The organism is Cardinium endosymbiont cEper1 of Encarsia pergandiella (assembly GCF_000304455.1).
GTDB lineage: Bacteria > Bacteroidota > Bacteroidia > Cytophagales > Amoebophilaceae > Cardinium.
In genome coordinates, this window is record NC_018605.1 from 634,385 (window position 1) to 692,055 (window position 57,671).

Genomic DNA, 57,671 nt, shown 5'->3' on the forward strand with positions numbered 1-57,671 from the left:
TCTGAATTATCTAATTTCCATCGAAAACCATAGGTGTTATAATGAGTAACCATATCTACTATATAAGCAATATCAACCCCATAGAGTAGTTCTATTTGCTCTAATGTAGCAGTCGTATCCTCTACTACATCATGCAACAGAGCAGCTAAAATGGTGTCAGGATTATTTGTAGCCTTCAAGACAATCTTAGCTACCTCCATAGGATGGGTATAGTATGGTTCACCAGATTTACGTGTAGTAGCGCCGTGTGCTTTCTTAATGAAGTTAATGGTTTCTTCTATCTTTGTTTTAGTTAACGTTGTTTTACTTACAAGTAGCTTAACAAGTTCTTTTTCTTGAGTTAAACTTGTAGGTGTTTCTGCTACTTTATTAGACAAGCCATCGGTATGATATCGCTTAAACCGCATAACCTTTTTACCATCAATAGGTAATATATAGAGACAGGTCAAACTAGTTGCTGTTTCTATAATCTGTATATATCCTCCATGAGCTTGTACTATTTGCCTGCTTTCTTCTTGATATAGATTATTGATTGTCTTAGGTAAATAACCTGAATCAATTTCGTCAGTAACTTCGTAAGTAGACAATATGTTTAAAATATCTGTATCAGTAGATATAGAGAAAGCAAGCGCAGACAATGTAGGAGGTGTTAATTGCTGCTTTTCGTACGCATCACGTATATCTACCTGGTAAGTACTAGAGAGAGGATAAGATAAGCGTGTGTCTGAAATAGTCAAATAAACTGTATGATCTATCGTGCATTTACTCTGGCATAGGTTCCAAAAGTTTGTAGTAAATAATCTTTCAAAGATAGATGGTTCACTGAATAAGTATTTTTCTTTAGTTTTCTTCTTTAAAAGCAATTGTATCGGTATATCTAGTTTCCTAACAGTTTCATAAGATTTTAGGACCAGATCCTCTATATTAACTTTATGGACAGATTTTGAGTCTAATGTAGACCTACGTTCTTCTTTAGCCCTTTTCAGTAAAGATTTTCTAAATACATATAACTTTTTTTGGTATTGTTGTATAGGTATATTTTCTTCATAGGCTCCTAGTTCATCAGCTATATCTTGTAGTACTTTTCCGCTATAGGTAGGGTCTAATTGATTCCAATTTTCTTGATTATGTAGAGCAGCTAGTGCATAGTGTTGATCATAGATTCTAGTTAACACTATAGTTTCTAGTTTCCTATTGGCTTTATTCCTTATATGCCTATACACGAAGCAACTTAGTAAAATAATTGATCCTGCTATTGTTTCTGTAGTTATCCATTCTTTACAACTTACAAGGTGTACATGAGGCGGTATCCATCTATGTAAAAACAGCGTTATGGCTAGCATTGCTATCATTATACTAGATGGCAATAATAGACTACCTAGACCTATATTTACTATAAATAGTGCGCAAGACATAGAGGAAAAATGGCTTAATTTCATATATGTGATGCCAGAAATAAAAAGGACTAAAAATAGCAATATAGGCCATAATCCATGCAACAAACTATTACCTTCCTGTTTATAAGCGTGAAGAGTAGGATAGATGGTTATTATTGTTCCTATAATCATGATAGATATGTACCAGTATATGTAGGGAAACAGATATACTTGCTTGACATAAAAAAGTAGAATAGCGCTGTAAATAATAAAATAAATCCCTGATGCTATGAAAGTAGTGGCACTTTTAGGAAAAATATCCTTCCAGTAAGACTTTGTAAAAGTTGACTGAAAATAGTATAATCTTCTTAGCCACCAACGTTTTGTTTCCTGACTTTGTAATTTTACGGGACTATCATCTGGAATTCCCACCCAACCCGTATTTGATTTTTTAGGTAACAGGTAATGGATGATCAATAAAATGGACGCACCATATATAAGAGATAAGAATACATCATATTCTCTTATAGCTTGACCTTTTATAAAAATATGATAAACAGTCAGCACTGTGTTAATTCCCATTGACCATAAGACAGCAGACGAACGGGGTCTAAACCCAAAGCAAGCCATAATCATTGGAACCGTAACCGAAGGGGTATAGAAATAAAATACTTTGTTCAAAAATTGTCTAATATTGTTCATTTGTAATGTAATAAAAATTGTACTTATACCTATTAAACCAGAGGCTATTCGTACAACTTTTAGAGAATATTTATCGGAGCGTTCTTTAGTACCAGTTATGAGAGGCCATATGTCATTAGCAAATAATACAGAACCTATATGCAAATAAGCGTCAACAGTAGAAATACACAAAGCAATAACAGATGTGATAAGCAATCCTTTCATTCCAGGAAAATGACTAAGCTGCATAATATAATCTAATATTTTTTGTTTAGGTGGAACACTATGTCCACCTGTATATAAAGCAGCAATAAAAACTAAAAATAGTAGCGAAAAAATGATTCGAATTATGCCACTTTTTAAAAATACTTTAGTTGCTTGCCGAATAGAAGAAGACATATAAAAGCGCTGGATTTGAGCTGGATCAAAAGTAAATATGGAATGCCAAATGAAATAAGTAAATAAATGAGCTAAGGAATTATCCCATGTAGGAGATATATCCCAAGTAGCTATTTGAGACAAATTAAATTGTGACATATTGATAAACTTTTTCCAATTAATCCATGGATTTTGAGCATGGTATAAAAAAGTAAAAGTTAAAATAGGCAAACAAACACTGAAGAAACAAAATTGATAAAAATCGGTTAATACTATGGATCTAGCTCCTCCTAAAATAGTGTAAATCGTAACTAATATTCCCAAAATGACTGTGCAATATTTAGCATATGCTGTTCCATTACAAAAAGGAATAGATTCAATAATAATTAGACTAATCTTAAACTGAGCAGAAATTTTAGCTATTGTTACTATAATACCGAATATAGCCGTAAGCATTTGAACAGATTTTCCACATAGCCTACCCATAGATTCTGCAATAGAAAAATCTCCTAGCCATTCTTGCATTCTAACAATAATGAACCGAGAGGCTAAATAAAATCTAAGTGGGCTACCTAAACTTAGTATTAACATATATAAACCTTGATAGTAGTAACCAGTCAGCTGAGTGTGTAAAAAATTCCCTCCATATATGGTGGCTATTAAAGAAATGGTAATCACCCAAGTGGACATATTTCTACTTCCCACTGCATAGTCTTTAAATGTAGTAACTGATCTACTACAGTATAACCCTATTGCGAGTGTAGTTACTAAAAATACTATTATGATTAAAAGGTCTATATCCATGGCATATTTCTATATTATGTTTCTAGTAAAACATTATGATCAAATTTCTACTTAATAACTTAATCCCAATATTAGATTATAATTTTTATATTGATAACACATTTTAAAAACTCTTAAAGTAATAAACTATAGTTTAATATAACTAATCTATAGTATATAAATGTATACATCAGGTTAATAATCTGTGTTAATATAAAGAGAGGTAATACGACCAAGTTTAGTGAATATTTCCGTTTGAAAGATGGGAAAATGTTCATATTAAAAGTAAAGTTCTATTTTGTGTTTTGTCTATTTATACTTTTTTATGTATATCTTGTTTCTTGCAGCTGTATAGCACATAGACCTGTTATATTGCCTAATAAAAACTCAACTTCTATTCAAGAACAATCGGTACGTGGATCAATGGTTTCTAGTTACGATAGTAGCACTATACTTGAAAGAAGATTAAAAAATAATCTAAAAGCGAGTGTTGGTGTTTTGCTTTGTTATACTAATGATAGAAAAGAAAGCTTTATCTTATTGGGTAGAGAACGAATAGGTAAATGTGATGGATCTACATGGTGTGAATTGGGTGGCAGTGTGGAAACGGGTGAAAGTTTTTTAGAAGCTGCTATTCGTGAATCAAAGGAGGAAAGCGGAGGCGTATATCAATTGGAATCCAGTGATTTGTTAAATAATGGAGTGGTTTGTTATAATGAGCATAAGCAAAAGGATGGACGTACTAGCGAAGAGGTATATATTTTATTGAAAGTAAATGATTATTATCCTACTGATGTATTGTGTAAGGTAGTCAGCCAGCAAAATAAGGATACTTATAAGGAGAAAGATGATTTTAAATGGATTGCATGTACTAGTTTATGTATGGTTGATCAAAATCCTTGTTTATTAAAAGATATAGATGGAAATGAATGTATACTTACGTTAAGAAATTTTTTCTATGAAGCATTGAAAAGGACTTCATTTCGAATGAAATTAAAATCTATAATGTAATTATAAATCAAGTAAATAAACATAACGCATGGCTTGTTTAATAAATACATAGAAATGATCCCTCAATATGATTTATCACATAATGGATTTGTTAGATGGCTAACATTGAAAACATAAAAGTACAGACGATAAAATGCAAGATTATACTTTACAAGTAACAGCTAGGGCGCTAATAGTACAAAATAGGAAATTGCTACTTGTGAGCAATGACTATAATCTTTGGTATACACCTGGTGGACACTTAAATCCAAATGAAACGCTTTCAGAGTGCATGGTAAGAGAAGTAAAGGAAGAAACTGGAATTGATGTTAAACCAAACCAGATCGTATATGTTTCAGATTTTTTTGATAAAAAGTATAATGTACATAAGGTAGAGATATATTTTTCTGCCGAAATATCTGTAGATAAAATTCCTGAAAATTGGTTAGATCAAGATGGTCCGGTTAAAATTTCTAAATTTTTTAATGTTGAAGCCTTAAAGGATATCCATGTTGTACCAACCTTTTTAAAAACAGGGAAATGGTTGAATCTTAGTCTTGATGTTTATCAAGGATCAGAGAAAAGATAAATGGTTATTTTAAATCCTGTAAATCATTTTGTGTAAGTACCGTTTTTTTGGAAGTGTTCATTAAACTGTGTCAAGAGCAAAAAAGAGTTGTAATTGAGTTTGTAAATAATATTGTGTAAATGCTTATTAACCTGAACTCTGGATTAGAATATTTTTTAGATTGATAATCAATTATAAAAAATTTAATAAATTGTATTTATAAACAGTTGTATAAAGAATATATTTATATAAATTATTCTGATTATCAGGTTTTATATTATAAATTACTTAATAAAATCAACTAAAATAGCTAATTTTTTAGTAAAAATACCGATAAAATATTCCACTAAAACTTATGTACATCAAATAAATAAATCCAGAACGCACGTTATTATTAACTAACCTGAGGCCGTTTCAATAGAAAAATAGAACTTACTAAAAAAGAAGAAGATAGTTATGTAATTGTTGTTTTATATCCTATAAAAGACATAAAAATCCAGCATTTTACTGAAACTATATGCAATAATAGCTAAAATATTCTTTGTGATTTTCTACTACAACGACCTCAAATTGTAAAGAGCCATTTTAGGCATATCGGCGGTTTATCCTCGTAGAAAGTCATCTTCCTATTTTAGATCTGATAATCATAAAGTATACAGTTATTACATCGCCTACAACAATTCAAACGGATCATTTAATCCATTCGCTTTGCTCGAACGAATCACAAACTGTTCCGGTTGACTGGTAGAAGGGGGCATATCCGCATCCATAAATTTCATATATCGTCCCATAAATTGCAGATGAATCTGATCTAATGCACCATTCCGATGCTTTGCGACAATAACCTCTGCCAAACCCTGTGTAGGATTACCTAATTCATCCTCTGTTAATCCATAATATTCTGGTCTATATAAAAATAAAACTAGATCTGCATCCTGTTCAATAGAACCAGATTCACGTAAATCAGATAATTGAGGCCGTTTGCTTCCTCCACGGGTTTCTACCGCTCGACTTAATTGAGAAAGTGCCACCACGGCAATATCCAATTCTTTGGCTATACTTTTCAGTGCACGTGAAATCGAAGCAATCTCTTGCTCACGATTGCTTCCCCCTCTATGGGAATCGCCAGACATGAGCTGTAAGTAGTCAATAACCACTAGCTGAATATTATGCTTAGCCTTAAGTCTTCTGCATTTGGTACGCAATTCAAAAACGGATAGTGCAGGCGTATCATCTACATAAATCGGGGCATTGGAGAGAGCAGCGGTCTTATGAAGCAATTGTTCCCACTCATGATCCATTAATTTACCTTGTTTTATTTTTTCACCAGCTAGCTCTGCTTCAGATGAGATCAATCGATTTACCAGTTGTAATGCCCCCATCTCTAAAGAAAAAATAGCTACAGGTGTCTTATAGTCTATAGCTGCATTGCGTAAAGCAGAAAGTACAAAAGCAGTTTTACCCATACCAGGTCTGGCGGCAATAATAATTAAATCAAACTTTTGCCAACCAGAGGTAACACGATCTAAAGCAGTAAACCCACTGGGGATACCGGTAAGTCCATTGGCGGATGTACGACGATTCGATAAACTATCAAAAGCTTCTACTAATAATGAACGCATTTCTAGATAACGTTTCCGAATATTTCCATCAGAAACCTCAAATAGTGCTTGTTCGGTACGATCTAACGTATTAAACACATCCATAGTAGGATCGTAGGCATACTTCTGAACCATAATAGAAATTTCTATTAACCTTCTGCGCATGGCATATTCTAAAATAGCTCTAGCATGAAATTCGATATTGGCTGAAGAACTAATACGTGTGGTTAGGTAACTTACATAATAGCTTCCCCCTACTGCAGCTAATTTACCATCTTTACGCAACTGATTGACTACTGTAAGCATATCTACCGGTTCTGAGTCATTAAACAGTCGTACGATGGCTCGATAGATTTCTTGATGGGATTCTTTATAGAAACTCTCAGGTCGTAAAAGATCAATGACACTCACTAGGGCCTCTTTTTCTAGCATCAATGCACCTAATACACTTTCTTCTAAGTCTAAAGCGTGAGGAGGATATTTTGCATTGACCGCAAGCGTGTCAGGAGTAGAAAGACTAGATGGTCCTACTTCTAAGTTTTTAGTATACGTGGTCATAATAGATGATACTTAAACTAGCCCAAAATTAGGCATGACAGATGATGTGATTATTCTCTAAAGCTCTTATTTTCAGGGTTTTAATCATATGTGCCAACCCACTGGCACGTTGAAATCCGATCAATGCGTTTATGCCAATGGTTTCTATAAAATAGAGATCTGCCTCTATAATATCTTGAACAGATTGGCCAGACAATACCTTCAATAACAAGCTGATTAACCCTTTTGTAATGGCTGTATTGCTGTCGGCTTGAAAAAATAGTTGTTTTTCTATAAGTACATCGGCTACCCATACCTTGGACATACAGCCTTGTACCAAATAGTGGTCTGTCTTATAGAAGGTATCCATAGGAGCCAATGTATCGCCTAAATCAATAAGATAGTCTAGCATAGCGACTCTATCACCGGAGAAGGTGGTAAAGGCATCTATGATTTGGTCTTGATGTTGACAAATGGTCTTATATGTGGTCTTATATGCTATTTTTACCATATGAACGGTTCCCTTTATCAATAATTTGTTGTAATATCTCTAAAAATAGATCAATTTCTTCAATGGTATTATAGATCGCAAAAGAAATGCGGACTACACCGTCTATCCCAAATCTTTGCATAAGTGGCTGAGTACAGCAATGGCCTGTACGCACAGCAATACCTTCAGCATCTAAAAATAGACCTACATCTAAATGGTGCATATTGGTCAAATTAAAGGCAATAATAGGTGCTTTATGGCTAGTCGTTCCGATCAATCTTACTTCTGGCATACGAGCCAAACCAGCCAATGCGTAGGCAAGTAAGCTTTCTTCATGGGCAGCTAGTTTGGCATAGCCTACACTTGAAATAAACTTGATTGCTTCTGAAAAAGAGATAATCGAGGCCAATGGTGGTGTCCCTGTTTCAAATTTATAAGGAGGATCATGATAGCACACTTCTGTTAGAGTAACTTGTTGGACCATCCCGCCACCTGTTTGGTAGGGCGGCATCTTTTCTAACCACTTTTTTTTACCATATAGAATGCCCAACCCAGTTAGACCATAGACCTTATGGGTAGAAAAGACAAAGAAGTCACAATCCAAGTCGGTAACATTAATCGGGATATGGGCCACGGCCTGTGCGCCATCAACGACGACAATGGCACCTTCTTGATGTGCTTGGTCTATAATGGTTTTAATAGGATTAATGGTGCCCAATGTATTAGACACATAGGTTAGTGCAACGATTTTGGTGCGGGGCGAAAAGGTACAATGGGTTAGATCCAATTGTCCTGTATCGTCTATAGGAATCACCTTTAAAGTAGCTTTTTGCCGTTTGCAAAGCAATTGCCAAGGAATGAGGTTAGCGTGATGCTCCATTTCAGAAACGACTACTTCGTCCCCTTCACCTACTGCCATCGCTCCATAAGTGGATGCAATTAAATTGATGCCTTCTGTAGTACCTGAAGTAAAAACAATATTTTCTACCTCAGGTGCATGTATAAATTTTTGCACCGCGGAACGGGTTTGCTCTAAAGCGGTAGTGGCACGAGCAGCTAAGGCATGCATCCCACGATGGATATTGGCATTATCCTTCTGATAAAAATGGTACGCAGTATCTATAACTGAAAAAGGCTTATGGACCGTAGCCGCATTATCAAAATAGACTAAGGTTTTATTATAAACTTCTTGATTTAAAATAGGGAAAAAAGACCTAATCTGATTTATATCTAAGGGACGAGCAGAAAACATCAAGCGCAATTCACTAGGTTAATAGGCAAAATATACTACAATTTTACAAGCTTTGCTACGAATTTATCGTATATATGATCTTGTAATGTGGGTAAAGAAACAGAACCAATGATAGTGCTACCAAAAGCTTCTAATAATAATCTTCGGGCTAAAGGAGCTCCTATACCACGTGATTGCAAATAGAATAATTGTGAAGGATCCAATTGCCCAGTCGTTGCACCATGGGAACATTTGACATCATCTGCATAGATTTCTAATTGTGGTTTGGCGTAATGGCGGGCTGTATCGGATAGAATAAGGGCATTATTGGTTTGATACGCATTGGTTTGCTGTGCGGCAGCTGTAAGGTAAATTTTACCACTGAAACGCCCTATTGACTGACCGCCTAAGATGGATTTATAATGTTGTTGGCTAAAGCTATGGGGGGCAGTATGGATCACTTCGATTTGGTGCGCTACTCTTTCTTTTACACCAACTGTTGATAAACCATATAGCATAGCACGGGCATGACTGCCATTAATTTGGGTCTTAAGGTGCATGCGCAACATAGCAGTACCAAAGGAAAAGGTATGATGGGTAAAGGTGGTATTGGCTTTTTGATTGCAATAGAGGGTATTAATTTGGTAACAAGATGGGGCATCTGTATAAAGGGTATGATACGATAGATGGGCCGCTTCTGCTAATAAAATATGGGTAAAATGGTTGAGCAAAGCATGCGGATTATGCGATAAGGTAGACCAATTTTCTATTATCGTTGCTTTACTGCCTTGGCTTACGTTAATCATCAGCTGAGGTACTACATGACGCGCAGAATCAGTCACAATATGTTGCAGGACAATCACTTTTTGTGTATCTGATGTAACCTCTAGTAGATAGCTCTCTTGAGACAACATCCTATTCAATAGGATAAATAGATCATCACTAGACCGGATATCATCCATATAGGTTGTCAGTACCTCTTTCTGTTTTAGCAGTGGCAGATCTAGTAACTTCTGCAACTTCACATTCTGAGGGAGGTCATGAAAATCCGAGGGGACGTATATTCCATTTACAAAAGTGAACGTTAGGGTTTGGATTACATTACTATCCACTGGGGAATAAGTCTGCTTAGCTATAGGGTAATCGTAGGGCTGATGGATCCACAACTCAACCATTTCACGCAGGTTATTATAGTGTTCTGTTTGGCTGGCTATAAAATTAGGCTGGTTGAGCCTATCAAATGCCCATAGCCTTTCTGTATAGAAAGGGTCCGTAACAGAAAAATTTTTAAAAATCCCTGTTAACCAATTTGTAAATTCCTTCATAGATGGTGATTAGGTGAGTTGTGCAATCCAGCCATATCCTTCTTTTTCCAATCGTTTGGCAAGTGTAAAATCACCGGATTGTATAATTGTTCCATCATAGAAAATATGCACAAAATCTGGAACCACATGATCCAATAGCCTTTGGTAATGGGTAATCAAGACCATGGCATTGGTTGCACTACGCAACTGATTAATGGCTTGTGATACAATGGTTAACGCATCAATATCTAGACCAGAATCAGTCTCATCCAGGATTGCTAAAGAAGGCGCTAACAGAGCCATCTGCAACATTTCATTTCTTTTTTTTTCGCCTCCTGAAAAACCTTCATTGAGTGAACGCTGTACCAAGGTGTGATCCATACGGAGCAGTTTGCGCTTCTCTTTTAAAAGTTCTAGAAAAGCAACGGCATCTAAAGGGGGTAAGGCTCTTTGTTTCCTTATTTGATTAATCGCTGTTTTTAAAAAATTGGTAGTCGTTACACCTGGAATTTCAACAGGATATTGGAAAGCTAAAAAAAGACCAAGTGCCGCTCTGGCTTCTGGCGCTAGCTCCAATAGATCCTGACCATGCAGCAGTATACTGCCTTGTGTAACTTCATACCCGGCTTTACCAGCTAAAACAGCTGCTAAGGTACTTTTACCTGCACCATTAGGTCCCATAATAGCATGTATCTGACCTGCGCTTACTTCAAGGTTTACGCCATTTAGTACTTTTTTACCCTCTATGTTTACATGTAAATTTGCTATGGTGAGCATGATCTATTATCCTACTGGTTTAAAAGTAAATGGTATGGTATTTTCCTAGACTTACTTAAAGCTACCATCTAGGGAATCCATAAAAGATTTGGGCAATTTGATTATAAGTAGTATATAGAGATTAAAATGACACGAAATAGTTATGCAAAAAATAACAACCAAGCTTATACGAGCGATTGGGCTAGACTATGCACTTTGAGTCCACTATACAGCCATCAGATCTGCCTCTTTTATCGTTAAAAGATGGTTGATTTTATCAATGTAGCCATCTGTAAGGTCTTGTAATTTTTTTTCTGCCCTTTTTATAGCATCTTCTGGTATACCATCTTTTTGGGTAGCTTTTAATATTTCTTTATAGTCACGGCGAAGATTTCTAATCACTATTTTTCCTTTTTCTGCTTCACTTTTAATGAGTTTTACCAAAGTTTTCCGTCTTTCTTCAGAAGGAGGCGGTAAGGTAACCATTACCATACGTCCATCATTTCTGCTGGAAAATCCAAGTTGACTTTCTGCAATCGCTTTTTCTATATGGGGAATCGCACTTTGTTCCCATGGTTGAACAGTCAAAGTACGCGGATCAACGGTAGCAATTGAAGCCAATTGCTGCAATGGAGTTGGATGGCCATGATAGCTTACCATCAAATGGTGTAACATAGTAGGAAGTGCGCGTCCAGGATTAATTTTTGCAAAAGCATCTTGTGCATGGACATAAGCTTTATCCATATTGCACTCAGCTTGATCTAAATGTTCTTTAATAATTTCCATAAATTAGTAATGTATATAGCAAGAAAAACTACCTAAATAGGCTATTCGGTCTGTCACCTTACGACCAGCCATTTATTTGAATAGGAACAATAAGGTTATACTATTTTTTCTTATAGCATGTAACCATTTAAATGCTAGATTTCATCTACATCCATCTCTTCTTCATTTTCTCGTAGATCTATTATTTCTAAGTCTCCATGGGCACCAACATCAAATGTAAAATAAGCATCTGATAAGGGAATGTTCACAGAAAAACTACAAACTGTACAAATATACCTTGTTTCTTCGTTTTGTACTACTTCCCATCTATGAATTTGTGTGGTCGTACGATCGATCTCCAATGTAATACTTTTAAAGCTGCTATCTTTATCAAGAGGCGTTAACTGGACAATATCTCGCATTATATTTTTGGTTTTATGTACGATACGTTCCCCGATATAAACAGATAAATAGCCTTCTTGATAGAGATTATATAATTCAGCAAAATTCAGATCAGAATCTGTTTTAGCATATTCGCTAATAGTCACTTCTTTTAACGCTTTATCGTATACCCAGATCGTCTCTCCATCTGTTATAGTTTCTTTTTGGTCATACGATAATCTATATTGTGGCCCTCGAGCAGTGATGCACATTTTACCATGCCGAATGGTATCCTCTTCTGGATACTGAATGGTCAAATTATAGGTCGCACTAAAGTTCTCTAGACTTTGGTAGTAAGCAGAAGTTTTTTCTAAAATTTCAAGTGCTTTTTCATCTACTGCTCCAAAAATAGGGACTATTGAGATCAACCAACCTAACAGTGCGCTAAATAACTGTACTACTAGAAAGTGACAGCGCTTAGTGATTTTCATAACCATTCATACAATATATTTTACTTTAGTCAGTATAATAAAAAAGAATAGATCTGAGCAACGAAAAATTAAATAGATTATACTATGCGCTACACGATCCTGCCGACTACTCCAATAAAAACGGTTCTGTCGCATCTGTATTTAATTTTGTATAGTTGTCTCCCTTGTCTTGAATTTTGGATATTATGCGGCCATAAGTTTAGCAAAGTTCTCAAAAGTAGATACCTGTTTTTTAGATCCGATTAATTGTCCTTTTTGAATGATTCTAATATTTTCTATTCCTGTAATGGTAATGTTAGCTGAATGGAAACTTTTAAATCCCAACATAGGTTTTATCCGTTTTGTGATAAACCTATGATCTTGTTCGACTCTATTGTTCAAGTATTTATTTTGAAATATTTGAATCTTGTGATCTTGATCTATTTCTGTATTTAAAGCATCAAGTGCAGCTTTATTACTACCGCTTTTGTCAACTACCACTTTGTATGGAGTGTTATTTTCTTTGATAGCCTTACGAAAAAAATAAAGAGCTGCAGACTTGTCTCTACGTTCACTTAGAAAAAAATCAACTGTATCTCCATAACGATCTACTGCTCTATATAAATAAATCCACTTACCATTTAGTTTTACGTAAGTTTCATCCATTCTCCAGCTACTACCAACTGGGCGTTTTCTTTTTCTTACTTCTTGATCTATGAGTAGAATGAACTTAATGACCCACCTTTGTAAGGTATAATGGTCAATCTTTGCGCCTCTCATATGCATCATCTCTTCCAAGTCTCTATAGCTTAAAGAAAAACGACATTTCATATATACAAATAGAAGGATTAACTCTGGTGAAGAACAAAATCCTTTAAAATAGGGCAATAATCTACGGGTAATACTAAACATTTTAGTCAATTTTTAACTAAAATTACTAAAATAACCGCTCCCTTAAAACAAACGCGACAGAACCTTAAGTTGCTTTAAAAATATATGAATTGAACGATTTTATTTTTTTAGATGGTCTTCTTGTATTTCATACTTCCAATCGTCTATCATTCTGGTTTCCTCATTGAAATTAATGCCTAGTAGTATAATGGTTTTCTGTCTGAGTAAGTAAGGTCTATAATATCCATTTGCTTTAATTTGTTCTAAGCCTATCTGCCCACTGGATCTATATTTGATTTCTATAAGGTATATTACCCTTTCTAATTCTAGCACAATATCTGATCTACTTTGACTGGAAGCTGATTCACTATACATCTGCATTTTCCTACCGCCTAGAAAACCCAACCCTTGTAGCAACATATGTAAATTGCTGTGGTACTGTTTTTCCTGTTTCGTATCGATATAATAAGGAAGGGTAGCAAAGGCTGTGTTGATATGCTCTATGAAGATTTCAATTTTTTGATCAGCTAATGCGCTTCTAATTTTATCACGCTCTTGTATAAAATAATCTTTTACACTCTTTTCTAAACTGGACTTTATACTCTTCTGAAAAGAGGCTTCTATTTCTTTGTTAGGGAATTTTAAGGTATATAGACCAGTAGCTTCATCATAATAATGAATGGTTAAATAGTCCGTTTGAAACATCAGCGATTTTAAACTAATTTCATTCCTACTGCCTGTATACATGAGTTCATCTCTGGTAGCTTCCATTTGGAAATTATCCATATTAAGATCAAATCTATCAGGATCTGATAGCATCTGGTTAATAAGTATGGTTGGGCTGCCTGATTCGTACCAGTAGTTTTCTAGTTTACCACTTTTAAAGAACTTGAGCGTAGACCATGGATTGTAAACAGAAGCACCCTTTTCATGAAACCTGTAACCGTTATAGTAATGTCCCATATGTTCCATTACCACCTCTTTAGTTATTTTCTTATCACTACCTTTATTCCATTCTAAAGAAATGCCTTCTAAATAGACTGAAAAAGTTCTCACTATTTCCTCTTGCGTGTAACCAAACATAGCATCAGCAAATATATCAACAGTAATATCGTCTAGATGATTAGCCCCTGAAAAAATATCAGATAAACTAAATTTGCTTACGCCAGTGATAAAAGTGAATTGAAAGCATTCATTTAGTGATTTTAAAGTCATAAAGAAATCTTTCATCACTTTGATATTGCCTTGTTCTAGGTCAGAACCTTTGGTTAGATTAACAATTGGTGCATCATACTCATCTATAAGCACTACTATATTGGGTTCATAATTACATTGTATACCTTTCTTCTTTTCCCTAGTATGGTTTAAATTTATTAGCTCTAGCACGAGACTACGAAGTGGGCTCTGTCCATTTAAGTGTGTAAAATATTTTTATGTGTTTTAAATTCTATTTTCGAATTTAATTAAAAAATGTGCTATAGCCTCACTCCAATTATGCATAGGCATGGTCCACTTTCTGGTTATGTAGTTAATAGTTAGATACAAGGTTTTAAAAACAGCTAAATCGTTAGGAAACACTCTTTTATTTTTAGTAACTCTACGGAATTGACTATTTACAGATTCAACAATATTTGTTGTATAAATAACTTTACGTATTGCATTAGGGTATTGTAAAAATACCATCAGATTATTCCAATTGTCATACCAAGCCTTGGCTATTTGTGGGTACTGTTTATCCCATTTGTTGGCAAAAGTTTCTAATGCCATTAGTGCTTCTTCTTCATTTACTGATGTATAAATTGGCTTTAAATCAGCAGATAATGCTTTCCTATCTTTATAGGATACATACTTGAAGCTATTCCTAATTTGGTGAACGATACAGAGTTGGTGGTCTGTTTTAGGATATACAGCACCGATTGCCTCAGACATACCTGATAAATTATCTGTACAAGCAATCAGCATATCCTGCATATCACGATTTTTGAGCTCTGTCAAATTACCTAACCAAAACTTAGATCCTTCATTTTCACTCATCCATAGTCCTAAAACATCTTTTATCCCTAATCGATCTATACCTAACGCAACATAGACTGACTTATTCATGATGCGTTTGTCTTGTCTAACCTTAACTACAAAACAATCAAAAAAAACAATTGGATAAACTGATTCTAAGGGACGATTTTGCCATATCTTAACATCTTCAATAATAGAATCTGTGATCTTACTTATCAGGCTTTCACTAACTTCTGCTCCATACAATTCTTGTATTTGAAAGGGATTCTTCTTTGACGCTTAGGTAATAAAACAGGTTCAAAAGCCGATGATCTATCTCGGGGGACATCAACCGATATAACACCATTATCAGTTATAACTTGCTTACTAGATAAACCATTACGAGCATTTTCTGAAGCACTACGACTATATTTGGTATAACCTAAATGGCTATCCATTTCTGATTCTAACGCTTTTTCTACAAGACGTTTGATTAATTGTTTCAGTAAACCGCCTTGATCAAACAGAGTCGATAGGTCTACACCTGAGTCTATAAGGACTTCTATCGCCTTGCTTATTCCGTCTTTACATATATCTTTTTTTTCATCTATTTTAAGTGTTATCATTTAGGTAAATATAAACCCTAAAAAATATTTACACACTTATAAAGACAGACTCATTATAGTATATAGTTGTCAGTTAAGTTTAGGTTGTCAGTCATGTTTTTAATATAGGCGATTTGATTATTTTTTTCAAGTACTAGTTTTTTGCTATCTTGCCAAGTTTGTATAGGTGTTTTTCCGTAACAGTACTTTCCAGAATGGGGTCGCTCATGATTATAGTAGTGTAACCAGTTATCTAAATCCTCTTGCAAATCATCCAGGTCTGTATAGATTTTTTTACGCATAGCTGTATCAAAGAATTCCTGTTTCATTGTTTTATTAAAACGCTCACAAAATCCATTGGTTTGCGGTGAATAGGCTTTAGTAACCGTATGCTCTATACCTTCAATGCTTAAAAATAACTCAAAAGCATGATGTTCTATTTTGACTTTATACTCGGTACCTCGATCTGTTAGAATACGTAAAATTGGTATACTTTGTTCTTGGTACCAAGGTAATACTCTGTCATTTAACAGATCAGCTGCTGTCAGAGCTGTCTTATCAGTATATAGTTTTGCATGAGATACTCTAGAATAGCTATCTATAAATACTTGCGTATATACTTTACCTATACCTTTAAAGGTACCCACATAATAAGTGTCTTGACAACCTAAATAACCAGGATGTGCCGTATCTATTTCTCCATATGATTCTTGTTCATTTTTACGTCTTTCTAAGGCTGATAACTGGGATTCAGTCAAAACAAGACCATCTTCAGCCATCTTGGATTCCAAAACTTTAAGACGTTTCTTTATATTATTTAAGTCATTGCGTAACCAGATAGATCTTACGCCTCCAGGAGAAACAAGTATACCTTCCTGCTTTAACTCGTTTGATACCCTAAGTTGACCATATGCTGGATAATCTATGGCCATATCTATTACTGATTGTTCTATCTTAGGATCTACTCTATTAGCTAATATAGGTTTCTTGCGACTTATCTCATGTAGGGCATCCTGACCACCTAGTTCATATAAGGACTTAAAACGATAATAGCTATCTCTGCTATAACCCATGCTTTTACACGCTGATGAGATATTGCCCAACGTTTTGGCTACCTCTAATAAACCTAGTTTAGGTTTAATTATTTTTTGATGTAAGTTCATAATAATAGTCGGTATTTATATCAACACAATTTAACAATTGTCAGAGTAAATCCTGACTACTACACATTAATCATCATTATGCTTCTTTTTGATGGATGGCACTATATAATACTTCACAACATTTAGGATGGCTGTTCCAGTTGGCCGCATCAAATGGGGTTCTTCCATATTTATTTTTTACCATGATCTGAATACCTTCAGTGGCTACCAATACCTCAACGAGCTCTAAATGACCTTTAGATGCTGCATAATATAATGGCGTATTGCCATGATGGTTTGTGATATTGATATTAATATTTTTGTTTGTTAGCAACAGATTAAGTACTTCTAAATGACCCTCAAATGCAGCATAATGCAATGGTGTATTTTTATATTTATCTTTGATGTTCACATCAATATTTATATGCTTTACTAATAGTTGTGCCATCTCTAAATGGCCGTTGAATGATGCATAATGCAGGGAAGCATAGCTATCTTTGTCTATTGCATTTACATCAATAGTGGCTGATTCTTCCAATAATACTTTAAGCAATGCTATATGCTCCTCAGAAACGGCGTAATGTATGGCAGAGTTATAATAGTTATTTCTTGCATTTACATCAATTTTTTTATCCTGCAACAATAGCCTAACCTGTTCCGCATTACCTTCAAAAATTGCCAAATGAAGTGGCGTGTTTCCATGTCTATCTTTTTTGTTTATATCGACATTTAAATTTTGTTTTGGCATTTGTTCTGGCATATGTTTATGATTTAAAGAAGTTTTGCCAGTATAATGACCTGGTTGAGCTATGTAAAATAGCTTAAAAGCAACCCAATAAGCCTGCGTCTATTTTGCTCGATTCGGAAAAATAATTTTATTCATTTGCTGAACTCTTTAATGTAATAAAATTTTTATTAATTCCAATTAAATGCGATTGCATTACCCCTATCAAGGTGACCTAGCTAGCGGTTTTACGATAGTAGGTCTTTAATGCTTGTTGGGCTGCAGTAGTTAATGCTTCTGCTATTTCAGGACCCAAATACTTATTTGCCAGCTTAACATCCACAATAAGGGTTTCCTGAGCCATATACTTTACTTCTTCCAGCATAATATAGCCTTCTGCGTGACGTAAGTCATAGAGCCGTTCGGCCAATTTGATAAAAAGAACAGAAAGCTGTATATGGTCTTTTTTAATAGCTTCTTTTAAGCGATTCTGAACATAAAGCAACGAAGGATGGTCTAAATCTTGCCGTTTATCTACCCCTAGTACATTTAATACAAAAGCATAAACACCCAAGTTATAATGATCCTTGATATAAGAAAGCGGTATACAGGTATGACGCACCAATTCATATAATAAAGAAGCATAAATCACTTTAGGTGAATGGAAGACCCATTCTACTACCAATTTGGCAATACCTACTACACGTACATAAAACAATTGACCTGAGAAATGGCGTTTAAAGCCAAAAGACTTTCTGAGTAATAGAAGTAGATTTGAAATCGTTCTAGGATCAATAGGATCGACTTCATGGGTAGATTTGCAAACATAGTCATGGAACTGCATTAATACCATCATAGAATCAGCCTGCTCTTTAGAGGTAACAGGCGTCTCTGATGTGAGGCAATCTATAGGCAGCTTGACCATCATCTTATCACGAATTGCTGTCCCATCAATAGGAAGTACCAATAGCATAGCTTGTTGTTTGGCATCAAAAGGATATTCTAAATAGCCATAATGGGCACGAATCATACTGTATATGGTTTCTTGTTGTAGATCTATAGATAGTGGTACTTCTTGCTGATTTTCAGAGCCCATTATACTCATTCTATCATCGTATAAAGGCTTGATCTTGAGAAGTATCTCAGAAGTGATTGCACCACTATGAACGACTAGTCCAATAGCCTGAAAAAGCATAGAGGTAGGATGGCCATCGCCTATAGGATCTGATTGCTTAAACTGCAAAGCAGTCGGATGCAATTGTATGCCAACCATGGGTGCACTGACACCATCTAACTTGCTGCTCACCCGTAAAACAGCCTGCACCAATGAGTAAATAACTTGATGAATGTCACATATAATATAAGGAAATGGTAGGCCACTGCCCCCTTTTATTTGCTCTACAAACATCGTAGGTGGATCATCAACTTCTTGGCACAATACAAACTCTACTTTATCGATCAGTTTATCTAAGCTAATTTTAGTAAGCTTCAAAAGTGCATGGTCCTTAGCCTTCTCTCTTTTATTGAAATAAGCCACCCAGTCGTAAAGCTTATTTATAATACTCTGAAAATCTTGCTTATAAAGAGGCATATTGCTGTCTAAAAAGGAAATAGACTCCTCCATTTTACCCACTGCTTTTCCTAAAATAGAACCATAGCCTTTAGGCGCACTACAACTTGTAAAGGGAACCATAGCTGCGTCATAAAGTGCTTCCTTAAGTTTTTGAGCGGTTCGCATCTTTTCTCTATCCTTGAGATAGTTTACCTGTTGAAAGCAGGTATGCATTTTAACTTTAAGGTTAATAAAAATGGCGAAAATCAGTAATCCCAATCCCAACCAGAGCAGTAGTAGCCACGCAACGGCTAATGGAGATAGGACCATGACCAATGGCTGGGTGGAATAGAAAATACTCAAGTAGATGGCTATGCATAACGTCACGGTTAAAATACTTAGACCGAGATATAGTGGAAGAACGAATAAGGTTACCACCAAATGGGCCAAAAATAAACCTAAGTTTAAGGGCAAAGTGGTTTTATGCCACCAATGCCAAAGCACATTGATAGGCAAACAAAAAAATAAACCGATTAGCCAAAATAGTCCAACTAGCCAACGTGGAATAGGCATTACCTTTTTAGGGAGAAATGTGCTATACCCTAAAAAGCAAGCACCTACTAAGAGTTGTGGTATGAGCCAACAGCTATAGTCAGTAATAGAGGCTATAAAGTAAGCCAGCAAATTAGTGATGACCACATAAAGCCCCATCCATCTTAGGGTTGCATGGCTAGGTTGAAGCTTGGCCAAAGTATCCTTAATATGCATCAACCCATTTTTAATCGCTTCTTTTCGTGCTGCTTTTTTACGCATATGCACTTGTTGCATTTGCTTAGATGCATCATCCGTCAGTGGCTGAACCCATCCTGCACCATCTGGTTGTTTGAATAGATAGTGCGCAGCCATCATAGCTATACCATTGGCTAACATGCAAATAAAAGAACCATTGATACCCGTTGTGGGTTCAATCCATTTGTTCCAAGCTAAAATAGATACTATACCTGTTACCATACCGATCAAAGCCGTACGAGAGCTCCCGCGAAATCCCAAAACAGCTAAGACAAAAGGCGCGGTTGCTATAGGAAGCGAGAAATCTAAACTTAATTTCAGCAAATTCAATAGATCATTACAGTAAAAAGTCAATAGCATGGCCAATAGACCAATGATTGCACTGGTCCATGTAGCCAATCGGAGCTGGTGCACATAAGGTGCTTGCTTTGGGCCCCGTATACTTTGCAGCATATCATGGCTAATCATAATGGCACAGGCATTGAGTTTAGAATCAGCTGTAGACATAGCCATGGCTAGTAAACTGATGCAAACCATTCCTTTAAAAATAGGTGGTACATTGGCCATGATATGTCCCCAAATGGCTGGCACTGGTAATGCTGGTGCACTTACAAAGACAAATAGACCAATTAGAATGATAAAAATGGTAATGACAAAACTGAAAAGAGTAGAATAGCAAAAAACTTTTCTAGCTTGAATTGAGTTAGCAGACATATAGATGCGTTGCATAGTTGGAGGTTCTATATAACCCATTAAAAACTCAGCAAAAGACATCCCATAGCTACTAAATTCGTATCAAAATGAAATACACTACTAAATTGAAATTTTTCCTGGTTTTGTAAAAAAGAAATGATTTCTAGAATTGATTTACCTGTGCTTTTAAAGATAAACCATGCTAAAATAGGAATAATGAGGGTAAAAGTTATGAATTGCAATAAATCTGTAAAAACAACTGCGCGAATACCCCCAAAACTAGAATAAAAGATAAGGATTAGGGAAACTACAATGGTAATCGCTTTAGGAGATACTCCATCTAAACACATATTGATAGCCAAAGACATGGCACTGATTTGCGCAGCAATCATAGCAATGGCATCGCAAATGCCAGATAATGCCGCAATCATGCGTGCATATTTGCTATATACGCTACCCATCGTTTCTGGCATAGAAAGGTGATACATAAATGGACCCATATATAAGGCCAACCTACTGATAATATAAAGATCAAATCCAGCCAAAAGAGTCAAGATGATCCAGTAAAGGCCAAGATTATGCACTTGCTGTACGGAACGTATCAAACCGCCCCCTCCATAAGCAGTAGCTAATACAGTAGCCACTAAAGTAGCGGTGGCAAATTGTTTATCACCTATAGCATATTGCCGAAAAGAAGTAATTTTTCGACTGAAATACATACCTACTACTAAGGTGAATGCAAGAAAAGAAACCACCATGTAAAGTGGTATGTTGAAAAATGATGCCATAGCTCAATTGGTTACAAATTAGTACTATAAAATATATTTTGTATGAATAATAAGGACTAATTTGTATATATACAATACATTGTTCACTTTTGATAAAAAATAGACCTAAATAAGACATTTTTGTTATTATTTTTTCTATCTCTAGAGATAGAATTATTTTTCATAGGCCAATATTTCGTCAGCCTTAAAATAACATATAATTGTTTGTTTTTTAGTAAAAAATGATCCAACTTGTATTGGTTAATCAGCAAGTTTTGAGTTGTTTTGTATAAAAACCTTGCAAATTGTAAAATAATGCAGCCAATAAACCGCTGAATAGAACTGTTTTATTTTTCTGAGATAGAAAAAAACTTTATTTTTATAAAAAGCGTTATTGGAGTGGTGGCCGAGTGGCTTAAGGTGCCCGCCTGGAAAGTGGGTGTACCCCTAAAAGGGTACCGGGGGTTCGAATCCCCCCTGCTCCACCCTTCCGTTACAAATGTATGTATGGATCAATAGCTATTTTGCCTTATCCTATTCATTGAAACAGGTAAGGTCGTGTGTGGTACTGCTATAATCTAACAGTTGGTACTACTTTTGCCGCTATTGAGCCAGTTATATAGATAGCAAAAGACCCAAATACTACTAAAAAAAACGGTTGCTTACGTTCTATTTTTTTTTGACTGTATATATTGTTTTGTTCTATATTTTTGCTAGTTTCCCTGGCCGACGCCCTAGATCAGCTATATATGCCATTCATCTTTTCAATCTAAATAACCTTTATCAGCCCCTATGAAAATAATCGAACAAAATTTTTCTACCTATACCAATTACATAAATGACACTACCCATTTTTCACAAAAAGGACACGAACAAGTCGTCTATTTTCAAGATCAAGCAACCGGTTTGCAAGCAATTGTTGCCATACATGATACTACATTAGGACCTGCTGTTGGAGGGGTACGTTTTTTTGAATACCAGGATGAAAGGGAGGCCCTGAAGGATGTACTCCGTCTTTCCCGGGGCATGACCTACAAAGCATCTATAGCTGGGTTAGACGTCGGTGGTGGTAAAGCAGTACTGATCAAACAAAAAGGGACTGAATTGACCGAACCATTGCTCCGTAAATATGGCGATTTTATAGATCGGCTAGGTGGCCATTACATTACTGCACCTGACTACAATACCACCATGGAGCATATGGTATATATTGCCAAAGCAACCCGCCACGTTGTAGGCCTTCCGCTCGCATTAGGTGGTAGTGGTGATCCTTCAGAACATACCGCCTATGGGGTCTACGTTGCCATGAAAGCAGCGGCAAAAAAAACTTTTGGTACAGATAGCTTAGCGGGGAAAAAAATTGGTATAGCTGGGATAGGTAAGGTTGGCTATTGTTTGGCACAATTGTTATGCCAAGCGCAAGCGATTGTCTATGTGGCCGATATCTGCTCCAATCGGCTTCAAGCCATAGCAGCAGCCTGTAAGGTAGAAGTAGTAGCTATAGAACGGTTGCACAGCTGGCCTTTAGACATATATGCCCCATGTGCTTTAGGTGCAGTTTTAAATAGTGAAACCATTCCGATGCTGAATTGTGCCCTTGTGGTGGGTGCAGCCAATAATCAACTAGCTAATCAAGAAGGAGATGGGAAACGGTTGCTTGAAAGAGGTATTGTATATGTACCAGACTTTTTAGCCAATGCAGGTGGGTTAATTAATGCTGTTACGGAATTAAAAACAACTTCTCCAGATTTGGTCAAACAACGTATAGAACAACTGTATAGCATCTGCCTTGATGTATTAAATCAAGCTGAAGAAACCATACGCCCTACACAAGAAGTCGCACAAGAGATGGCTATAACACGCATCAAAAAGATAAAGAACGCCCAACTGTGCCGATAAAGCAGTTGCATTATAATGAAAAATTTTATTATTCCTAGACGCTTTGTTCGTATAAAAGCACTACAAAATCTTTATGCGTATACTATTGCAAAACAAGTCCATGAAAAAGAGGCTATAGAACAGATAAAAAAAGATTTTGTATGGGATTGCTTTTTAGATGAGCCTATTCAAAAGGAACAGTTGACCAAAGCACAAACCAGGGCGGTTGGCCTTTTTCAGGCAGCAATAGCCACTACGTTGCCTACCCATACTTTTGTTTATGAAGAGAATAAAAAAATTGCGCAATCGGTAGATAAGCACCTTGCTTACTATGTAGAAGCATTAAAAAAAGACCAAACTTTTTTACAGTATGGATTTAACCAGGCAAAGGAATACATCTATATAACCCTTCTTTATGTTTTGTTATTACTGGTAGAATGGTGCAAGTTGGGAAAAGTCATGCATCCTTCATCCAAAGAAACCGATCATCTGCTTAAAAAGCAGCTGGCACAAAATCCTTTGTTGGAAGAGTTGTATCACAACAGCAAATGGGTCAAAATGATTTATAAAAATGGCATCAGCTGGGCTAAAGATCAAGATCAAGTACAAAATTGGTATAGACAATTTATTCAATCCGTAGAAGCGCCAAAAACCTATCTATTAGATCCAAATAATAGTATAAAAATTTTGGAGTACGTTGTCCAGCATACTATATTTAAGGAGGGGCCAATAAACGATTTTTTGGCTATGAAAGACCTCTACTGGGATGAGCATAAGCGGATGGTAAAGAAAATTTTAATCCATATCTTTAAAATGCTCTCTACAAAAGACTTTGCTGCGTTTACGCTGTTTTGGGATAATTTAGAAGAAAAATGGGCCACAGAATCAAAGTTTTACAGTCGTATTTTGACCATCGTCATAGAGAACTACATCCGTTATGAGGAGATGATTGGTGCACAAACTGAAAAGTGGGATAAGAACCGTATCCTATTAACAGATAAGTTGATACTCAAATTGGCCTTAGCAGAACTGATTGAGTGTAAAGAAATACCTTTTAAAGTATCTATAAATGAGTATGTTGAGATAGCTAAATGGTACGGCAGTGCTAAAAGTGGCGCTTTTATAAATGGTGTATTAGAAGGTATTTTAAAAAGAACCCATAAAGAAAATTAAAAATAAAGTATCCAACCATTTAAATGATCCAATCATGGTAAAAAAAACTGAAAATTTAGTCATCCTTGGCTTAGGTTTTTGCTTAGGTGCTTTTGTAGGCATCCTTTCTGCACCTACAAAAGGGTCAGTAGCTAGGGATGGTGTGATGTACAACTTAAAATCATGCAAAAGAAAGTTACAAGCTTTTATTCTAAAGGTTGTAGGGCATAAAAATGATATAGCCAACGAAGCTAAAACCAGTAGTAAAGAGGTGATTACGGATGTGGTCGCTGCTGCCCAACAGATTCTAAAAGAATTGGACTTGCTTGCAACGGAATTAGAACAAAAAACCCAGTAGCAACCAGGTAGGATTACGATTGGTCTGTAGGGACCATTTGGAAAGAAAAAGTGCTTCTATTGGGTAAGTCAAGGAAATGTATTACTTCCAGTTTCGCCACCCCTCCCAAGGTAGGGCCATATCTGTTGTGATCCACTATGAATTTTTAGACCAGGTTAAAGCTTTTTTGCTACCTGGCTTTAGCCAAATAAATGGTATGCCTAATTTTTTGATCTTTGGGTAGTAACGCAATGGATGGGGTTCTTTGGTATAGATAACCAAATTTTTAACACGCCATACTTTAAGTATAATGGCCATATTATAGAGTAGACTTTCATCTATTAGTAGGTAGTCTACGTCTAGCTTAGCTCCACGCCATCCTTGCCAATCAGCCGGAATGGTATGAAGGGTAAGAATTATCTTTTTGTACCAGGTAGCTATGATTCCCCCAGTATAATGTCGTAATATACTGCTGTTGGATGGTGGCTCATCGTAGCGTAACGATCTGATCCCATCCTTTAAAGTAAAAGATAGTTGATGATTGTTATAGCAAATTATCTTGCATTTTTTTTGGGTTGCTATAATTGTTTTGATATGGTATACACTATATAATGTTGTGCAGAGGCTGGTTATAATAAAATATATAAGATTTTTATTTTGAAAGAAAAGCCAAATCGAAAGCAGCATAATATAGAGTAGGCAGACCGTGCGCCTATGTATAAAGCAGAATGAAAGGGTACCCATGGGCCATTTTGCCAACCAATAGACCAGTGTATTGGTGACAAAAATCAATTTTTCAAGGATAAAACCAAGTAATGTGTTAATGATGGGACAATGACTGCTTACTAAAAATACCAAACTAAGCATTAGGATGGCAAAAATAGCAGGTACGACCAGCCAATTGGCAATAATAAAATAGAGCGGAAACTGTTTAAAGTAATATAGAATCAGTGGTAATGTACTCACTTGTGCCGCAATAGATAAGGTAGTAGCCGTCCATATTTTTCGTAGGCAATAATGTTCAGGTGTTATAAGACGGTGGATCGGAGGCTGGAGATAGAGTATGCCTATCGTTGCCAGATAGGAAAGTTGAAATGCACAGTTGAATAATAAAGATGTATCCCATAATAATAAGACAAAAGCAGAAGCAAATAATCCATTGTAACGATTGGACCCTCTACCGATTAGTAAGCCTATTCTAGCCATAGTAATCATAATGGTTGCACGCAGTATGGGTGGTGCAAAATGACAAAGCCAACTATATAGCCAAAGCAAAAGAAGTGTACAAAAATCTGGTAAGATAAAAAATCCTACGTACCTACATATATATTTAAAAATAGCCTTTAGCAGCATATACAACATACCTACGTGCAACCCAGAAATGGCCAATACATGAATGGTACCTGTATCGGCATAGGCTTTTTGTAATCCTGGATCTAAAGTTTCTTTTGCACCCCATAGAAGCGCCGAGATGAGTGCAATAGCTTGATCGTCTTGTAGTTGCTTGTGGAGTCTTTCGCTACACCATTGTGTGATCATGGCCCTCCAGTTACTATTTTGTACCTCGGTAGTTAGTAAATTAAAATCTCGATCGATTTGTTTTAAAATATGACGATGTGTAGAAGGATGATAGAAGGCGCTGTCGTCATTTGCTAGTTGGATGCGGTCAGGTAATAGAATCCGATCGGGTTTCCCACGTATCAGTAGTTTATCTCCTTTTTTAGGCTTATAATCAGATTTTTTAGAAAAATATAATTGTATAAATCCCCTACTATTGTGCCAGCCGGAGTGGTCTTTTATATGGGTCATCAACCCTTTACAGCTAAGTGGAGGATACACTTTTTCGATGTAAACGGTATACCCTTCTATCGCTTGGTGAACCTCCATCCACTGCGTTGCTTTTTTTTGTTGTGCGGTTTGTAACAATAGGTTGCCATAGCCTACTAAAAAAATAAGCAGTAGTCCTATAGGGTTTAACCAGGTAGTGACACTAGCATGTAGTGCAGCCATCCAATATAGTACACCTAGTGTCAGCAAAAGTAAAAGTGTAGTAAATAAGTCTGTTGGGTAATAGATGGCCAATAGAATGCCACTTATATAAAAACATATGAAGCGGAAGAGTAGTAGAGCGGTTAACATGTATGGGTTAATATAAGGCCGTTCGAATAGAAAATTAAATTTTTCCAAACAGAAATATTCATTTACAAGTTTTTTATATCTCTTTAACCAGACATAAGAATGACTTTTTGATGTTAAAAATTTATAAAAACCTTTGCAAAAAGGCCAATTATTTGTAATAAAGCTGTTGAAATTTTCTATAACAATGGCCTTAGCCTATTGTACATGCCCTACAATCTGTTCTAAGGTGGCAGCTATGACTGAAACTGATGCTCCTATATCTCCAGCACCAATGGTAAGGATGATTTGATGTTTTCTAATAGTGAAAGCAGCTAGTTTGGTAAGTAAGTCATCCATGGTCACTAAAGCTTTTCTTGTACAGGTTAGTTCGTCAAATATAAGTTGTGCGGTTACACCTGGCATAGGTGCCTCTCTAGCCGGATAGATGGGTAATATAAAAACTTCATCTGCCAGACTTAAACTGGTAGCAAATGTTTTATAAAAAGCCTTGGTACGTGAGAATAGATGGGGTTGAAAAATAGCTGTTATAGTACTGTTGGGATAGATCTTTTTCACTGAATGAAGCAAAGCACTAATTTCTACAGGATGGTGCGCATAGTCATCTATAAGTAGATAGGATGGATGGTTGCAAACAAGAGAAAAACGCCTTTTTATGCCAGGAAAACAGGCAATAGCGGTATGAATTTGGGCTGCTGTTATACCAAGTTCTAAACAGATTGTAATGGCTGCCAATGCATTTTCAATGTTATGCCATCCGGACATAGGCAAAACTACATTGGAAATATTGATACCTTGTCCTAAGTAATCGAAAACACTTTGATGAGATGTCATAGTTGCCTTACTAGCCACAATAGTGCCTTTATCTAATCCATAGGTTAGAAAGGGTTTTGTACAATGTTTCCAGATTTTTAACTGATCTGCAGCCCTATTTTGTATAATCAGACTTTTCTGGTTTTGTTGAACAAATTTTATAAAATTAGCTTCCATAGCTGCCGGTGTAGCATAGGTTTCTGGGTGATCTGCGTCTGCAGCAGTAACAATACTAAAAGTGGGTTTGAGATGGAGAAAAGATTGGTTAAATTCATCAGCTTCTATTACCATTAGCTTGACTGCATCTAATGAACTATTATGTAATAAGTTGGTATCATATTGCTCCATGATACCCCCCACAAATCCAAGTATAGGTATACCGCTTTGGTAGAGTATATGGGCGATCATAGCTGAAGTAGTTGTTTTACCGTGTGTACCAGCTACTGCTATTGTGGTAAATCGTTTGGAAATAAGTCCAACCACTTCTGCACGTGATTGCAATTTATAACCAGTGGCTTTAAAATAGTTTAAAATAGGGCTATCAATCGGTATAGCAGGTGTATAAATAACTAGGGTTTGGTTGGGGTGGTGGCAAACAACTTCAGGAATAGCAGCGAGCGTATCCTCACAGTGGATCGTTATACCTTCCTTGCTGAGTTGTAAGACCATTTCAGATGGGTGCTGATCATATCCAAAAACTTGATAACCTTGCTTAAGTAATAACCGTGCCAAGGCACTCATGCCTATGCCACCTATCCCTATAAAGTATATAAAAGTGTAGTCGTTCAATGGTATCATAATGGTAAACTAGAAAGATAAATGGAAGTTAAAAATATTTAAAAACTGTTTACAATCTTGTATATTCGATTAAAAACAGTCAATCGTATGGCACAGTTGGTGTAGATCAGGGGTGTTAGCTAAGCCCAAATATCCTATGTAAACTGATCAGGGGTAATTTCAGAAAAGCGTTTCTTTTTTTTGGTAAAAAAATCAATAACCATACTTCTTTTATATATATTGGCCAAGTAAGGTACAAGAAATTTTGGTTTAATTTTCTTTTTAAGTTTAAAAAAATCTATTTGTGCTTGCACAATAGCCCAGCTATGTGCGAACTTTCCCAGATACCACATCCTAAAAATGGCCAATAGATTGAAAGCTATATTTTTTATTGTGTCCATTAAATGAGCTGGATGATACTTGTACAACATCAATAACCTATTTCTAAAATTTAAGTAGGTTTTGCGGGGACTCTGATAAGCTAGTGTAGCCCCCCCTAAATGATAAACGGTACTGGTACCACAGTAATAGACCTTCCAACCAGCAATATGTGCACGCCAGCAAAGATCAATTTCCTCAAAGTGCGCAAAAAATAGCTCATCAAATCCCCCTAATGTATGGAAAGCTTTGGCCCGTACCAATACACATGCGCCACTGGTCCAAAAAATGGCCCTTGTATCATCGTATTGTCCACTATCTTTTTCAATATGATTGAAAATCCTTCCTCGACAAAAAGGATAACCATACATATCTATAAAGCCACCTGCTGCACCCGCATAATCAAATTCATCTGGTCTTTGAAGCGACAATATTTTAGGTTGACAAAACCCAATTGAAGGATCATGCTCCATAAGGGCCAACATCTCTGTTAACCAGTTTGCTGTAACCAGTAAGTCATTATTTAACAGTACATAGTAGGTGGCTTTAATCTGCTTTAGTGCCACATTATACCCTTTTGCTACGCCATAATTTCCATCATGCACCATACATGTTACGGTCGGAAAATGGTTGCGTAGGTAATCTACCGAGCCATCTGTAGAGCCATTATCTATTATTATAATCCCATAGCCATGGCTATATAACAATAGGGTAGGCAAATATGCTTTTAGCAATGATAGCCCATTGTAATTTAAAACTACAATCGCAACAGTTGGCAAGTGGGGTATTTTATTGCGTTTATAGCATGGCTGCATGTTCTTGTATGACTGCTTGGATTTTATCGTCTACTTCTTCCAACGCTAAGTTGACCGCACCTACTATAAGGTCTTGGACCATTTGCCGATCTTTTTTATTAAATAAGTTTTCATCTATTGAAATAGCGCATAGCTTTTTAGTCCCACTCACCGTTACGCGAACCAGTCCAGCGCCTGTTTCTTTGGTTACAGTAAGTTGGTCCATCTGTTTTTTAACCGCTTCCATTTTTGTCTGAACCTGGTTCATTGCACCAAATAAATTCTTTATATCCATTGTAATAAGTTAAAGCCTAATGATAAGATTATATGGGTTATTTGCTTTCCTTTCTACATACTACTCTTTATTTTTATAGCCTTTTATCATATGGCTCATCCAAGATCTGATAGGCGCTAAACTATGCACTATCACAAGCCATAAGGCAAGTATTAGAATCGAACCATCACGTTCTATCAATAGTGCACTAAAAAGCCAAATTATAATAGAAATATCCATCAAGAGCATATACAAGGCTGCTACTAGATAAAAACCATAATGTATCCTACCATCCCACCACATTTTTATCCAATAAATTTTGTCATGGCTTAGTAAACTATCTACCAACCAGGCTAATCCTAAAAAGATAAAAAGTTGTTGAATACCTAGTTTGAATCGATGGCTTTGTAAAATTTTAGCAGGCTTTATTTTAAACCATAACATAGCTACAGCTGCCGTTGAAAGCATTACCAAAGCAAAAAATATAGGAAATTTAACTGGAAAAATCTTTTGAATGCTATTTAACTGGGTGGATCCATTCGGTTTAGGTTCTATACCTAGAAATAGTAGTTCGGCTACTACTAAAAGGCAAGGGAGCAGTTCTATTTTATTTTTTGGTTGCGCTACAACTTCATCTTTAGCAAGATCATTGAACGATGCATATAGCTTGCTAAGCCATCTATCGGGTATAAGGTAAGCAAACCAACTGCTGGCTGCTGTTATGCCAATTGTTAGGGTGGCAGTCGTTCCTACTAAATTTAGTATAGGTAATCCATTGTTCCCTGCGACCACTATAAGGAGTATGCCTGATATCGATAAAGGACTGGCCAATACGGCCATATGTCCAGCAACTGCAATGGGAAAAAGTAGCCGGGACTTGCCCTTATGTAGGGGATTTGGCTCGCATGCCAATCTATATAACCATGCTTTATCTCCTGTTAGGAAAACCAATCCATAGCAAAATAGTACTATTGAAATACCATTATGGTTCTTGACCTGTCCTGCAAAAATCTTGCATTTGTTTGCCATTAAGTAAAAAAATCCAGTTGCTTCCAGTGTAGCCATCAGCAGCAACCAAGTCGCCTGTAAGAGCATTAAGTCATTAGGAGGGGGAGTAGGTTGTACCGAACAAGTCAAGAGACCCAAGACCAATCCACTCAGTAAGCCAAGGGAAATCCCACCTAAGTACAGACTTGCGATCAGCACTATAAGGAGCATACCCCATCCAATTGTAGACATCATAAATGCAATAAATATGGTTAGATTACAGGCCAGCTAGCCCAATATAGACCATTAAGAATCCAATGCCAATTGCACCAGCAATCGAGACCAAACCTGGTAACATAAAGCTGTGATTAAAAAGGAACTTGCCCACCCGGGTGGTACCTGTAGTATCTAAATGCATAGCGGCCAGCATCGTTGGGTAAATTGGAATGATAAATACACCGTTTGCCGCTGCAGCAGAGGCCAATAATATCTTAGGAGGAATCCCCAATGCGATACCTAGTGGAAATACAGCTTTAATTGTGGCGGCAGAGCTACCCATGATAGCAGCCATAAAGAGTAGAATAATAAAAAACTTCCAAGGTTCAGCAAAATAACTCGAGATAAGCTGAAGTAATATAGGTTTATTATTCTCTACAAATGTACTACTTAACCAAGCAATCCCTAGAAGGGATAACATCCCTTGTATACCAGCAGAAAATGCCTTTCCCTCCGTAATAGATTTAGGTGAAACCCGGCACAATAACATAATACATGCAGCAGTAGATAACATCACCAGTGGCATAATATAAGCAGATGGGAATACCACCTTTATACCATTTACTTCCCAAGAAGGGCGCAAGAATTGTAGAGCATCTAGCAACACAATTGCTAAGCTCGCGAGTAAGAAGCAACCAATTGAAAGCTTTGCCCGGTTGCCACTTCGAGCCACAACAGTAGGAGAGAAGGAGGGGACTGTTTCCTTTGTGCCAACTATTGAGGAGGCTGGCATGGCTTTGCTTAGTAGATTGGTAACCCATGTGGCCATCAGCGTGCCACCCATTGTGGAAGGTATTATAACCTTTAAGATCGTGACTAGGTCGATCCCAGACGCACTTAAAAATCCGCTTAAAATAACCATTATAGAAGAAATAGGGCTGGCCAGTGCACCATGCAAAGCCGCAACAACAGAAAGTGATAAAGGACGCTCTGGACGAATACCTATTTCTTTAGAAACTTCTGCAATAACAGGAAGAATAGAATAAGCGATGTGGTTGGTCCCTCCAAAAAAAGTAATCGCATAAGTGACTATAGGGCTAATATATATGATGCTACGTGGATGTTTTCTGATACAGGACTCTGCCAGTTGCACCAGGTAGCTCAACCCACCAGCAGCTTCTATAGTACCTACTGCAGCCACTACTGAAGCAATACAGAGTGTGATTTGAAAAGGAGGATCTGCTGGTGTTGCATTTGCAACCACCATAAACAACCATATACCCAATCCGCCCAGCATACTCAAACTTAAACCTTGTAATCGAGCGCCTAGAAAAGAAGCTGTTAAAAGTATACTTAAACCTATTAAAAGCATTTCCGCAAGTTTATTTAGATTATATCTTCAACAAAATAAGAAAGTAGCTTGCCATTGTACTTTAGTTTATACCATATAACCTTGTTAATCAAATCTACATAAAAAATTACAAACGGTACAATATTTAATTGGATGCTATATGTACTTCATGTAAGCTTTTTTAAAGCAAATGCGCCAAAACCGATTTTTTCGGGCTACTATAGCTACGCAGCAGTTCTATTTCTTTTGTCCACATCGTTGCACCATTAGGTGTTTCCAAATACTTGGGAATCGTCTGAAGTTTTGGATGACACATCATGGCTTTGAAACTATCCATGCCTATTTCCCCATTTCCTAAGTTAGCGTGCCGATCCTTTCTTGAACCAAGTGGCGTCATGGAGTCATTCACATGTAGCGCATAGAGGTGGTTTAGACCAACGATTGATTCAAATTTGGCCAATGTATTTGCCCATCCATCTACTGTACGGATGTCATAGCCTGCTGCAAAAATATGGCAAGTATCTATACAAACCCCAATCGGCACTACTGTTTTGACTCGATCAATTATATAGGCTAACGCTTCAAAAGAATGGCCCACCGTAGAGCCTTGACCTGCAGTAGTTTCTATAAGCAAACGTAAGGTGGTTTCTGGTTGAAAGAGTCGCTCAATGGTCGATAAGCTTTGCACAATTCGGTCTAAACACGCTAGCGTGCTGTCTCCCGTTGCAGCGCCTGGATGAAAATTTAAATAGCTGATTTTTAAAGCCAAACAACGTTCTATTTCTTCCAAAAAAGCCTCACGACTTTTGGCCAATAAGTCTGCTTTATTGGAGCCGAGGTTGATCAAATAACTAGCATGACTCATCACTTGTTTTATAGCAGTAACTTCTAACGTATGGTGCCATTTATCCAGTTGTGCTTGCTGCAGTTTGGTACTTCCCCATTGACGTTGGTTACTGGTAAAAAGTTGTATGGTAGTTGCACCTATTGCTGCACCATCTAATAACGCATTATGGAGCCCTCCTTGCGTAGAGGTATGCGCACCAATCAGTGGGAGAGAGCTTTCTATTTTTGGTGGTGTTGCTATCTGTACCATATCATGCCCATAGATTACTAAAATTTAAAATCCAAGCCATAAGTATACAAAATTATATGCAAATTATTTGTTGGTTTATACAATATACAATAGTTTGCTGCCAGCAAACACCCCGTTATATTAACTACACTACAGATAGTGTAGCGCTCTAAAAATTAGTCTTAAAAATCATTTCACTATGCCATACATATGGCATATATATAAAACGTTCAGCTATTTTATTTTTCTTTTTGGGTCGACTATGACCTATGCGCAACTAGCCGCCAGTTACATAAACTACCCATCAGCTGCCTTGCCCTTTACCACGCATAGTACTTCAACCGATCTAGTATCAGGAAGCATAGATCTAGTTTTTTCCTATTGTAACAACCATTTTAAATGTATAGATCCACTGGTTAAGTCTGCCATGAATTTAAAAAAACTACAAATCCTGTAACAAATTTTTCTAATCAAACCCATCTGGTAATTTTTCTTCATGGTCTTAATAAAACTTCTTCAAGTTTAAAAGGACTAGAAAAATTTATAAAAAGTCAAGGATTCTCAACATTGAATGTGAATTATCTTTCAACCAAGTATACAATAGAAGAATTAATAGAATTAATACATACTAAAATTAGTAATCATTTCAATGAATATAAAATTATCTCATTCGTAATAATGGTAGTGAAGTTGCTGATTTTTTTAAAATAACAAGTTATATAGAGGATTTTTCGGACCTGCAGCTGGCCAATTAGTAACCAAGCAAAAAAAATTAACCCATCTTTATGGAAAACCTTATTATGAATATGGTATTATTGCTGGTAATCTACCCTTAGATTTTTATTACTTTTTATTTAAAGGCAAGTCAAATGATGGAAAACTAACTGTTTATAGTACTAATGAAAAGTATGAAAGATCATACTGTTATCAGGGTACCCGATTGGTATCTATCTAAGAGTAAAGCAGCATGGAGATTAACACTAAGTTTTTTGTTACATTCCAAGTTTGGTTAGGTATATGAAGTAAATATTTGCTCAAGATTTGGATGGATCGACAATTACTGATATAATCATTAAGGTTATAAGCTACCATAAAACCATTGATGTAGTTTTTCCTATTTGCTTAGGAAGCCTGTTTTTTTTACTTTTGTAGGGGAAATTTTGGTTAACTTCCTTTTATTTCTTGCGGGTGTGGCGGAACTGGTAGACGCGCTAGACTTAGGATCTAGTACTGAAAAGTGTGGGGGTTCGAGTCCCTCCATCCGCACCATTGCGGTGTATGTTTTAGTATTAAAAATCCGTTTTTATCTTATCTTTTAAATCTGTTTTACTTTGGATATTCAGTTTAATAAAATTAACCCCAACCATGGGGTTATCTCCATTACGTTACATGAATTTGACTATAAGTCAGCTGTTGCAAAGCAGTTCAAGCATTACGCCCAAACGGTTCGTTTAAAGGGTTTTAGATTGGGATCTGTTCCTGAAGATCTTATTAAAAAGATGTATGGTTCTTCTATCCTTGCTGAAGAACTACATAAAATAGCTGTAGCCTCTTTAAAAAATTATATTCTACAAGAGCATATTTCTATTTTTATGGATCCAATTTTGGTTACCCCTTTACAAGAGATACATCTTAAAAATCAAGATACTTTTACCTTCTCTTATGAAGTTGGCTTAATCGAAAAACGGCCTATTGTATTTGAACCAAATATTTCTATTACTGAATTTGAAATAGATCATGTTGAATCTAAATTAGTAGATGAATTTTTGGAAGGGTTGCAAATGGTGCATGGTCAAGTTGCACATCTTGAAGAAAGTGCAATGGACACTATGTTGTATGGTACATTGGTAGATAGTACGGGTGCAATTGGTATAGATATTCGTATTTCTATCATGCACATTCCTGAACATTTAAGGGAGGAATTGGTAGGTCGTCGTGTTGGTCAAAAAGTGATGCTTACAGAAGAGAGTCTCAAACACCATTTCCCCGCCCTTTTAGGTGTCAGTTTTAGTGACTTTATTGCTTTTAAGAAGTATGAATCTGCTTGGCCTGCTACTTTTACAATTGATAAAATTGTTCAAGTTGTACCGATGGCTATTGAACCTGCCCTTTTTGATCTTGTGTTAGGAAAAGGAGTCGCCCATTCCGAAAATGAGTTCCGAGAGGCTATTGCTAAAATTATTTTATTTGATAAGCGTGCAGAAGCACGTCATGCATTCTATCAAGATTTGCAAGAAGCCCTTTTGAAGGATAATAAAGTTGATTTACCAGAAGCCTTTCTTAAACGATGGCTTATGGTTAATAATCCAGAGGCAACATTAGAGGCAATAGAAGAATACTATGATGCACATAAAGAAGATTTAAGGTGGGAGCTTTTATTGAGTAATATCGTCCGTCAAAATAACTTAGCAGTTACTACTTCAGATGTAGTGGATGAAACGAAACGTGCATATGTTGATTATGCTGCTCATAAGGGTTTGCAGCTAGAAGAAAATGATGCGGCTATTCATACAGGTGCAATTTCTTTTCTACAGGGTAGTGAGGGAAGTAAGTATTATTCCAAATTGCATAATCAGTTAAGTAGGGATAGGGCAATAAATTTTATAAAAAAACAAATAACTATAGTAACTGAAACAGTTTCAGCTGGAACCTTTGATGCAAAAAAGTAGTTGGTTGTCCTAAAATTTACTACCCTATTGCAACGGTCTCCTATTGTAGGTATTTTATAACGAAGCGCACGTATGAAAACTTCTTTTTCATCTAAAAAACAGGGAGAGCTTAGTTCCGCTCTAGGTGCTATTCGGGACTGGATAGCTTCTATTTTTTTTGCTGCTATGGCAGCTGCCTTTATCCGTTGGATGGTTATTGGCCTTTATGTTATACCTTCCGCTTCTATGGAGCCCACACTTTTAACGGGCGATTTTGTTTTGGTTAGTAAGCTTCACTATGGAGCCCGTACACCTGCTACTCCGTTGCAGATCCCTATTACCCATCAAACCATTCCATTTACAAAAATTCCTTCATACCTTGACTGGATTCAATTGCCACAATATCGATTGCCTGGATTGAGCAAAATAAAACGCAATGATATTATTGTTTTTAATACACCAATAGGTCATGCACCACCGGATTTAACAGACTATTGGATCAAGCGTTGTATCGCACTTCCTGGTGATTTGTTGCAGATAAAACAGAAGCAACTTTATGTAAATGGTGCATTAGCCGATCCAGCAGATAGACCTCAGTATCGTTATTTTATGAAAACCAAGCGCCATTTAACAGCTGCTTTTTTTGAAAAAAATGGTATTAGAAACCCTCTGCCATCTACTGTGCCAGGTTGTGAAGGCTATATCATTTATACGACCCCAGAAAAGGTGCAGCAGCTCAATACTATACTACCTGCCTATATACAGTCACTAGCTCCAATAGAAGATAAAGTAGGCAACCTTGCCTCTAGTCTCTATCCTTGTCATCCTACTTTGGGGTGGACCAAAGATAATTTTGGCCCGCTTCAGGTGCCTACAAAGGGAGCAGTTGTTCCAATCAACCGACAGAATATTCTATTGTATCGTCCTATCATCGAAAGATTTGAAGGGAAAAAAAATATTCGATTTACCCAAACTGAATGTTGGATAGATGGTCAGCAAATAGCCTCTTATACTTTCTGTAAAAATTATTATTTTGCGATGGGAGACAATCGAGATCAATCTCATGACTCTAGATTCATTGGTTTTATTCCAGAAGACTATATTGTGGGTAAAGCGGTTATGGTCTTGTTGTCTTCAAATAGAAGCCACTCTTTTTTCAGTGGCATCCGTTGGAATAGGTTATTCCACTTTGTAAATTAGTAAGTAGTACTAGGAAAACAAGCTGGCTTGTCGCTTTGGTAATTAAATACCAAAGAGGAAAGTCCGGGCAATACAGAGCACCCTACTTCCTAACAGGAAGGCATATGGAAGCAAATCTATGTGACAGAAAGTGCCACAGAAAACAGACCGCTAGCGTTAATAGAGCGAGTAAGGGTGAAAAGGTGAGGTAAGGGCTCACCGCTCTATTGGTGACAGTAGAGGCAGGGTAAACCTTAGGGATTGCAAGGCCAAATAAACATGTCCACACTATAGCGTGACGGGCTGCTCGTTCGTTTCTAAGGCATGCGGGTAGGCCGCTAGAAGCCATAAGTGATTATGGCTCCAGATAAATGACAAGCAGTGCCCTCTAAGGCATTACAGAACCCGGCTTATAGGCTTGTTTTTCTTTATCCACCTGCCGAAATTCAATAAGCGTATGTCCTACTTACTATCCATATATTAAATACTTTTCTCATCCATTGCGTATGACCCCTTTACCGACTCGAGCATCCAATTTTTCCGCTTGGTATAATGAATTAGTAGTCCGTGCAGGATTAGCAGAAAATGCTTCTGTGCGCGGCTGTATGATTATTAAACCTTACGGTTATGCCATTTGGGAAAGGTTACAAAGTATTTTTGATGCAGCCTTTAAAGCAACCGGTCATGTCAATGGCTACTTTCCGTTACTTATTCCAAAGTCTTATTTGAGTAAAGAAGCGGGACACATAGAAGGCTTTGCCAAAGAATGTGCCGTTGTAACCCACTATCGTTTAAAAATGGCTGAAGATGGTTGTAGTGTAGAGGTTGATCCTACTGCTAGGTTAGAAGAAGAACTTGTTGTGCGTCCTACCTCAGAAACCATTATATGGAGAACCTATAAAAACTGGATTCAATCCTACAGAGATCTTCCAATTTTACTAAATCAATGGTGTAATGTAGTCCGTTGGGAAATGCGTACCAGACTCTTTTTGCGTACTACAGAGTTTTTATGGCAAGAAGGCCATACGGCTCATGCTACGCAAGAAGAAGCCCAAGCAGAGGCTTTGCAAATGTTGGATTTGTATGAACGCATTATTAGGGACTATATGGCGATACCTTTGATAAAAGGTATTAAAACTGTACATGAGCGTTTTGCTGGTGCAGAAACTACCTACACCATTGAAGTCTTGCTTCAGGATGGCAAAGCGTTACAAGCCGGTACAGCCCATTACCTGGGCCAACGATTTTCCCAAGCTTTTGACGTAATTTTTACCAATCAAGCGGGTCTACGGGACTATGTATGGGGTACTTCTTGGGGTATTACGACCCGTTTAATGGGCGCATTGATTATGATCCATTCGGATGATGATGGATTGATATTGCCACCTAAAATTGCTCCTATACAGGTCATAATGATACCTATTTACAAAACAGAAGTCCAACGTAGTGCAATAGTGGCCCAATTGGCTAGCTTGCAAGCTGTACTGACTGCGCAAAATATTAGGGTACAGTTAGATGATAGCGATGTCCACAAACCAGGTTATAAATTTGCTGAATATGAACAAAAGGGTGTCCCTATTCGTATAGCGGTAGGGCCTAATGATTTGCAAAATAAAACAGTTGAATTGGCCCGTAGGGATACAAAAGAAAAAATAACCATTCCTATGGACCATTGTTTTCAACAAGTTATTGATTGGTTGGAAACGATCCAGACCCATATCTATGAGCGGGCACTTAGGCTAAACCAACAGCGTACCTTATTAGTGGATGACTATACAACCTTTAAAAAGCTTATTTCTTCCAGAGCGGGCTTTTTGTTAGCCCATTGGGATGGTACTACCGAAACAGAAGAAAAAATTAAAGCTGAAACAAAAGCCACCATTCGTTGTATACCATTGGACGGACAAGAAGAGCTGGGCGTTTGTATCTATTCCGGAAAACCCTCTACAAGACGGGTGGTTTTTGCCCAGGCTTATTAACCCTGTTTATCTTGCTTTTTCAGACCATTTCTTGGATTGTCTTTGTGGCAAACCGCGTCAGACAACGCAGCAGTGGTGTTTTTTCTGCTACCATATCTAAAATCGTTACCTTAAGCATTGCCATAGGTACAGCAGCTATATTAATCGCTTCAATGGTACTTATTGGATTTCAAAAAGAAATTACAAAAAAAATAACGACTTTTGCAGGCGATTTTGAAATTGCCAAATATAGTGGTTTGGTAGCCCCTTATACGCCCACATCTGTTCAAGTTGGACAAGTCAATCGATTGATGGCTGATTTACCAAGTGCTATTGAAAAAGTAACTGCATTTACCCAAACGCTTATGCTGATCCATACAAAGGAAGGGGTAGAGGGCATATGCTGCAAGGGAGTCGATCCTATGGTGGCCCATACGGCATTGGAAGACTATCTCATCGCAGGTAGGCTGCCCGATTTAACCAAAGCTACCTATCAAAATGAATGCTGTATTAGCCATCATCTTGCGCAAAGACTATCCATTGCGTTAGGCGATTCCGTACTGGTCCATACGCTGCATGCTACAGTACGTTATCGAAAATTAAAAATTGTGGGCATCTATTGCACGTATTTAAGTGACATAGATGAAAATCTAGCTTTTTGTGATATGCGTCTTATCCAGCGGTTAAATAACTACTCTCCAGAAACTGTAAACGGATATACTATTTTTTTAAAAGACCACGTAAAGCCAACCAAAGCATTACGGGATACGATTTTAGGACTTATAGACTACGATTTACGTCTTATATCCACCCAACGTAAGTACGTTAATTTTTATGATTGGCTGGCTATTATTCAAAAGAATACCACTATTTTTATGTTCTTTGTATTATTGGTAGCAGGTTGCACTATGCTGGCGACCCTTATGGTTCAACTTATGGAGCGTAGTTATATGGTAGGTATATTAAAAGTTTTGGGGGGGTGTGATGGGCAGATATATGCCATCTTGCTCTATAATAGTCTACGTACCCTATGTATAGGCATGCTATATGGAAACCTCTTAGGTTTAGGGTTGTGTTTTTTACAAGCACACTATAAATGTATTACACTTGAACCTGCTCTCTACTATATGCGTTACGTACCCATTTATACCCATTGGAAAGCTATTTTATTTCCTAATCTATTGATATTTACGACACTTTTTATTGCGTTATATTTTTCGCTCAAATGGTTAAGACAAAAAAAGATTATAGAAACACTACAGGAAGGGTAAAGCCATCTTTTTTCTGGATCAAAGGTACAATCCTGTCCATATTAAACATATGTTTAAGTAGCTTTACTTAAAAAGTAGTTGCCCTGTTTGGTATTACACCCAATTTTTGCTACTTTGTCAAAGTTTTTTATCAGCAGTAAGCGTGTGATTGGTATAGATCAAATACTGTTTTTCGTTACATCCTATAAATATTTGAAATCTATCATATATATCAAGCAGCAGTTGATCAGTCTCCCTTACCAGGATTATAAGGGCAAACCATTGGCGCTAAAAAAAGATGGTTGCATTTGATTATTTAACCAATGGTGGTATGGTATCCAAAGTTTGACCTAAAGGAACAGGCTATGCAAAAACAATTAACCATTCTAGGCATTGAATCTTCTTGTGACGAAACAGCTGCTTCTGTAAGCCATAATGGCAAAATAGTCAGTAATGTAGTCATGAGTCAATTGATTCATCAAAAATATGGTGGTGTTGTTCCAGAACTTGCTGCCCGCGCACATGAAATCAATATGATTCCTGTTGTAACCGCTGCACTCGAACAAGCTAACCTTGAAAAATCTGTATTACATGCTATTGGATTCACACAAGGTCCAGGCTTACTAGGCCCCCTTTTAGTTGGAAGTTGTTTTGCCAAATCTTTGGCTTTTTCTCTTGGCATTCCTTTAATAGGTGTCCATCATATCCAAGCCCATGTATTGGCTAATTTTATTGATGATCCTAAGCCTACTTTCCCTTTTCTCTGTTTGGCTGTTAGTGGAGGGCACACCCAGATTATATTGGTAAAAGATTATTGTGCTATGGAGGTGTTAGGTGCAACCCAAGATGATGCGGTAGGAGAAGCCTTTGATAAAATAGCTCATTTAATGGGATTACCTTACCCAGGTGGAGCTTTAATAGATCGCTATGCCCAAGAAGGTGACCCGAACGCTTTTACCTTTCCATCTACCCATATGCCCAATTTTGATTTTTCATTTAGCGGTATAAAAACAGCTTTTGCACTTTTTATTCGAAACAAAACCCCTGAATTTGTATTAGCCAATCGGGCTGATATCTGTGCCAGTATTCAAGCAGTATTGGTACGTATGTTATTGGCTAAATTGACCCAAGTTGTTCAAAAAAGCGGTATTACCACGATTGCATTGGCAGGAGGTGTCGCTGCGAATAGCCATTTGCGCGAGCAGCTCAAGCAGTTGGCTATACAACGTCATTGGACAGTTTTTATACCCGCTATGGCCTATTGTACAGATAATGCAGCGATGGTAGCCATTACAGCTTACTATAAGTATCAGTTAAAAGACTTTGCGAATTTAAACACAAAATCTTTACCAAGATATCCAATATAGTATGATTATAAGAAAGAATATTATAGGTATAATATTTAAGAATCAATGGGGAAGGGGCCCCTATAGCTTTTATCAAAAAAAACAAAAAACAAAAAAAAATGATACTGCAAAAGAGTTTTTAGCAACAATTTCCCTTTCACACGCTATTAAGAAGCCCCCAAGATCAGAATAGTCCCTAAGCAGGAACTACGTTAAAAGTTAATGTATAGGAAACCGTTTCGTGCAAAATTAAAACGGCTTGATAATTTCCTATTTGTTTAATAGGGTGTTCAATATTTATCTTAGTATGGTCTACACCAATATTTTTTGCTTTAAGTGCCTTAGCAATTTGCAAAGGGGTAATAGAGCCGAATATTTTGCCACCTTCACCTACTTTTGCAGCTATTACCACCTTAACGGATGTGAGCAATGGTAAAAGTGCCTCCGCATCGGCTTTTAGTTTTAGTCCTTTATGTGCTGCTTGCTTTGCATTTTCAAATGCAATTTTTTTATTTGTAGCATTGGCCACAACAGCAATCCCTTCCGGAATAAGATAGTTTCTACCATAACCAGCTCTAACCGAAACAACATCTCCTTTGTTTCCTAAAGTTTTATATGCAGTTTTTAATATTACTTCCATTTTTTGGTTACTTTAAATTGTCTGCTACATAAGGAAGCAAAGCAAGTTGCCTGGCACGCTTTACTGCACGAGCTACTTTTTTTTGATATTTTAAACTATTCCCACTAATGCGTCTAGGTAATATTTTGCCTTGTTCATTGAGAAACTTCATTAAAAACTCAACGCATTTATAATCTACATACTTGATACCGTACCGTTTGAATCGACAAAATTTCTTAGTGATTGTTTTTTTTTGTATTGATTCGTTTACTAAAGTCATAGGGCTATAGTTCTTTCTTAAATTCTTTTTTCCCATTTGATCTTCTTTCCATGTTATGCGCTAATGCATGCTTGTCTAAAACAAATGTTAAAAAACGTAATATGGTCTCATCTCGTGCATAGGTAACTTCTAACTCCTTAATTAGGCTAGGCTCACTTACAAATTCTATCAAATGATATACCCCATTTTTTTTATGCTTGATTTGGTAAGCCAAAGGTTTTAAACCTATCTCTTCTTCATGTGCTATTGTTGCATTACGCTTCACTAAAAAAGACCTATATCTAGCTATAGATGCTTTTATTTCGTCGCTAGAAAGTACAGGTGATAGTATAAATACTGTTTCGTAATGTCTCATGTTATATTAAATAATTTCCAACCCTAAAGTAGCGGATAACACAAACAAATTTCTAAAAAAAAAATGATAAAATCAAGTTTATATTTAGAATAAATTGTATTTTGTAGCCTATGCTAGGCATGTTAAAGCTTTTACAAGTTTATCTTTTTCACTTAAGACTTGCAAGTATGAATATACGAATAGAATCATCCTGGAAAAGTGAACTTACTACAGAGTTTGCAAAACCCTATTTTAAAACATTAACCGATTATGTGCGGGCGGCTTATCAAAATGGTATCATCTATCCAGCAGCTAAAAACCTATTTAGGGCTTTTGAGCTCTCACCTTTTACCCATACCAAAGTGGTCCTTTTAGGCCAAGATCCTTATCATGGTCCAGGACAAGCAGATGGATTGTCTTTTTCCGTTCCTTCAGCTATCTCTTTTCCTCCGTCACTACAGAATATTTTTACAGAACTTCAAGCAGATATGGGCACCCCAAAGCGAACATCTGGCTCATTGGATGATTGGGCCAAACAAGGCGTATTGTTATTAAATGCAATTTTAACCGTGGAAGCACATAAGGCAGGTTCTCATCAAAAAAAAGGTTGGGAGCTTTTTACCGATGCAGTGATAAAATCTATTTCAGAACATAAGAAACATGTAGTTTTTATATTATGGGGAAACTATGCCCAACAAAAGGGCAGCTTGATTGATGATCAGCAACACTTAGTACTAAAATCGGCGCACCCTTCTCCACTGTCTGCCCATAGAGGATTTTTTCAAAATAGACATTTTAGTAAGACAAATGCCTATCTATTAGCCACAGGACAAACCCCTATTGTCTGGTAATACATTCGCTTGCATACATACTTTTTTATTTATATACTTTTTTATTTTAATGTTGCTTTGATCTTATTTTCAAGTGATCCATACACCTGGGCATATTGCGGATCTTTATCCAATAGGTCATCTATAACTTCTACAGCATGTATCACCGTTGTATGATCCCTTCCACCAAAGTAGGCGCCTATAGTTTTTAAAGAGTGCGTTGTATATTTTTTGATTAGATGCATGGCCGTTTGTCGAGCCATTACAAGCTCTTTTTTACGAGATTTACCCTTCAGTGCATCTAAAGAAATGGTATAGTGGGCTACTACTTGCTCTTGTATGACTTCAATAGTCGTTTCAGCAGTGGGCTGTTGTGCTACAATATCTTTTAAAACCTGTTGTGCCAAAGCTAAGTTGATATCGCGTTTGGTCAATGAAGCATGTGCAATAAGCGAAATAAGTACGCCTTCTAATTCTCGTACATTGGTATCCACATGCTTGGCAATGTAATCGATTAGATCTGAGGAAAGCGTAATGCCATCAGCTGCCATCTTACTATGTATAATCGCCACGCGGGTTTCAAAATCAGGACACTGTAAATCTGCCGTTAAGCCCCATTTGAATCGGGAAAGCAGCCGTTCTTGTAATCCCTTTAAATCACGCGGTGCGCAGTCACTTGTAATGATAATCTGTTTTTTTAGTTGATGTAGATGATTAAAAATATGAAAAAAGATTTCTTGTGTTTTTTCTTTACCAGCTAAAAACTGTATATCATCTAAAATAAGTAAATCTACTGTTAGATATTGCCCTGTAAAAACTTGAACATGGTTGTTACGCAGCGCTTCTATAAACTGTGTCGTAAATTTTTCCGAGGAAACATAGGCTACTTTTTTATCTGGAAAAAATGTTTTGACTTCGTTTCCAATGGCTTGAGAAATATGCGTTTTCCCTAATCCTATACCTCCGTACAGCGTCAGTGGATTAAAAGCCGTTCCTCCTGGTTGCTTTGCGACTGCTTGTGCAGCAGATTTGGCTAGCTGGTTACAACTTCCTTCTATGAGGTTATTAAAAATATAATTGGGATTTAATCTAAAAATTTCATTTTCTGAAATAGTAGGTAGTTTTGTAATGGTCCCTTTTGGTGTGGGCCCTGGATAGGTAGGCAAGTGGACCATCAACGGCTTCTGTTTTTTATTGCCTTTGTCGATCACAACTGCATAGGCTAGTTTGCCATGTGGACCTATTTCTTGGCGTACTGCTTGCTTGAGCAATGGTAAATGGTGTTCTTCTAACCATTCATAAAAAAATTGACTAGGTACTTGAATGGTCAAGATACCATCTTTGAAATCTTTGGCTATAATAGGACTAAACCAAGTTTTATAGGTTTGTGCACTGATCTGACCTTGAATATATAGAAGGCATTTATCCCAAATAATCTTGCTATCGGTATGCATGAATGACTTCTTTTTCAGCTATTTAAAAAACCTATTGTGATGCTTTGCACATTATATATGCGTGTCAAGGTTGTGATACGCTTTATGAGTGGACAGTATTTTACTTGGTATAAAACCAATGTTCCGTAAATCAGAGTCTACCCATTAGACATCCGATCGATATAGATGCCTTGGCTGGAAAAAGGCAGGAGGCAACTTATGAAAATGGTTTCAGAAGGGGCTACTAATAAGATATACACTAACATAGTTAGCTATGTTAATGTATATCCCTATTGTAGGCACTGATATCCATTGTACCATGCCGATATAAGGGTTGGACTACACTTGGATAGTAGTGTATATATCGTAGCTATGATGGAGCTTTGTAATCCACTGGTGTTGTTGTCTATTTCTTTGATGGTTAATCCCTTCTTTTTTGTTGCCCTAAAAAACGCAATAAGTATAAAAAAAGATTTATAAAATCAAGATAGAGTTGGAATGCACCGATTACCGCAACTCTTTCTGCCAAGGCTGTGTCTTGTACCTCATAGTATAGTTTTTTTAATTTTTGGGTGTCATATCCTACAAAACCAATAAAAACCACTACTCCTATAAAACTGCTTACAAAGTCAACTGCATCACTGTGGAAAAAGAAATTTACTACTCCACTTATAATAAGCCCCCAAAGCGCCATCATACAAAAAGAGCCCAAAGCAGTTAAATCACGTTTGGTGGTGTAGCCATAGATACTCATCGCACTAAAGGTGCAGGCCGTTACTAAAAAAACTTTATGTAAAGAATCAATTGTGAAAAAAAACGGTAGTACAGAGCATGAAACCCCAGTAAGTGCAGCATAGCATCCTAAAAGGAATCTAGAATGGGCAAATGTTGCCTTGGTAAAGTTGCATGATAGATATATTGAAATGCAAAATGGCGCAAATAGTACCACATAACCCCCTAAGGTACGATCTATAATATTTCCGCACTGATCAAAGACAAAAAATAAGCGCATTAAAGATGGGAAAGTATAGGTTGCAGCTGCTGTAATGGCGGTAATCAACAGCCCAAAAGCCATATGCGCATATACTTTAACCATATAGCGCTGTAATCCATGATCTATGGCACGCCTGTTGCTTGTATAATCGTTTATATAATTATTCATTTTGCTTAAAATTTTAATAGTTAGCTACTAAACCACTAATGTAAATTTAGAAAATAATAGCATACGATCCAATGCTGCCTTTCATGGTCTAGGTTAAGCGGAACGTCTCCTCAGATAATGCATGATTGGCTTAATCCAATGCATAGAGCAAATTTAAATTGTAATGATGCATCTATTTTTAGATTCATAGTGGTTATTTTAATCCAAAAACGCATAAAGAATGGTCTTATAACTATTCATCTTATAAACAGCAACCCAAATGACCTTATCACATCCATCTTTATATTTTTTACATATCTATGCAAGGCCTAAAAGTCATCAGGATAAAATTGAAGGTTGGATAGGTGAAGGCGAAAAATATATATTACACCTTCGGGTTATGGCTCCTCCTGAAGGGGGTAAAGCCAATAAAGCCATTATTGCACTATTGGCGCAAATGTTTGGTATCGCCAAAAGCCATATTACCTTAGTACGTGGCGCTACTGCACGCCGTAAAATCTTTAAGATTGCATCATGGTCTGCGCTATTGGCTGAGAAGCTACCACCATTACCTCCTTCATGCGGTAAGTTGTTTTAGTCGCATTCGTTCTTGTTAAGTCTTGTGGCCACCTCATCAAAAAAAATGCAAAAAGCTTTAAATTATTGACAAACTAGTTGATTTTTAAATTCTAAATTTACAAGATGGTATGCATTCCACCCTTTATAAGGCATAACTTGGCTATAGAAAAGCCACAGTTTCTGAAACTTTTCCTCTATGTTTTCTGCTTTCCCAAATTCTATTTGATGTCCACCTATTTGAGTGCCAAGTATGATTTTACCATTATCTTCTACCTGTAAGCTTGTTATCTGTCTTTGCCAAAAAGGATCCCTATGCATGTAGTGTAATAGTTCCAGTAATCCCTTATCGGCGCGTTTTCTTTTTTCTGTAGTTATGTTTTTACCAGTTATAACAAGCAGTCGAAGACGCGGTAGACCTTTTAGTGCTATCAAGCTACCCTTTTCATCTAGATAGGCCTCTGTACCATTTGGCTCCATGAGGCTAATGGTACGCGCAATAAAATATTTGGTTTCTAAGGAGATTGTTAAAACACCGTTCCAAGTTTTATAGACCAATACACTTTTTATAAGCGGATGTCTACTCAATTGATCTTGTATGGCATAAGTGTCGATCGTTTTTAGGCGTGTCTTTTGTAAAGAGATTGGATAGGTTGCTTGTAAAAGATCAAGGATCCCTTGGACCGTTATAAGCGATTGGTTTGGATAAGCCTTGATGGATATTGCTATATCCTTGCATACCAAACTAGTATGCTTTTCTTGCGCAAATAGTAGAGATAAGCATAGGCTAACCGTCAGAAACAAAGCAACTACTCTGTTTAGTATTTGATTCATTTAGATAATATACAGCTATGTGCTTAGATCCATCCCTATCCCTTTACGGTGTCAAGAAAAGTAGCCAAATTATAAAAAGTACAGGCAGTAAAATAGGCATAGAAAATCGAAAAATATAGTGGCCAAAAGCAGGCATAGAGATACCTGCTTGTTCAGCAATAGATTTAACCATAAAGTTGGGGCCGTTTCCAATATAAGTCATGGCGCCAAAAAAAACGGAAGCTAAAGAAATTGCTTTCAATCCAATGACTGAATCGGGGTAGATGCCACCTGCCGCATATGCTTGTACATTAGCTATAAGTTCAATATTAGCACCTTGTGCTGCCATGCTCGCGGCTACAAAATTTAAGTAAGTAGGCGCGTTATCCAATATGGAAGAAAAAAGCCCTGTCCCCCAATATAAAGTATTGGGTGTAATCAATGACTTACCCATTTCAGATGCAGCAAACTTACCAATTAATTCAAGTGCTGGAATCATGGTACCAAAGATACCTATAAAAATTAAGCAGACCTCATTTAAAGGGGCAAAACTAAATCCATTCGATTGCAATATTTGTCTATTTGCAGTGTGGTATGCAAGTGTGGCTATGGTCAGCATGATCAACTCACGTACAAATGAAATAGAATGGCCATGGTAGTCAATAGTAGGCAACCAAGCAAAAATGGTTGGATCTAAAAATACCGCACCAATAGCCATCGTCAACCAAATTAGATTTTTACTGCCTGTAATAGAGAAACTTGCAGGATATACGCTACAATCCACTGCCACTTTATTGTTTTTATCAAAAAAGTAAAAAATAGACAATAGCATAAACAAAGCTGATAACCAAGGTAAACTATGATGTATTACAGTCCATTTGAAAGGCACCCCTTTTAAAAACCCTAGAAATAAAGGAGGATCCCCAATAGGCGTTAATGCGCCCCCTATGTTACTAACTATAAAGATAAAAAAGATAATATGATAGGCCTTAATCCGTGCTTTATTTAATCCTAGATAAGGACGTATAAAAAGCATAGAGGCTCCTGTTGTACCGATTAAATTAGCGAATAATGCGCCCATAAAGAGTAACCCTATATTGGCCAGTGGGGTAGCACGGGTATTTACTTGAATGGCAATGCCGCCAGTTGCAACATATAAAGCAGTAATCAGTGCCATAAATTGTATATATTCCGCTGCTGCTTCTATAGGTTTAATTTTGTTTTCTAGTACTATACAGTAGTAAGCCATCACAAGCGTAGCCAACAATATAGCTACCTTTGGGTAGTGTTTATGCCAAAAATTGGCAAAAAAAACCGGTCCTGTAGCAATCATCAATAATAGAACGATAAAAGGTATAGCCAACCAAAATGGAGGTATTGTTAGGTTACCCCCTGCACCACTACTCTGGTCGATGGCTAAAGTAGTGATGCAAATGTTATAGTCTGATAATGATAATGTGGCAAACATATATTTTAAATTTTATCGTCACGCTACTGTAGCAACTAAGCTCAGGCAATATACTTAAGTTATAGCTAAAATCATTATATTCACCACATATTTTAAATCGTTTAGCTACATAGGCTATGCAACCTGTTGGGTAGTAGTTTTTATTTGAAATTTATGATTGTCAAGACAAAAAAATATAAAATACCTAGTAACCTTTATATAAAATTAGGGATGCAAAATATTTTACGCATGCAATGGTGGATTTTTCCGCTGCTTGTGCTTTTTATGAGTAGTACCTTTTTTATAAAGACGATCTGGTTTGTGTTGGTTGGACTGCTATTTTTTATTGGGTATTTAATATTTTGGGTGATTCAATTTTATGGACTTACACACCTAGATGCCAATCGTGCTATGTTTGAACGCATAGCTTATGAAATCAATAGCCAATATTTGATGATGCAGATTAATTCAAAACAAGCAATGCCTATAGCATGGATGGACATTACAAAGGCCTATAAAAAAAAAGGATATTTTCTATTGGTATTATCTAAGGTTCAGTTTTTTTATCTTCCATTTAAAATTTTTCATGGAGATAATGATATCAAATTTTTGACCATTTTATTGCAACGCAAAGGGCTATTAAGGTAACTTACTGATGAATAATGAAATGTTCTATAATGCTCTATTTTGATCCTATTTTATTAGGCGGTAAATTTGCATGGTCCTTAGCTATAGTTTGTGCAGAAAAGCATTTAAATTAAATCGTTTGTATAGATGGCAATTCTTAAAAAAATTAGAAAGACGGGCAATCGTTTTGTCGTTATAGTTGTCCTCTTTTTCTTGATTATGTTTTTGGGTAGTGAGCTCGCCCGTATTATTCCCCATTTTTTCAGTGGTAAAGATCAAATAGGTACCCTATTCGGTAAAAAAATCAGCTATATGGATTACTGTAAGGTTTATGAAGAGGCTTATCATAATGTTGTCAGTCCAGGTAAGCGGCCCACGCAAGAAGCGCAAATGCGTTTAAAGAATGCTGCATGGCATCAATTGGTTCAAGATATGCTCTATACAAAGGAACTAAACCAAGCTGGGATTGTGGTAGGTGACTGTGAACTGGTCGATTTGGTACAAGGAGACCATATTCATCCATGGCTTATAGCATCTTTTAAAGATCCGAAAACAGCTGCATTCGATAAACAAAAATTATTAACCGCTCTTAACGAATTATCCAAATCTGAAGGTGGACAAGAACGGTGGTGTGCTTATGAAAAAAAAATCGCTCTGGAAAGAGCCAAACATAAGTTACACCAACTTATGGTACAGAGTTGTTTTGTTACTGGATTAGAAGAAGCGCAAGCTGCAGAGCGTGCTGGCCTATTTTGTGATGTAGATTATCTGCACATTCCTTTTACTTTAGTGGAAGATGATTTGATTCCAATTACCAATCAGCAATTACGGGACTATATGGCTGCCCATAAAAACGATTATACTGCTGCATCAGAAAGCAGAACCATTCAGTATATTACTCTTCCTATTCAGCCAAGTGAAAAAGATACTTCTGAATTTCAGAAAGAAATTAGTTCACTTATCGTCCAATTTTCCACTACGACGGATCCCTATATCTTTGCTAAGCAGCAAACAGATGGCCATGTTACAGATACTACTTTGAGCTGTACAGCTGATAGATTGCCAGATGCCTTTACAACCATAAGGCATACCCTAAAAGAGGGTATGGTAGTGGGACCCGTTGTGAATAATTCTATTCATACCTTGTATAAGTTGGTAAAAGAAGAAAAAGGGCGTTATGAAATAGCGGTCATTGAGAAAAAACCAATAATCAGTGACCATACCCGTAATATCCATTTAAAGCAAGTAACCCATCTCGCTGATCAGGTCAAAAGTTTAGTTGATTTGGAAAAATTGGCTGCTAATCGCCACTTAACCATTCAGAAAGAGACAGTAGTACCATCAGATTACACGATTGGTATCCATGCAGATGCCCGAAAGGTGGTTTGTTGGTTGTACAACAAGGCGGCTGTAGGAAAGGTTTCTCCCCTGCTTGATTTGGGAGATGCTTATCTATTGGGCGTGATGGTAGACCAGGTCAAGGTAGGGGACTTGCTTCCTTTAGACTCAGTCCGCCACAAAGTCTATCAAAAAGTGTTACATCAAGAAAAAGCCAAATTGATTTTGAATAAACTAAAGCAAGTGGATGGGCTTACGTTACAAGCTATAGCCGAAGCATATGGAGAGGGTATAGCCGTACAATCGGTAGATGGATTGCGCTTTTTGGACAATAATCTTCCTCATCTTAAGCAAGCCCAAACTTTTGTAGGAAAATGCTTTGGATTATCATTAAATCTGATCAGTGATCCGATTGTAGATGAGATAGGGATCTTTATTGCCTGTGTAAAGCGTAGAGATAAGGAAACAGCTACCCAAGAAAAGTATAATCAAAAAATGCACCAAATAGAGCAGTGTATGCAGCCTTATTATTTTCTTAAAGCTATGGAAGAATTGGCACAAGTTAAGGATGAAAGGTATAGAATAGAGTAATCTACTTACTTATACATTATTGAACCATATCTATCCTTTCTAAGGTAGCAGTAGATTCATCTTTTATCTATAGCTTTGATATGATAAACGAAGCAGTGTGTAGTGTGCCATCCATCACAGTTTCAATAATTATTTTTACAATCAAATTAGTTTTTCTATACCACAAATTTTTATTAGATTGCTTCTTATATGTACGATATATCTATTTTAAAGGAACAGTTGGCTAGTCCTAAGCAAGTTGCCGTACTGATGCATGCTAGGCCTGATGCAGATGCACTAGGTACCTCCTTGGCTTTGGCTTTATTTCTAAGGGACCAAGGCCATTCTGTTCATGTAATTGCCCCAACGGAATATCCTGCTTTTCTATCTTGGCTTCCCGGTGTAGATACCGTAATAGTAGCAGCCCATTATACGCAGCAGGCCTTATTGGCCCAAATGCAGGATATAGATCTACTATTTTGTGTAGATTTTTCTGCTGTTAGTCGTTTGGATGAATGGGCCTATCTATTGAAGCAATCTGATGTATTTAAGATTATTATTGACCACCATATAGAACCAGAAAATTTTGCAGATCTTTTATTATGGGATTCCCAAGCAGCGGCCAGTGCAGAGATCTTGTTTCAAATTTTTGAAGCATTGGGACAGAAAAAAAAGATAACCCCTGCTATTGCCACTTGTTTGTATGCTGGTCTGGTCACCGATACCAACTCCTTTAAAAATCCAAATACTAGGGCTATTACCCATCGTATTGCAGCAGATTTGATAGAATATGGTGTAGAAACTTTTAAGGTCCAACGGCTTATTTATGACAATAAGTCTCTGAATAGGTTGCATTTTTTTAGTTTTGCAATTAGTCAACGGTTGGTTGTGCTATGGCCGTTACATGTAGCTTATTTTGTTATTCAAAAAGAGGATTATAAAAGATACGACTTAAAGAGTGGTGATACGGAAGGATTGGTAGATTATGCGCTTTCTATAAAAGACATATCTTTGGCTGCTGTTTTAAAGGAAAAGGATGACACCGTATATCTTTCCCTGCGTTCTATTGGTGATTTGCCAGCTAACCTAATTGCTAAAAAATATTTTAATGGCGGCGGACATAAAAATGCTGCAGGAGGGGTTTCTCATTTGAGTTTAGTTGAAACGGTAGATCGGTTTGAAAAAATATTGCAAGAGTTTTTCCTTTAATTATTGATAAAATCATATGAAACGCAAGATAGTATGTACCGCATTGGTACTATTCTTAGGACTAGTCTGTTACAATCATCAATACCATTGCTATGGCTATCCTTTTGTAACCACGCCATCTGGTCTTTCTTATAAAACCATAGGGAAGAAAAGTAGTGGGAAAAAAGTACAAGATGGCCAATGGATTAAAGTCTTTATTACTATGAAAGTCATCCATAAAAAGGAAGCAAACAGGAAGGAAAGCATACGGATCAATCAAAAAGAATGTATATTTCTATTTGATAATAATTTTCAGTCAAAAGATAAGAGAATAGCTGAGATGATAGGTATGATGCAAGAAAAGCAGCGAGTGGTTTTTAAATGCACCCCTCAATACTATTTAGACGAAGAAAATCCAGCCCATTTGGCACAACTTTTAAAGCAGTGTGCGTTAAACCAAGAGGATACATTAATGTTTGATATTAAATTAGATAAAATTATGACCGATCAAGAGTATAGCCAAATGCTAGCCCAATCTCGTAGTGCCCAATTAGCCAAAGACAAACAGCTTATTATAGATTATTTAACTACCCATCATATTCAAGCTTCTTCAACCGATTCTGGTCTTTTTTATACAATTGATCAACCTTCTCAAGGTAGGCCTGTAGTAAAGGGGCAAACCATTAAAGTCCATTATACTGGTAGACTATTAGATGGTACTATTTTTGATACCAGTGTAGAAGAGGTTGCCAAAGCCAACAACCTTTATAATCCACATAAGGGCTATCAACCATTCGAATTTCGAGTAGGTGAACGTGGTGTGATTCAAGGATGGCAAGAAGGTTTATTATTGCTCAAAAAGCATGAAAAAGCACGTTTGTTTATACCATCTATTTTAGCCTATGGCCCTGACGGTATAAAAGGCGTTATTCCTGAAAATGCAATTCTATTATTTGAAGTAGAGGTCGTAGATCTTTGCTAGATTCATGCGTGGTCACTTATTCAGATCTTACATGGTAGCCGCGCGTTTGTTACGTTGCATGGATAATTGGCTAATAGATCTGGCTTATGTTCCACTTTCGGGTCTGTGTTGGGCATTTTTATTTGCCTGTGTACGCAATTTATCCAGTAGATCTATAAGTCGATCTATTGGATTATCTTTCGTTTGCTAATCCATTTGCTGTTAGTGTACTATATGCAATATCTAGCTTTATTTGTTATAACTTGCGGATTCTTGATAGCCAGCAACTGCCACCAAAAAGCTGATGCATCATCGAAGCGAATGCCTTTAATCGTAGCCATCAAAAAAGGTGAATTTGAAAAAGTGCGTGCCTATTTGCATACGGGTGCAGATCCTAATATGAGAGATTCATATGGCAATACCCCGTTACATTGGGCTGGCTATTGTGATAATGATGGTCGTATTACCAAACAGTTGCTTGAGAAAGGGGCAAAGGTAGATGCCTTAGATAAAAATAATTTTACCTCTTTATATTGGTCAGTCGAGAAGAGACATGTACGTACTATGCAAGCATTGATTGAACAAGCAATAGCTCTGAAAATAAAACCCATTTCATGCGAGTGTGAAAATTTGTTGTCTTGGGCTGCTGATTGTAAAGATGGTGAAAGTAGTAATAAAATGGTTGCTGACTTATTGAGATTCGGACTTGATCCCAATCAACCAGATAACAATCGCTGTACGCCATTGCATTACGCAGTACAGCATGGAAATATAAAAGTAGTGCAAACCCTTTTAGGCGCAGGTGCACGTACCGATCTACAAGATAAATCTGGTAAGGTCCCATTAGACGTTGCTAAACAGAATGATGTGGTGGTTCAATTGTTATTACACGGATAAACTGCAATATAGTTCCCCATATAACATCGTATGGCTATTTTGTTTTATTTGATTTATAAACGAACTTTATTACTTGTTAAACTTTTTTATGTAAAGTACATATGATCATTGATGACGACCTTTTAAATAAATTGGCCTACCTTTGTCGTCTTGAATTGCCGCCACATGAGCGGGAGAAGATGCTCCATGACTTAAATGCAATGGTAGATTGGGTAGAACAATTAGATGAACTAGATGTAGACAATAATGTTATGCTAGCAGAAAAGCCTTCTAAACTAGAATCTAGTAGCCTTCGTACAGATGTGGTGTCGAATTCACTTTCCCATGAACAAGCCTTATCACTTGCGCCCAGTAGTGATTCAAATTATTTCAGGGTGCCCTCTGTAAAAGGCATAACGGCTTCTGTAGAATTATCTGAATCAACTTAAATGAACAATCAGACCCAGATGGATGCGCAAGATCCTCCTAAAACATTAAATGTTAAAAAAGTATGGCTGCCTATATTGGGTGGACTAGCTATTACAGTATTTCTATTTTATAGATCTGGTAAAATTTCGAGTGAAATAGTTAGATTATTGTATCACCCTAATTGGAATTATCTATATATGGCTTGCTTGGCTATTCTGCTGCGAGAAGTTGGTCATATATATAGGTTACGCGTCTTAAGCAATCATAGCTTGCGTTGGACTAGTTGTTTGTATGTAGCTATTCTTTGGGAGTTTGGGACTGCTGTAACCCCATCTGTAGTAGGAGGAGGGTTAGTGGCTATTTTTCTTCTATCTAAAGAAGGATTATCACTGGGTAGATCTATGGCCTATATTGTAGTGCTGGGGATGATGGATAATTTTTTCTTTCTTTTAGCAGGTTCATTTGGTTTAGGCGGAGTATATGATCCTATTTTTGCTATGGCAGGCCCATTCTGTAGTAGCATCAAGCGCTTTTTTATTATTATTTATATTTTGTTCTTCTTGTATAATTTGGTAATGGCCATTGGTGTCTTTATAAACCCCAAGTTCTTAAAGTGGATTTTAATCTATGTGACCAGTATCGCTTTCCTAAAGCGATGGCGTCGATCGGCCTATCAGCTTAGTAAAGATATTATAGTTACTTCAGATGAATTTAGAGGGAGAGGGCTTCTTTTTTGGTGTAAAATGTTGCTTTGTACCTTTTTAATTTGGACGGTTCGATATATCTTAATGAATTGTTTAATTGCTACCTATTGTCCTACTTCCTTTGGTGAACATTTGGTTATTTTGGGCAAACAAGTAGTCATGTGGACATTGATGTTGGTGCCTGCTTTGCCAGGTGGAACTGGTATCGCTGAACTTTTGTTTCAGCAATTTTTTGAACCTATGTTAGGGGACTATACCTTGCTAATTGTACTGCTATGGCGTATGGCTACTTTTTATCTTTACCTGATTTTAGGAGCTATTTTGTTACCTAAATGGCTTCAAAAAAGGTTTAAAATGAAAGTATTTTAGTGATTTTAATTTATTCGTTCTGTTGCGTTTGTACGCAACAGAACCATATTTAGTGTAACGTTCTCTATGAATTGTATATTAAATCGGATCTATATCCAATACTATTTTGATTTTGCTATAGGGTTCTTTACTTAGCATATATTTGCAACCATTTCTTACATCCTCTTTTATACGCTGCAATCTACTTAAATTTTTACTCGGTATTTTTAATAATAGATCTAATAAAAAATAATTTCTGATTTTACCCACTAATGGTTGTTGAGGTCCTAGTGCTATACCTTCAAAATTTTTTTCTAATATTTTTTTTAATTTGATGGCCCCTGATTGTAAGGTAGATCCATCCATACCACTTAAACGTAGTTTAATGAGTCTAACATAGGGAGGATATAGAAACCGCTTTCTTTCTGCTAATTCACTATGATACATCCCTTCATAATCACCATTAGATAAGTATTGAAACAAAGGATGATCGCTCTGTCTGGTTTGAATAAATACACTGCCTTCTTTGTCGCGTCTACCTGCTCTTCCCGCCAACTGGGTAATCAGTTGAAAACATTTTTCATTGGATCTAAAGTCAGGAAAGTAAAGTAATCCATCTATATCAGGTATACCTATAAGGCGCATATTCGCAAAATCTAATCCTTTGGCCATCATCTGTGTACCCACTAAAATATCTATTGATCCATCGTTTATCTTTTTCAATAAAGATTGGTAACTATTTTTCCCTTTTGTGCTATCTAAATCCATCCGACCCATCTTTTGTTTTGGGAATATAAGTTGCAAGCTTTCTTCTAGTTTTTCTGTACCAAAGCCTATATTGTGTAGCTGTTTTGATCCACAATGGTCGCACGTCGAAAAAGTAAGCCTAGTATAGTCACAATAATGGCAGCGGAGATGATTCGATGCTTGGTGATAGGTAAGACTTACCGAGCAAGTAAGACAACGTGGGATCCATCCACAAGCTGCACATAAAAAGTATGATGCATATCCTCTTCTGTTTTGAAAAATCATTGCTTGACCACCTTCTATATGGTTCTTTTCAAGCTTAGATAGTAGCGTCAGAGAAAAATTTTCTCGCATAGCTTTACGCTTTTTTTCTATGTTCAGGTCAATAAAAAATA

General features: G+C 36.7%; 48 protein-coding genes, 2 tRNA genes, 1 other RNA gene and 1 pseudogene (2 of these 52 running past the window's edge). 22 read left to right on the plus strand and 30 right to left on the minus strand.

Going from position 1 to position 57,671, the window contains the following annotated elements; translation table 11 throughout:
* On the minus strand, positions 1-3,140 hold the 5' portion of the coding sequence (locus AL022_RS02815) for a sodium:solute symporter family protein (protein WP_158309914.1). The gene continues 238 nt to the left of window position 1, outside the view; 3,140 of the gene's 3,378 nt are visible here — the first part of the coding sequence; it begins with the start codon at positions 3,138-3,140; the stop codon falls past the left edge of the window.
* A 450-nt stretch (positions 3,141-3,590) separates the two neighbouring features.
* On the opposite strand from AL022_RS02815, the gene AL022_RS02820 reads away from it, so the two are divergent.
* Positions 3,591-4,229, plus strand: coding sequence for an NUDIX domain-containing protein (locus AL022_RS02820; RefSeq protein ID WP_041546115.1), 639 nt, complete (start codon positions 3,591-3,593; stop codon positions 4,227-4,229).
* 133 nt (positions 4,230-4,362) lie between these two features.
* The gene (locus AL022_RS02825) at positions 4,363-4,797 is read left to right on the plus strand and encodes an NUDIX domain-containing protein (RefSeq protein ID WP_014934764.1); all 435 of its coding nucleotides are present in this window, start codon (positions 4,363-4,365) and stop codon (positions 4,795-4,797) included.
* Positions 4,798-5,447: 650 nt separating this feature from the next.
* On the opposite strand, the gene dnaB is transcribed toward AL022_RS02825, so the two are convergent.
* The 14 genes and pseudogenes from dnaB to AL022_RS04600 all read right to left on the minus strand — a co-directional run bounded on the left by dnaB (position 5,448) and on the right by AL022_RS04600 (position 21,487).
* Positions 5,448-6,935: a replicative DNA helicase gene (gene dnaB, locus AL022_RS02830; RefSeq protein WP_014934765.1), complete on the minus strand. Its 1,488-nt coding sequence runs from the start codon at positions 6,933-6,935 to the stop codon at positions 5,448-5,450.
* Between the two features lie 28 nt (positions 6,936-6,963).
* A complete protein-coding gene (locus tag AL022_RS02835; protein WP_014934766.1) occupies positions 6,964-7,425 on the minus strand; it encodes a SufE family protein in 462 nt (153 codons plus the stop codon).
* Positions 7,406-8,656, minus strand: a complete 1,251-nt coding sequence (locus AL022_RS02840; protein WP_014934767.1) for an aminotransferase class V-fold PLP-dependent enzyme — start codon at positions 8,654-8,656, stop codon at positions 7,406-7,408. The genes AL022_RS02835 and AL022_RS02840 overlap by 20 nt, the downstream gene beginning before the upstream one ends.
* 35 nt (positions 8,657-8,691) lie before the next feature.
* Complete coding sequence (locus AL022_RS02845; RefSeq protein WP_014934768.1) at positions 8,692-9,960, minus strand: SufB/SufD family protein; 1,269 nt, start codon at positions 9,958-9,960, stop codon at positions 8,692-8,694.
* 9 nt (positions 9,961-9,969) lie between these two features.
* Positions 9,970-10,716: a Fe-S cluster assembly ATPase SufC gene (gene sufC / locus AL022_RS02850; RefSeq protein WP_014934769.1), complete on the minus strand. Its 747-nt coding sequence runs from the start codon at positions 10,714-10,716 to the stop codon at positions 9,970-9,972.
* Between the two features lie 204 nt (positions 10,717-10,920).
* Entirely contained in the window at positions 10,921-11,481 is a 561-nt protein-coding gene (gene frr, locus AL022_RS02855; RefSeq protein WP_014934770.1) for a ribosome recycling factor, read from the minus strand.
* Positions 11,482-11,615: 134 nt separating this feature from the next.
* On the minus strand, positions 11,616-12,332 hold the full coding sequence (gene lolA1 / locus AL022_RS02860) for an outer membrane lipoprotein periplasmic chaperone LolA1 (protein WP_041546117.1): 717 nt from the start codon (positions 12,330-12,332) through the stop codon (positions 11,616-11,618).
* Positions 12,333-12,515: 183 nt separating this feature from the next.
* On the minus strand, positions 12,516-13,223 hold the full coding sequence (locus AL022_RS02865; RefSeq protein ID WP_014934772.1) for an IS6 family transposase: 708 nt from the start codon (positions 13,221-13,223) through the stop codon (positions 12,516-12,518).
* A gap of 99 nt (positions 13,224-13,322) precedes the next feature.
* On the minus strand, positions 13,323-14,588 hold the full coding sequence (locus AL022_RS02870; protein WP_014934773.1) for an AAA family ATPase: 1,266 nt from the start codon (positions 14,586-14,588) through the stop codon (positions 13,323-13,325).
* 54 nt (positions 14,589-14,642) lie between these two features.
* Positions 14,643-15,805, minus strand: a pseudogene (locus tag AL022_RS02875) (IS256 family transposase).
* Positions 15,806-15,873: 68 nt separating this feature from the next.
* Positions 15,874-16,962 carry an IS481 family transposase gene (locus tag AL022_RS02885; RefSeq protein ID WP_014934650.1) on the minus strand — a complete coding sequence of 363 codons (1,089 nt, stop codon included), beginning with the start codon at positions 16,960-16,962 and terminating at the stop codon, positions 15,874-15,876.
* Between the two features lie 76 nt (positions 16,963-17,038).
* Positions 17,039-17,689: an ankyrin repeat domain-containing protein gene (locus AL022_RS02890; protein WP_158309915.1), complete on the minus strand. Its 651-nt coding sequence runs from the start codon at positions 17,687-17,689 to the stop codon at positions 17,039-17,041.
* A gap of 211 nt (positions 17,690-17,900) precedes the next feature.
* Positions 17,901-20,780: a sodium:solute symporter family transporter gene (locus AL022_RS02895; RefSeq protein ID WP_014934777.1), complete on the minus strand. Its 2,880-nt coding sequence runs from the start codon at positions 20,778-20,780 to the stop codon at positions 17,901-17,903.
* Positions 20,759-21,487, minus strand: a complete 729-nt coding sequence (locus tag AL022_RS04600) for an SLC5/6 family protein (protein ID WP_014934778.1) — start codon at positions 21,485-21,487, stop codon at positions 20,759-20,761. Before AL022_RS04600 ends, AL022_RS02895 begins: the two co-directional genes overlap by 22 nt.
* Positions 21,488-21,862: 375 nt before the next feature.
* Here AL022_RS04600 and AL022_RS02905 point away from each other — a divergent pair.
* The 4 genes from AL022_RS02905 to AL022_RS02920 all read left to right on the plus strand — a co-directional run bounded on the left by AL022_RS02905 (position 21,863) and on the right by AL022_RS02920 (position 24,854).
* Positions 21,863-21,951 (plus strand) — tRNA-Ser (locus AL022_RS02905).
* Positions 21,952-22,258: 307 nt separating this feature from the next.
* Positions 22,259-23,365, plus strand: a complete 1,107-nt coding sequence (locus AL022_RS02910) for a Glu/Leu/Phe/Val family dehydrogenase (protein WP_014934782.1) — start codon at positions 22,259-22,261, stop codon at positions 23,363-23,365.
* A 15-nt stretch (positions 23,366-23,380) separates the two neighbouring features.
* Complete coding sequence (locus AL022_RS02915) at positions 23,381-24,517, plus strand: transcription antitermination protein NusB (protein WP_014934783.1); 1,137 nt, start codon at positions 23,381-23,383, stop codon at positions 24,515-24,517.
* Between the two features lie 34 nt (positions 24,518-24,551).
* Positions 24,552-24,854, plus strand: a complete 303-nt coding sequence (locus AL022_RS02920) for a YtxH domain-containing protein (RefSeq protein ID WP_014934784.1) — start codon at positions 24,552-24,554, stop codon at positions 24,852-24,854.
* Between the two features lie 135 nt (positions 24,855-24,989).
* On the opposite strand, the gene AL022_RS02925 is transcribed toward AL022_RS02920, so the two are convergent.
* From AL022_RS02925 to AL022_RS02955, 7 genes are all read right to left on the minus strand, one after another.
* The gene (locus AL022_RS02925) at positions 24,990-27,020 is read right to left on the minus strand and encodes a ComEC/Rec2 family competence protein (protein WP_148269049.1); all 2,031 of its coding nucleotides are present in this window, start codon (positions 27,018-27,020) and stop codon (positions 24,990-24,992) included.
* 147 nt (positions 27,021-27,167) lie between these two features.
* A complete protein-coding gene (gene murC / locus AL022_RS02930; protein ID WP_014934786.1) occupies positions 27,168-28,580 on the minus strand; it encodes a UDP-N-acetylmuramate--L-alanine ligase in 1,413 nt (470 codons plus the stop codon).
* 134 nt (positions 28,581-28,714) lie between these two features.
* The gene (locus AL022_RS02935; RefSeq protein ID WP_014934787.1) at positions 28,715-29,752 is read right to left on the minus strand and encodes a glycosyltransferase family 2 protein; all 1,038 of its coding nucleotides are present in this window, start codon (positions 29,750-29,752) and stop codon (positions 28,715-28,717) included.
* Complete coding sequence (locus tag AL022_RS02940; RefSeq protein ID WP_014934788.1) at positions 29,736-30,026, minus strand: YbaB/EbfC family nucleoid-associated protein; 291 nt, start codon at positions 30,024-30,026, stop codon at positions 29,736-29,738. Before AL022_RS02940 ends, AL022_RS02935 begins: the two co-directional genes overlap by 17 nt.
* 60 nt (positions 30,027-30,086) lie before the next feature.
* Complete coding sequence (locus tag AL022_RS02945) at positions 30,087-31,247, minus strand: anaerobic C4-dicarboxylate transporter family protein (protein WP_014934789.1); 1,161 nt, start codon at positions 31,245-31,247, stop codon at positions 30,087-30,089.
* A 22-nt stretch (positions 31,248-31,269) separates the two neighbouring features.
* Positions 31,270-32,580: an anaerobic C4-dicarboxylate transporter family protein gene (locus AL022_RS02950; protein WP_014934791.1), complete on the minus strand. Its 1,311-nt coding sequence runs from the start codon at positions 32,578-32,580 to the stop codon at positions 31,270-31,272.
* 160 nt (positions 32,581-32,740) lie between these two features.
* Complete coding sequence (locus AL022_RS02955; protein ID WP_014934792.1) at positions 32,741-33,655, minus strand: deoxyribonuclease IV; 915 nt, start codon at positions 33,653-33,655, stop codon at positions 32,741-32,743.
* A gap of 1,163 nt (positions 33,656-34,818) precedes the next feature.
* Between AL022_RS02955 and AL022_RS02965 the strand changes: the two genes are divergently transcribed.
* The 7 genes from AL022_RS02965 to tsaD all read left to right on the plus strand — a co-directional run bounded on the left by AL022_RS02965 (position 34,819) and on the right by tsaD (position 42,036).
* A tRNA-Leu gene (locus AL022_RS02965) sits at positions 34,819-34,903 on the plus strand.
* Between the two features lie 62 nt (positions 34,904-34,965).
* The gene (locus AL022_RS02970) at positions 34,966-36,303 is read left to right on the plus strand and encodes a trigger factor (protein WP_014934795.1); all 1,338 of its coding nucleotides are present in this window, start codon (positions 34,966-34,968) and stop codon (positions 36,301-36,303) included.
* A 72-nt stretch (positions 36,304-36,375) separates the two neighbouring features.
* Positions 36,376-37,482: a signal peptidase I gene (gene lepB, locus AL022_RS02975; protein ID WP_014934796.1), complete on the plus strand. Its 1,107-nt coding sequence runs from the start codon at positions 36,376-36,378 to the stop codon at positions 37,480-37,482.
* Positions 37,483-37,496: 14 nt separating this feature from the next.
* Positions 37,497-37,890: RNase P RNA component class A (rnpB, locus tag AL022_RS03910), an RNA gene on the plus strand.
* A gap of 77 nt (positions 37,891-37,967) precedes the next feature.
* Positions 37,968-39,440 carry a proline--tRNA ligase gene (proS, locus tag AL022_RS02980; RefSeq protein ID WP_041546124.1) on the plus strand — a complete coding sequence of 491 codons (1,473 nt, stop codon included), beginning with the start codon at positions 37,968-37,970 and terminating at the stop codon, positions 39,438-39,440.
* 11 nt (positions 39,441-39,451) lie between these two features.
* On the plus strand, positions 39,452-40,690 hold the full coding sequence (locus AL022_RS02985) for an ABC transporter permease (protein WP_014934798.1): 1,239 nt from the start codon (positions 39,452-39,454) through the stop codon (positions 40,688-40,690).
* A 302-nt stretch (positions 40,691-40,992) separates the two neighbouring features.
* Positions 40,993-42,036, plus strand: a complete 1,044-nt coding sequence (gene tsaD, locus AL022_RS02995) for a tRNA (adenosine(37)-N6)-threonylcarbamoyltransferase complex transferase subunit TsaD (protein ID WP_014934799.1) — start codon at positions 40,993-40,995, stop codon at positions 42,034-42,036.
* A gap of 175 nt (positions 42,037-42,211) precedes the next feature.
* On the opposite strand, the gene rplI is transcribed toward tsaD, so the two are convergent.
* Genes rplI through rpsF form a run of 3 tightly spaced genes read right to left on the minus strand, consistent with a single transcriptional unit; the run spans position 42,212 to position 43,269 of the window.
* Positions 42,212-42,655, minus strand: a complete 444-nt coding sequence (rplI, locus tag AL022_RS03000; RefSeq protein WP_014934801.1) for a 50S ribosomal protein L9 — start codon at positions 42,653-42,655, stop codon at positions 42,212-42,214.
* Between the two features lie 7 nt (positions 42,656-42,662).
* Entirely contained in the window at positions 42,663-42,914 is a 252-nt protein-coding gene (gene rpsR, locus AL022_RS03005) for a 30S ribosomal protein S18 (RefSeq protein ID WP_014934802.1), read from the minus strand.
* 4 nt (positions 42,915-42,918) lie between these two features.
* Positions 42,919-43,269: a 30S ribosomal protein S6 gene (gene rpsF, locus AL022_RS03010; protein WP_014934803.1), complete on the minus strand. Its 351-nt coding sequence runs from the start codon at positions 43,267-43,269 to the stop codon at positions 42,919-42,921.
* A gap of 167 nt (positions 43,270-43,436) precedes the next feature.
* Here rpsF and AL022_RS03015 point away from each other — a divergent pair, with 167 nt between their 5' ends.
* Positions 43,437-44,099, plus strand: a complete 663-nt coding sequence (locus tag AL022_RS03015) for a uracil-DNA glycosylase (protein WP_041546288.1) — start codon at positions 43,437-43,439, stop codon at positions 44,097-44,099.
* Positions 44,100-44,140: 41 nt separating this feature from the next.
* Here the strand turns inward: AL022_RS03015 and dnaA are convergent, their stop codons facing one another.
* Both dnaA and AL022_RS03025 read right to left on the minus strand, forming a co-directional pair.
* Complete coding sequence (dnaA, locus tag AL022_RS03020) at positions 44,141-45,532, minus strand: chromosomal replication initiator protein DnaA (protein ID WP_014934805.1); 1,392 nt, start codon at positions 45,530-45,532, stop codon at positions 44,141-44,143.
* 400 nt (positions 45,533-45,932) lie between these two features.
* Positions 45,933-46,673 (minus strand): Bax inhibitor-1/YccA family protein, encoded by a 741-nt coding sequence (locus AL022_RS03025; protein ID WP_014934806.1) that lies wholly within the window; start codon positions 46,671-46,673, stop codon positions 45,933-45,935.
* 259 nt (positions 46,674-46,932) lie between these two features.
* Between AL022_RS03025 and AL022_RS03030 the strand changes: the two genes are divergently transcribed.
* Positions 46,933-47,250 (plus strand): DUF167 domain-containing protein, encoded by a 318-nt coding sequence (locus tag AL022_RS03030; RefSeq protein ID WP_014934807.1) that lies wholly within the window; start codon positions 46,933-46,935, stop codon positions 47,248-47,250.
* Positions 47,251-47,312: 62 nt separating this feature from the next.
* Here the strand turns inward: AL022_RS03030 and AL022_RS03035 are convergent, their stop codons facing one another.
* Positions 47,313-48,062: a cell division protein FtsQ/DivIB gene (locus AL022_RS03035; protein WP_014934808.1), complete on the minus strand. Its 750-nt coding sequence runs from the start codon at positions 48,060-48,062 to the stop codon at positions 47,313-47,315.
* A gap of 43 nt (positions 48,063-48,105) precedes the next feature.
* Entirely contained in the window at positions 48,106-49,509 is a 1,404-nt protein-coding gene (locus tag AL022_RS03040) for a sodium:proton antiporter (RefSeq protein ID WP_014934809.1), read from the minus strand.
* Between the two features lie 210 nt (positions 49,510-49,719).
* On the opposite strand from AL022_RS03040, the gene AL022_RS03045 reads away from it, so the two are divergent.
* From AL022_RS03045 to AL022_RS03075, 7 genes are all read left to right on the plus strand, one after another.
* The gene (locus AL022_RS03045; RefSeq protein ID WP_158309916.1) at positions 49,720-50,136 is read left to right on the plus strand and encodes a YcxB family protein; all 417 of its coding nucleotides are present in this window, start codon (positions 49,720-49,722) and stop codon (positions 50,134-50,136) included.
* Between the two features lie 126 nt (positions 50,137-50,262).
* Positions 50,263-52,044 carry a SurA N-terminal domain-containing protein gene (locus tag AL022_RS03050; RefSeq protein ID WP_014934811.1) on the plus strand — a complete coding sequence of 594 codons (1,782 nt, stop codon included), beginning with the start codon at positions 50,263-50,265 and terminating at the stop codon, positions 52,042-52,044.
* A 189-nt stretch (positions 52,045-52,233) separates the two neighbouring features.
* Entirely contained in the window at positions 52,234-53,232 is a 999-nt protein-coding gene (locus AL022_RS03055; RefSeq protein ID WP_014934812.1) for a DHH family phosphoesterase, read from the plus strand.
* Positions 53,233-53,248: 16 nt separating this feature from the next.
* Positions 53,249-54,193 carry an FKBP-type peptidyl-prolyl cis-trans isomerase gene (locus AL022_RS03060; RefSeq protein WP_014934813.1) on the plus strand — a complete coding sequence of 315 codons (945 nt, stop codon included), beginning with the start codon at positions 53,249-53,251 and terminating at the stop codon, positions 54,191-54,193.
* A 213-nt stretch (positions 54,194-54,406) separates the two neighbouring features.
* Complete coding sequence (locus AL022_RS03065) at positions 54,407-55,069, plus strand: ankyrin repeat domain-containing protein (RefSeq protein WP_014934814.1); 663 nt, start codon at positions 54,407-54,409, stop codon at positions 55,067-55,069.
* A 101-nt stretch (positions 55,070-55,170) separates the two neighbouring features.
* Positions 55,171-55,497, plus strand: a complete 327-nt coding sequence (gene gatC / locus AL022_RS03070; protein ID WP_014934815.1) for an Asp-tRNA(Asn)/Glu-tRNA(Gln) amidotransferase subunit GatC — start codon at positions 55,171-55,173, stop codon at positions 55,495-55,497.
* A complete protein-coding gene (locus AL022_RS03075; RefSeq protein ID WP_014934816.1) occupies positions 55,498-56,550 on the plus strand; it encodes a lysylphosphatidylglycerol synthase transmembrane domain-containing protein in 1,053 nt (350 codons plus the stop codon).
* 78 nt (positions 56,551-56,628) lie between these two features.
* Here the strand turns inward: AL022_RS03075 and priA are convergent, their stop codons facing one another.
* Positions 56,629-57,671: the end of a replication restart helicase PriA gene (gene priA, locus AL022_RS03080; protein WP_014934817.1), read on the minus strand. Its footprint extends 1,369 nt past the window's final position; 1,043 of the gene's 2,412 nt are visible here — the last part of the coding sequence; its start codon lies off the right edge, out of view — the gene reads right to left on this strand; the stop codon is at positions 56,629-56,631.

Coding starts and splice junctions, on each gene's coding strand:
- dnaB (WP_014934765.1), bottom strand. CDS start 6,935: ATGACCACGTATACTAAAAACTTAGAAGTAGGACCATCTAGTCTTTCT.
- rpsF (WP_014934803.1), bottom strand. CDS start 43,269: ATGAGACATTACGAAACAGTATTTATACTATCACCTGTACTTTCTAGC.
- AL022_RS03025 (WP_014934806.1), bottom strand. CDS start 46,673: ATGAATAATTATATAAACGATTATACAAGCAACAGGCGTGCCATAGAT.
- AL022_RS03040 (WP_014934809.1), bottom strand. CDS start 49,509: ATGTTTGCCACATTATCATTATCAGACTATAACATTTGCATCACTACT.
- rpsR (WP_014934802.1), bottom strand. CDS start 42,914: ATGACTTTAGTAAACGAATCAATACAAAAAAAAACAATCACTAAGAAA.
- AL022_RS03015 (WP_041546288.1), top strand. CDS start 43,437: ATGAATATACGAATAGAATCATCCTGGAAAAGTGAACTTACTACAGAG.
- AL022_RS03045 (WP_158309916.1), top strand. CDS start 49,720: ATGCAAAATATTTTACGCATGCAATGGTGGATTTTTCCGCTGCTTGTG.
- AL022_RS03075 (WP_014934816.1), top strand. CDS start 55,498: ATGAACAATCAGACCCAGATGGATGCGCAAGATCCTCCTAAAACATTA.
- AL022_RS02940 (WP_014934788.1), bottom strand. CDS start 30,026: ATGGATATAAAGAATTTATTTGGTGCAATGAACCAGGTTCAGACAAAA.
- AL022_RS02920 (WP_014934784.1), top strand. CDS start 24,552: ATGGTAAAAAAAACTGAAAATTTAGTCATCCTTGGCTTAGGTTTTTGC.
- AL022_RS02840 (WP_014934767.1), bottom strand. CDS start 8,656: ATGTTTTCTGCTCGTCCCTTAGATATAAATCAGATTAGGTCTTTTTTC.
- AL022_RS03055 (WP_014934812.1), top strand. CDS start 52,234: ATGTACGATATATCTATTTTAAAGGAACAGTTGGCTAGTCCTAAGCAA.
- dnaA (WP_014934805.1), bottom strand. CDS start 45,532: ATGCATACCGATAGCAAGATTATTTGGGATAAATGCCTTCTATATATT.
- AL022_RS03060 (WP_014934813.1), top strand. CDS start 53,249: ATGAAACGCAAGATAGTATGTACCGCATTGGTACTATTCTTAGGACTA.
- AL022_RS02845 (WP_014934768.1), bottom strand. CDS start 9,960: ATGAAGGAATTTACAAATTGGTTAACAGGGATTTTTAAAAATTTTTCT.
- AL022_RS02835 (WP_014934766.1), bottom strand. CDS start 7,425: ATGGTAAAAATAGCATATAAGACCACATATAAGACCATTTGTCAACAT.
- AL022_RS02825 (WP_014934764.1), top strand. CDS start 4,363: ATGCAAGATTATACTTTACAAGTAACAGCTAGGGCGCTAATAGTACAA.
- AL022_RS02910 (WP_014934782.1), top strand. CDS start 22,259: ATGAAAATAATCGAACAAAATTTTTCTACCTATACCAATTACATAAAT.
- tsaD (WP_014934799.1), top strand. CDS start 40,993: ATGGTGGTATGGTATCCAAAGTTTGACCTAAAGGAACAGGCTATGCAA.
- AL022_RS02895 (WP_014934777.1), bottom strand. CDS start 20,780: ATGTCTTTTGCTGAGTTTTTAATGGGTTATATAGAACCTCCAACTATG.
- AL022_RS02945 (WP_014934789.1), bottom strand. CDS start 31,247: ATGATGTCTACAATTGGATGGGGTATGCTCCTTATAGTGCTGATCGCA.
- gatC (WP_014934815.1), top strand. CDS start 55,171: ATGATCATTGATGACGACCTTTTAAATAAATTGGCCTACCTTTGTCGT.
- lepB (WP_014934796.1), top strand. CDS start 36,376: ATGAAAACTTCTTTTTCATCTAAAAAACAGGGAGAGCTTAGTTCCGCT.
- AL022_RS03065 (WP_014934814.1), top strand. CDS start 54,407: ATGCAATATCTAGCTTTATTTGTTATAACTTGCGGATTCTTGATAGCC.
- AL022_RS04600 (WP_014934778.1), bottom strand. CDS start 21,487: ATGGCATCATTTTTCAACATACCACTTTACATGGTGGTTTCTTTTCTT.
- proS (WP_041546124.1), top strand. CDS start 37,968: ATGACCCCTTTACCGACTCGAGCATCCAATTTTTCCGCTTGGTATAAT.
- AL022_RS02915 (WP_014934783.1), top strand. CDS start 23,381: ATGAAAAATTTTATTATTCCTAGACGCTTTGTTCGTATAAAAGCACTA.
- AL022_RS02955 (WP_014934792.1), bottom strand. CDS start 33,655: ATGGTACAGATAGCAACACCACCAAAAATAGAAAGCTCTCTCCCACTG.
- AL022_RS02935 (WP_014934787.1), bottom strand. CDS start 29,752: ATGCAGCCATGCTATAAACGCAATAAAATACCCCACTTGCCAACTGTT.
- AL022_RS02885 (WP_014934650.1), bottom strand. CDS start 16,962: ATGAACTTACATCAAAAAATAATTAAACCTAAACTAGGTTTATTAGAG.
- frr (WP_014934770.1), bottom strand. CDS start 11,481: ATGGAAATTATTAAAGAACATTTAGATCAAGCTGAGTGCAATATGGAT.
- AL022_RS02950 (WP_014934791.1), bottom strand. CDS start 32,580: ATGCTTTTAATAGGTTTAAGTATACTTTTAACAGCTTCTTTTCTAGGC.
- lolA1 (WP_041546117.1), bottom strand. CDS start 12,332: ATGAAAATCACTAAGCGCTGTCACTTTCTAGTAGTACAGTTATTTAGC.
- murC (WP_014934786.1), bottom strand. CDS start 28,580: ATGATACCATTGAACGACTACACTTTTATATACTTTATAGGGATAGGT.
- AL022_RS02890 (WP_158309915.1), bottom strand. CDS start 17,689: ATGCCAAAACAAAATTTAAATGTCGATATAAACAAAAAAGATAGACAT.
- AL022_RS03035 (WP_014934808.1), bottom strand. CDS start 48,062: ATGAATCAAATACTAAACAGAGTAGTTGCTTTGTTTCTGACGGTTAGC.
- AL022_RS02865 (WP_014934772.1), bottom strand. CDS start 13,223: ATGTTTAGTATTACCCGTAGATTATTGCCCTATTTTAAAGGATTTTGT.
- AL022_RS03030 (WP_014934807.1), top strand. CDS start 46,933: ATGACCTTATCACATCCATCTTTATATTTTTTACATATCTATGCAAGG.
- AL022_RS03050 (WP_014934811.1), top strand. CDS start 50,263: ATGGCAATTCTTAAAAAAATTAGAAAGACGGGCAATCGTTTTGTCGTT.
- sufC (WP_014934769.1), bottom strand. CDS start 10,716: ATGCTCACCATAGCAAATTTACATGTAAACATAGAGGGTAAAAAAGTA.
- rplI (WP_014934801.1), bottom strand. CDS start 42,655: ATGGAAGTAATATTAAAAACTGCATATAAAACTTTAGGAAACAAAGGA.